General features: G+C 44.5%; 54 protein-coding genes, 1 riboswitch and 1 other annotated feature (2 of these 56 only partly in view). Of the genes, 38 read left to right on the top strand and 16 right to left on the bottom strand.

Annotated features, from left to right (window positions below; all coding sequences use genetic code 11):
* Positions 1–2,282 carry the 3' portion of a tetratricopeptide repeat protein gene (locus tag MHB63_03760; GenBank protein MEK3805705.1) on the top strand. It extends 1,948 nt beyond the left edge of the window, so 2,282 of the gene's 4,230 nt are visible here — the last part of the coding sequence; the start codon falls outside the window, past its left edge; the stop codon is at positions 2,280–2,282.
* Positions 2,283–2,548: 266 nt separating this feature from the next.
* Positions 2,549–3,484, top strand: a complete 936-nt coding sequence (locus MHB63_03755) for a manganese-dependent inorganic pyrophosphatase (GenBank protein MEK3805704.1) — start codon at positions 2,549–2,551, stop codon at positions 3,482–3,484.
* A gap of 49 nt (positions 3,485–3,533) precedes the next feature.
* On the opposite strand, the gene MHB63_03750 is transcribed toward MHB63_03755, so the two are convergent.
* The 6 genes from MHB63_03750 to MHB63_03725 form a co-directional block, all read right to left on the bottom strand.
* Positions 3,534–3,668: a YjcZ family sporulation protein gene (locus MHB63_03750; protein MEK3805703.1), complete on the bottom strand. Its 135-nt coding sequence runs from the start codon at positions 3,666–3,668 to the stop codon at positions 3,534–3,536.
* Positions 3,669–3,843: 175 nt separating this feature from the next.
* Positions 3,844–4,029: a hypothetical protein gene (locus tag MHB63_03745; GenBank protein ID MEK3805702.1), complete on the bottom strand. Its 186-nt coding sequence runs from the start codon at positions 4,027–4,029 to the stop codon at positions 3,844–3,846.
* A gap of 683 nt (positions 4,030–4,712) precedes the next feature.
* On the bottom strand, positions 4,713–5,582 hold the full coding sequence (locus MHB63_03740; GenBank protein ID MEK3805701.1) for an SDR family oxidoreductase: 870 nt from the start codon (positions 5,580–5,582) through the stop codon (positions 4,713–4,715).
* A 135-nt stretch (positions 5,583–5,717) separates the two neighbouring features.
* Positions 5,718–9,131, bottom strand: a complete 3,414-nt coding sequence (gene metH / locus MHB63_03735; protein ID MEK3805700.1) for a methionine synthase — start codon at positions 9,129–9,131, stop codon at positions 5,718–5,720.
* Positions 9,124–10,977, bottom strand: coding sequence for a bifunctional homocysteine S-methyltransferase/methylenetetrahydrofolate reductase (locus tag MHB63_03730; GenBank protein MEK3805699.1), 1,854 nt, complete (start codon positions 10,975–10,977; stop codon positions 9,124–9,126). The genes metH and MHB63_03730 overlap by 8 nt, the downstream gene beginning before the upstream one ends.
* A gap of 86 nt (positions 10,978–11,063) precedes the next feature.
* A riboswitch (SAM riboswitch) is annotated at positions 11,064–11,164 on the bottom strand.
* A 159-nt stretch (positions 11,165–11,323) separates the two neighbouring features.
* Positions 11,324–11,815, bottom strand: a complete 492-nt coding sequence (locus MHB63_03725; protein ID MEK3805698.1) for a YajQ family cyclic di-GMP-binding protein — start codon at positions 11,813–11,815, stop codon at positions 11,324–11,326.
* 99 nt (positions 11,816–11,914) lie between these two features.
* Here MHB63_03725 and MHB63_03720 point away from each other — a divergent pair, with 99 nt between their 5' ends.
* The 4 genes from MHB63_03720 to MHB63_03705 all read left to right on the top strand — a co-directional run bounded on the left by MHB63_03720 (position 11,915) and on the right by MHB63_03705 (position 17,712).
* On the top strand, positions 11,915–12,772 hold the full coding sequence (locus MHB63_03720; protein ID MEK3805697.1) for a S1 RNA-binding domain-containing protein: 858 nt from the start codon (positions 11,915–11,917) through the stop codon (positions 12,770–12,772).
* A gap of 189 nt (positions 12,773–12,961) precedes the next feature.
* Positions 12,962–13,870, top strand: coding sequence for a nuclease-related domain-containing protein (locus MHB63_03715; protein ID MEK3805696.1), 909 nt, complete (start codon positions 12,962–12,964; stop codon positions 13,868–13,870).
* Positions 13,871–15,089: 1,219 nt separating this feature from the next.
* Positions 15,090–16,049: a BMP family ABC transporter substrate-binding protein gene (locus tag MHB63_03710; protein ID MEK3805695.1), complete on the top strand. Its 960-nt coding sequence runs from the start codon at positions 15,090–15,092 to the stop codon at positions 16,047–16,049.
* 10 nt (positions 16,050–16,059) lie between these two features.
* Entirely contained in the window at positions 16,060–17,712 is a 1,653-nt protein-coding gene (locus tag MHB63_03705; GenBank protein ID MEK3805694.1) for a methyl-accepting chemotaxis protein, read from the top strand.
* Positions 17,713–17,757: 45 nt separating this feature from the next.
* On the opposite strand, the gene MHB63_03700 is transcribed toward MHB63_03705, so the two are convergent.
* Both MHB63_03700 and MHB63_03695 read right to left on the bottom strand, forming a co-directional pair.
* Complete coding sequence (locus MHB63_03700) at positions 17,758–17,889, bottom strand: DUF3941 domain-containing protein (GenBank protein ID MEK3805693.1); 132 nt, start codon at positions 17,887–17,889, stop codon at positions 17,758–17,760.
* 55 nt (positions 17,890–17,944) lie between these two features.
* Complete coding sequence (locus tag MHB63_03695) at positions 17,945–18,805, bottom strand: DegV family protein (GenBank protein MEK3805692.1); 861 nt, start codon at positions 18,803–18,805, stop codon at positions 17,945–17,947.
* A gap of 205 nt (positions 18,806–19,010) precedes the next feature.
* Here MHB63_03695 and MHB63_03690 point away from each other — a divergent pair, with 205 nt between their 5' ends.
* Positions 19,011–19,853, top strand: coding sequence for a YitT family protein (locus MHB63_03690; protein MEK3805691.1), 843 nt, complete (start codon positions 19,011–19,013; stop codon positions 19,851–19,853).
* Positions 19,854–19,865: 12 nt separating this feature from the next.
* On the top strand, positions 19,866–20,345 hold the full coding sequence (locus tag MHB63_03685; GenBank protein ID MEK3805690.1) for a BsuPI-related putative proteinase inhibitor: 480 nt from the start codon (positions 19,866–19,868) through the stop codon (positions 20,343–20,345).
* Positions 20,346–20,609: 264 nt separating this feature from the next.
* On the opposite strand, the gene MHB63_03680 is transcribed toward MHB63_03685, so the two are convergent.
* From MHB63_03680 to MHB63_03670, 3 genes are all read right to left on the bottom strand, one after another.
* The gene (locus MHB63_03680; protein MEK3805689.1) at positions 20,610–20,969 is read right to left on the bottom strand and encodes a DUF3813 domain-containing protein; all 360 of its coding nucleotides are present in this window, start codon (positions 20,967–20,969) and stop codon (positions 20,610–20,612) included.
* Positions 20,970–20,972: 3 nt separating this feature from the next.
* Positions 20,973–21,122, bottom strand: coding sequence for a hypothetical protein (locus tag MHB63_03675; protein ID MEK3805688.1), 150 nt, complete (start codon positions 21,120–21,122; stop codon positions 20,973–20,975).
* A 106-nt stretch (positions 21,123–21,228) separates the two neighbouring features.
* On the bottom strand, positions 21,229–22,041 hold the full coding sequence (locus MHB63_03670) for a Cof-type HAD-IIB family hydrolase (GenBank protein ID MEK3805687.1): 813 nt from the start codon (positions 22,039–22,041) through the stop codon (positions 21,229–21,231).
* A gap of 139 nt (positions 22,042–22,180) precedes the next feature.
* On the opposite strand from MHB63_03670, the gene MHB63_03665 reads away from it, so the two are divergent.
* The 9 genes from MHB63_03665 to argF all read left to right on the top strand — a co-directional run bounded on the left by MHB63_03665 (position 22,181) and on the right by argF (position 33,591).
* On the top strand, positions 22,181–22,966 hold the full coding sequence (locus MHB63_03665; protein MEK3805686.1) for a prolyl oligopeptidase family serine peptidase: 786 nt from the start codon (positions 22,181–22,183) through the stop codon (positions 22,964–22,966).
* Between the two features lie 45 nt (positions 22,967–23,011).
* A complete protein-coding gene (locus tag MHB63_03660) occupies positions 23,012–23,320 on the top strand; it encodes a metal-sulfur cluster assembly factor (protein MEK3805685.1) in 309 nt (102 codons plus the stop codon).
* Between the two features lie 143 nt (positions 23,321–23,463).
* Complete coding sequence (argC, locus tag MHB63_03655; protein ID MEK3805684.1) at positions 23,464–24,498, top strand: N-acetyl-gamma-glutamyl-phosphate reductase; 1,035 nt, start codon at positions 23,464–23,466, stop codon at positions 24,496–24,498.
* Positions 24,499–24,510: 12 nt separating this feature from the next.
* Positions 24,511–25,737, top strand: a complete 1,227-nt coding sequence (gene argJ / locus MHB63_03650) for a bifunctional ornithine acetyltransferase/N-acetylglutamate synthase (protein MEK3805683.1) — start codon at positions 24,511–24,513, stop codon at positions 25,735–25,737.
* Between the two features lie 10 nt (positions 25,738–25,747).
* Positions 25,748–26,527, top strand: coding sequence for an acetylglutamate kinase (gene argB, locus MHB63_03645; GenBank protein MEK3805682.1), 780 nt, complete (start codon positions 25,748–25,750; stop codon positions 26,525–26,527).
* Positions 26,524–27,681 (top strand): acetylornithine transaminase, encoded by a 1,158-nt coding sequence (locus MHB63_03640; GenBank protein ID MEK3805681.1) that lies wholly within the window; start codon positions 26,524–26,526, stop codon positions 27,679–27,681. Before argB ends, MHB63_03640 begins: the two co-directional genes overlap by 4 nt.
* Positions 27,682–28,530: 849 nt before the next feature.
* Positions 28,531–29,571, top strand: coding sequence for a carbamoyl phosphate synthase small subunit (locus MHB63_03635; protein ID MEK3805680.1), 1,041 nt, complete (start codon positions 28,531–28,533; stop codon positions 29,569–29,571).
* Entirely contained in the window at positions 29,564–32,641 is a 3,078-nt protein-coding gene (locus MHB63_03630) for a carbamoyl phosphate synthase large subunit (protein MEK3805679.1), read from the top strand. Before MHB63_03635 ends, MHB63_03630 begins: the two co-directional genes overlap by 8 nt.
* The gene (argF, locus tag MHB63_03625) at positions 32,641–33,591 is read left to right on the top strand and encodes an ornithine carbamoyltransferase (GenBank protein ID MEK3805678.1); all 951 of its coding nucleotides are present in this window, start codon (positions 32,641–32,643) and stop codon (positions 33,589–33,591) included. The genes MHB63_03630 and argF overlap by 1 nt, the downstream gene beginning before the upstream one ends.
* A 94-nt stretch (positions 33,592–33,685) precedes the next feature.
* Here the strand turns inward: argF and MHB63_03620 are convergent, their stop codons facing one another.
* Positions 33,686–34,501 carry an undecaprenyl-diphosphate phosphatase gene (locus tag MHB63_03620; GenBank protein MEK3805677.1) on the bottom strand — a complete coding sequence of 272 codons (816 nt, stop codon included), beginning with the start codon at positions 34,499–34,501 and terminating at the stop codon, positions 33,686–33,688.
* A gap of 140 nt (positions 34,502–34,641) precedes the next feature.
* Between MHB63_03620 and MHB63_03615 the strand changes: the two genes are divergently transcribed.
* The gene (locus tag MHB63_03615; GenBank protein MEK3805676.1) at positions 34,642–34,821 is read left to right on the top strand and encodes a YjzC family protein; all 180 of its coding nucleotides are present in this window, start codon (positions 34,642–34,644) and stop codon (positions 34,819–34,821) included.
* 68 nt (positions 34,822–34,889) lie between these two features.
* On the opposite strand, the gene MHB63_03610 is transcribed toward MHB63_03615, so the two are convergent.
* Positions 34,890–35,075, bottom strand: coding sequence for a DUF2929 family protein (locus tag MHB63_03610; protein ID MEK3805675.1), 186 nt, complete (start codon positions 35,073–35,075; stop codon positions 34,890–34,892).
* Between the two features lie 201 nt (positions 35,076–35,276).
* Here MHB63_03610 and MHB63_03605 point away from each other — a divergent pair, with 201 nt between their 5' ends.
* The 4 genes from MHB63_03605 (at position 35,277) to MHB63_03590 (ending at position 38,216) form a co-directional block, all read left to right on the top strand.
* On the top strand, positions 35,277–36,005 hold the full coding sequence (locus MHB63_03605; GenBank protein MEK3805674.1) for a hypothetical protein: 729 nt from the start codon (positions 35,277–35,279) through the stop codon (positions 36,003–36,005).
* A gap of 89 nt (positions 36,006–36,094) precedes the next feature.
* Complete coding sequence (locus tag MHB63_03600) at positions 36,095–36,952, top strand: NAD(P)-dependent oxidoreductase (GenBank protein ID MEK3805673.1); 858 nt, start codon at positions 36,095–36,097, stop codon at positions 36,950–36,952.
* A 114-nt stretch (positions 36,953–37,066) separates the two neighbouring features.
* A complete protein-coding gene (locus tag MHB63_03595) occupies positions 37,067–38,017 on the top strand; it encodes a BMP family ABC transporter substrate-binding protein (GenBank protein MEK3805672.1) in 951 nt (316 codons plus the stop codon).
* A 13-nt stretch (positions 38,018–38,030) separates the two neighbouring features.
* A complete protein-coding gene (locus MHB63_03590) occupies positions 38,031–38,216 on the top strand; it encodes a ComZ family protein (GenBank protein ID MEK3805671.1) in 186 nt (61 codons plus the stop codon).
* Positions 38,217–38,252: 36 nt separating this feature from the next.
* Here the strand turns inward: MHB63_03590 and MHB63_03585 are convergent, their stop codons facing one another.
* Complete coding sequence (locus MHB63_03585) at positions 38,253–38,513, bottom strand: hypothetical protein (GenBank protein ID MEK3805670.1); 261 nt, start codon at positions 38,511–38,513, stop codon at positions 38,253–38,255.
* 163 nt (positions 38,514–38,676) lie between these two features.
* On the opposite strand from MHB63_03585, the gene MHB63_03580 reads away from it, so the two are divergent.
* The 10 genes from MHB63_03580 to MHB63_03535 all read left to right on the top strand — a co-directional run bounded on the left by MHB63_03580 (position 38,677) and on the right by MHB63_03535 (position 49,492).
* Positions 38,677–39,609, top strand: coding sequence for a beta-ketoacyl-ACP synthase III (locus tag MHB63_03580; GenBank protein MEK3805669.1), 933 nt, complete (start codon positions 38,677–38,679; stop codon positions 39,607–39,609).
* 35 nt (positions 39,610–39,644) lie between these two features.
* Positions 39,645–40,883: a beta-ketoacyl-ACP synthase II gene (gene fabF / locus MHB63_03575; GenBank protein MEK3805668.1), complete on the top strand. Its 1,239-nt coding sequence runs from the start codon at positions 39,645–39,647 to the stop codon at positions 40,881–40,883.
* A gap of 103 nt (positions 40,884–40,986) precedes the next feature.
* On the top strand, positions 40,987–41,772 hold the full coding sequence (locus MHB63_03570; protein MEK3805667.1) for a DUF2268 domain-containing protein: 786 nt from the start codon (positions 40,987–40,989) through the stop codon (positions 41,770–41,772).
* Between the two features lie 203 nt (positions 41,773–41,975).
* Positions 41,976–42,962, top strand: coding sequence for an ABC transporter ATP-binding protein (locus tag MHB63_03565; protein MEK3805666.1), 987 nt, complete (start codon positions 41,976–41,978; stop codon positions 42,960–42,962).
* Positions 42,959–43,975: a dipeptide ABC transporter ATP-binding protein gene (locus MHB63_03560; protein MEK3805665.1), complete on the top strand. Its 1,017-nt coding sequence runs from the start codon at positions 42,959–42,961 to the stop codon at positions 43,973–43,975. The genes MHB63_03565 and MHB63_03560 overlap by 4 nt, the downstream gene beginning before the upstream one ends.
* Positions 43,976–44,083: 108 nt before the next feature.
* Positions 44,084–45,733: a peptide-binding protein gene (locus MHB63_03555; GenBank protein MEK3805664.1), complete on the top strand. Its 1,650-nt coding sequence runs from the start codon at positions 44,084–44,086 to the stop codon at positions 45,731–45,733.
* A gap of 176 nt (positions 45,734–45,909) precedes the next feature.
* A complete protein-coding gene (locus tag MHB63_03550) occupies positions 45,910–46,860 on the top strand; it encodes an ABC transporter permease (protein ID MEK3805663.1) in 951 nt (316 codons plus the stop codon).
* Between the two features lie 13 nt (positions 46,861–46,873).
* Positions 46,874–47,791 (top strand): oligopeptide ABC transporter permease, encoded by a 918-nt coding sequence (opp4C, locus tag MHB63_03545; GenBank protein MEK3805662.1) that lies wholly within the window; start codon positions 46,874–46,876, stop codon positions 47,789–47,791.
* A 311-nt stretch (positions 47,792–48,102) separates the two neighbouring features.
* A complete protein-coding gene (locus tag MHB63_03540; protein MEK3805661.1) occupies positions 48,103–48,849 on the top strand; it encodes a YjbA family protein in 747 nt (248 codons plus the stop codon).
* 157 nt (positions 48,850–49,006) lie between these two features.
* Entirely contained in the window at positions 49,007–49,492 is a 486-nt protein-coding gene (locus tag MHB63_03535) for an STAS domain-containing protein (protein MEK3805660.1), read from the top strand.
* 46 nt (positions 49,493–49,538) lie between these two features.
* Here MHB63_03535 and trpS read toward each other — a convergent pair whose 3' ends face one another.
* Together trpS and MHB63_03525 are read right to left on the bottom strand one after the other, a co-directional pair.
* Positions 49,539–50,528 (bottom strand): tryptophan--tRNA ligase, encoded by a 990-nt coding sequence (gene trpS / locus MHB63_03530; protein MEK3805659.1) that lies wholly within the window; start codon positions 50,526–50,528, stop codon positions 49,539–49,541.
* Between the two features lie 53 nt (positions 50,529–50,581).
* Positions 50,582–50,796, bottom strand: a binding site (T-box leader).
* A gap of 47 nt (positions 50,797–50,843) precedes the next feature.
* Positions 50,844–51,203 (bottom strand): DUF3899 domain-containing protein, encoded by a 360-nt coding sequence (locus tag MHB63_03525; protein ID MEK3805658.1) that lies wholly within the window; start codon positions 51,201–51,203, stop codon positions 50,844–50,846.
* 416 nt (positions 51,204–51,619) lie between these two features.
* Here MHB63_03525 and MHB63_03520 point away from each other — a divergent pair, with 416 nt between their 5' ends.
* The 6 genes from MHB63_03520 to MHB63_03495 all read left to right on the top strand — a co-directional run.
* Positions 51,620–53,317 (top strand): peptide ABC transporter substrate-binding protein, encoded by a 1,698-nt coding sequence (locus tag MHB63_03520; GenBank protein MEK3805657.1) that lies wholly within the window; start codon positions 51,620–51,622, stop codon positions 53,315–53,317.
* Between the two features lie 146 nt (positions 53,318–53,463).
* Positions 53,464–54,390, top strand: a complete 927-nt coding sequence (gene opp3b, locus MHB63_03515) for an oligopeptide ABC transporter permease (protein ID MEK3805656.1) — start codon at positions 53,464–53,466, stop codon at positions 54,388–54,390.
* Complete coding sequence (gene opp3C / locus MHB63_03510) at positions 54,390–55,412, top strand: oligopeptide ABC transporter permease (GenBank protein ID MEK3805655.1); 1,023 nt, start codon at positions 54,390–54,392, stop codon at positions 55,410–55,412. Before opp3b ends, opp3C begins: the two co-directional genes overlap by 1 nt.
* An 18-nt stretch (positions 55,413–55,430) precedes the next feature.
* A complete protein-coding gene (locus tag MHB63_03505; GenBank protein ID MEK3805654.1) occupies positions 55,431–56,474 on the top strand; it encodes an ABC transporter ATP-binding protein in 1,044 nt (347 codons plus the stop codon).
* 3 nt (positions 56,475–56,477) lie between these two features.
* The gene (locus MHB63_03500) at positions 56,478–57,416 is read left to right on the top strand and encodes an ATP-binding cassette domain-containing protein (GenBank protein ID MEK3805653.1); all 939 of its coding nucleotides are present in this window, start codon (positions 56,478–56,480) and stop codon (positions 57,414–57,416) included.
* Positions 57,417–57,622: 206 nt separating this feature from the next.
* Positions 57,623–57,671 carry the start of a putative glycoside hydrolase gene (locus MHB63_03495; GenBank protein MEK3805652.1) on the top strand. The gene runs 1,109 nt beyond the window's last position, so 49 of the gene's 1,158 nt are visible here — the first part of the coding sequence; the start codon lies at positions 57,623–57,625; its stop codon lies off the right edge, out of view.

Here is a 57,671-nt window from a genome sequence, read left to right as displayed (position 1 = left end):
GCCTGAGGGAAAACAAAGATGACGGGTACGTCTGGCTTCAAAGGGCGAAATGCGACTTGGCCCTCGGCAAATACCGGGCGGCACTCCGCGGATTCCGGACCGCTGCTGCCCTTGATCCGGCTGAAGCAGAAGCATTTATTGAACTTGCGGACCTCTATGATTCCGTTTTTAAGGATGAGGAGAAGGCTCTAGGCGCTCTTGATCAGGGAATTCAAACAGCAGATGACAAGACAGAGCTTCTTCATGCAGCGGGCGTTATTCGGGAGAATCGAGAAGAGTATCAGCAGGCCAGGGAACTTTACAGCATGGCGGCTGCCCTTGATGAAAAGGACGCATTTTCACGGATTGCTCTGGCTGCTCTTTACAAAGAAGAAGGGGATACAGCCCGCTTCTTTAAAGAAATTCAGTCGCATTATGAAGCATTTCAGCATGACAGCGAGTTTCTCTTTAACGCCGGGAAACGGATGTTTGCTGCAAGCAGCGAAATGGATGAAAGCGAGGCTTTCGAAGAACTTGCTTTGTCCTATATGGAAAAAGCAATCTCCTTTGCTGACGAAAATGTGGAAGAGGCAATGGAAATCTATACGGGCATGATTGCTGAAACACCGCATTACCGGAGAGGCCTTGCGTTTTATGAACGTTTAAAAGGGAAAGTAAGCGAATCGGCCATTTTAGCCTATTCGGGCTATCTTCATGAACAGCAGGGCTCAATTGTTAAAGCAAGAAAATTATACCGGCAGGCTGCTGAAATCTGCGATGAAAAAGTTTTCACGTATTACCGGCTTGGCGAGGTTGCCTTAAAGCTTGAAGAGTACACGGAGGCGGAGCGTCATTATAAAAAAGTTCTCGAGCTGGATCCGAAACATGAACAGGCGATGCTCGACCTTGCATCAGTTGCAAACCGCAGAGAAGATAAGACTGCAGAAAAAGACTATCTCCTGTCCGCTTTCCATGTTGATCCTTACTGTATTTCAGCAGATGTTCTGCTGGATTTAATGGAAACAAAAGCAGAAGCAGAGTCCTTTAAACAGGACCTATTGAAGCTTGAAGGAACAGTGGAAGAGGCATTCCTTCACCATTCTCTCTCACATGTCTATGCAAAACTCGGCGATGCTGAGAAAGAGGAACAGCACCTCATGCAGGCTCTTGAACTTGATCCGGACCAATTGCAGGTGCAGCATCATTATGCAGCATTCCTTATCAGGCGCGGGAAAGCAAAAGAGGCAAAAGCTCTCCTGTACAAGCTGATCCATGATCATCCGGGTACAAGGAAGCTTTATGACACACTGATTGATTTGATGATTGAAACAAAGACGATACAAAAGCTTGAAGGAGAACTGAAAAAATGGAAGGTTTCTAATGAAGAAAAAAGCATCATTTTTATGCATGCGGCTCTTTCTTATGAAAGACACTTAAACGCTATGCAGGAAGCGTTCGAAGATGCTGAAAAGCAAAGGGGCTGGCTGAAGCGGATTACAGGTTTCTCAAAAGCGAGTTTAAAGCTTGGGCTTCTTATCCATTTATACGAAGAGGCAGTAAAACTGGACAGGGAGAACGGGACAGCGGTCAATTGGTTTGCTGATTGTTACCTCCAGCTTGGACTTAACGAGGATGCCATTAAAGTGCTGCAGCAATCACTGCGCCATTCATTTGAACCTGCCGCAGCCTATAAACTTGCAGGCCTTCTTGTTCAAGAAGCGGCTGCTGCAGGCGAAAAGAAAGCAGTCCGCTACCTGTCAGAAGCATGCGGTCTACTTGAAGCACTGATTGAGGACGAGGAAGATGCAGACTATTACAGTCTTCTTGGCATCGCCCTGCTTGAATTCGGAGACTTTGAAGAGGCAGAAGGTGCGTTTAAACGGGCTTTGGAAATTGATCCGGAAGTGGAAAAGGGACATTTCCATCTGGCAAGACTCTATACAGAAGATGAAAAATACCGGCAGGCGGAAGCTCACATCAGGCAGGCGATGGATGTCAGCCCTGACGACCACGACAATTACAATCAGCTTGGCCTCATATACAGACATCAATTCAAGTTGAAAGAAGCACTTGAAGCTGTTGAAGCGGCAATTGCACTTGAGCCTGAGGATCTTCTCTGTCTTTATAACAGAGCCTGCTATCTTGCCTCAATGAAACGGTTTAAAGAAGCCGCAGAACAGCTTGAGGCCCTGTATGAACTTGATGAAGACTTCATCTTCACGGAAATGGCCGAAGAGGATGAAGACCTCGATCCGCTGAAAGAAGCGGGATACTTCCCGGTGAATAAAGCAGCCGGCAGATAAACCTGTCCACTTGAAAAAGAGGGCGGTAAGCGGTCATAATAAAATGAAAATGCTTGAACCTCCAGTGGATTGTAGCGGAAGGCACTCCCCGCGGAAAGCAAGTGACTGGAGCGCAAGGGAACCGGTACAATTTAGAATTTCCAATGATCATAAAAGCAGCCTGACATTGAAATCAAAAACAACAATCCATTAAAGACATTTTTCTGTTAAAATAAGAGAATGCATGCTGATTCAGCAAAAACAGATAGAATAAAGGAGTTTTTCAGATGGAAAAAGTATTGATCTTTGGTCATAAAAACCCGGATACAGATACGATTTGCTCTGCAATTGCGTATGCTGATCTTAAAACAAAGCTAGGCATGAATGCAGAGCCTGTCCGCCTCGGAGAAATCAACGGCGAAACAGAATTTGCTCTGAATACATTTGGAGTTGACGTTCCAAGACTGATCGAAACAGCTGCGAATGAGACAAGCCAGGTCATTTTAGTCGACCATAACGAACGCCAGCAAAGTGTCAGTGACATTGAAAAAGTACACGTACTTGAGGTTATTGACCATCACCGCATCGCAAACTTTGAAACAAGCGATCCGCTTTATTACCGCGCGGAGCCTGTCGGATGCACAGCTACAATCCTGAACAAGATTTACAAAGAGAACGGCGTGAGCATTCCAAAAGAAATTGCGGGCCTTATGCTGTCTGCCATCATCTCTGATTCATTATTGTTTAAATCACCTACATGCACAGAGCAGGATGTAGCAGCTGCGCAAGAACTTGCAGCCATTGCCGGCGTGGATGCAGAAGTGTACGGACTTGATATGCTGAAAGCAGGAGCTGACCTCAGCGGCAAAACAGTTTCAGAACTCATTTCTCTTGATGCAAAAGAATTCTCAATGGGCGATTACAAAGTTGAGATTGCACAGGTAAATGCGGTAGACCCTAACGACATTCTTGTTCATAAAGAAGAAATCGAAGCGATGGTTTCAGCGGTTATCGCTGAAAAAGAATTGGACTTGTTCGTATTTGTCGTAACAGATATCCTGATCAATGATTCCGTTGCCATTGCTCTTGGCCGTGAAACACGAGCGGTAGAACAGGCATACGATGTAAAGCTTATTGATAACATGGCGGTGCTGAAAGGCGTTGTATCCCGCAAGAAACAAATTGTACCTGTCCTGACAGAAGTTTTAACAAACGCACTGTAAAATTTCATTTAAAAAAACGGCCTGCACTGCAAGCCGTTTTTTTGTGTTTTTAGCAGTAGCCAGGTCCAGGACCATAACCAGCGCCGCCGACAAAAGAAGCACCGATGATAATCAGCAAAATAAACAATACGATAATTAGCGCGAATCCATTATTGTATCCGCCGCCGCATCCATCTTTACTCATGGTTGTGTCTCCTCCAATCATGAAATCGTGAGCTTTTCTCTTGCTCAAATTTAGGGTATGCGGAAGAAAGAATTATGTTAGCCTATTTATCTATTGCTTACTGAACTCAGCTCATCAAAGACATTTCCAGCAGCACAAAAAGACCGGAGAAAAGAATCTCCGGCCTTGAAATCAGCTACTTATTAAATAAGCTTTTGACGCCGTGGAAAATCAAAACGAAAGAAAAAACTAAGATTGCTAAAACGCCAACGACTGTCGTAAACGGTGCTAGGCTTGCAAGGAATGTTCCGGCCAGCGGAAGTTCAACTAGAGCAAAGCCTGCAAGAATGGCTGCAAGGAATAAGAAAGTTAATCGATCCATCATTATCCCCTCCTTCCTAATACAGTATATGTAAGCGTTTTCTTAATAGTATAGGTCACATGCACATTTTCTTAAGAATATATAATTTGAAGACACGAAAAAAGCCCGTTTTGGATACGGGCTTTCTCTGCAGGCGGTAAACTTATGAGATTTTTCTAATTGTCAGGTCTAAATGGGTGATTCCGCTTTTCTTCATTGTCCAGCTCCATCGCTCAGCTCCTCTGTCAGAACGGAATCATCGCCAAAGGCAAAAAGCGCCTTTGCCGCTGTTTCCTTATCTGACTCCCGGAGCTAAACGAGCGATTCCGCTTTTCGTGGTGTCCAGCTCCATCGCCCAGCCCTTCCGTCAGAACAAAATCCCCCAAAAAGTCAAAACCGGACTTTTCGGGTGATTTCTTTTCTGCCTGTCAGGGCTAAACGGGCGATTCCGCTTTTCGTGGTGTCCAGCTCCATCGCCCAGCCCTTCCGTCAGAACAAAATCCCCCAAAAAGTCAAAACCGGACTTTTCGGGGGATTTCTTTTCTGCCTGTCAGGGCTAAACGAGCGATTCCGCTTTTCGTGGTGTCCAGCTCCATCGCCCAGCCCTTCCGTCAGAACAAAATCCCCCAAAAAGTCAAAACCGGACTTTTCGGGTGATTTCTTTTCTGCCTGTCAGGGCTAAACGGGCGATTCCGCTTTTCTTCTTAGCCGTTAATGATTTTACCACCGTTCACATGAATCATCTGTCCGGTGATGTAGCTTGAGTCGCTGCTTGCGAGGAATACGTAGCTTGGTGCAAGTTCATCAGGCTGTCCGGGGCGTCCCATTGGCGTGTCGGCGCCGAACTCTGAAACTTTTTCTGCATCAAACGTTGAAGGGATGAGCGGTGTCCAGATTGGACCCGGAGCTACGCCGTTTACCCGGATGCCTTTTTTCACAAGAGACATGGAAAGGGATCGTGTGAACGTCGTAATGGCACCTTTCGTGGCTGAATAATCAATCAGCTGTTCGTTTCCTGCATAAGCTGTGATGGATGAAGTGTTGATGATGCTGCTTCCTTGCTTCAGATGGGGAAGGGCTGCTTTTGTCATATAGAAGAAAGAGAAAATATTTGTTTTGAATGTGCGTTCAAGCTGCTCTTTTGTAATTTCCTCAATGCCAGCCTGCGGATGCTGCTCGGCGGCATTGTTGACAAGAATGTCAATTTTGCCGAACTTGCTGACTGTTTCGTTTACGACCTGTGCGCAAAAAGCTTCATCTCCGATATCTCCGGGAATAAGCAGGCACTGTCTGCCTTCCTGCTCCACAAGGCGCTTCGTTTCATTCGCATCATCGTGTTCATCCAAATAGGAGATAACGACATCTGCGCCCTCTCTTGCATAATGAACGGCTACCGATCGTCCGATGCCTGAATCACCGCCTGTGATAATCGCTGTTTTATTCGAAAGCTTGCCGCTGCCTTTATAGTCATGGCTGTCAAACTCCGGTTTTGGGTTCATCTGATTTTCGTGCCCGGGCTGCACATCCTGATGCTGTGCAGGCATCGTTTTATTTGTTTGGCTGTTTTGGCTCATTTACAATCCCTCCAGGTTTTGATCACGTTTAGTATGGTGAAAAATCCGATAAGTATGTTGGACATGCTTTATATATTCCCTATCTTTTTTTGATAAAACACCTGATTCCGGCAAAAAAAAACCGAGACAGAAGTCTCAGTTCAAAACATTGAAATACCGTGCTTCAGGATGGGCAACGACTATGGCCGTAACAGATGCTTCAGGTTCCATCATAAAGCCTTCTGTAAGGTTCACTCCGATGTCTTCAGGCCTGATCAGATCGAATAATTTGGCCTGGTCATCAAGATTCGGGCAGGCAGGATATCCGAAAGAGAACCGCTGGCCCTGATATTTGGCTGAAAAGCGCTGATCCATTGTAAAGTCCGGTGGATCAGGGAAGCCCCACTGATCTCGAATCAGCTGGTGCGTCCGCTCGGCGAGACCTTCAGCAAGTTCAAGGGCAAGTGCCTGGACGACATGGCTCTTCAAGTAATCACCCTGTTCCTTGAAGCGGTTTGCAATCTCTCTGACTTTCTTTCCTGCCGTAACAGCAAAGAAGGAAACATAGTCTCTCTTTTCGCCGTCCGGACGAACATAGTCTGAAATGCAGCGGTGCGGCAGCTTGGATTGTCTTGGAAAGTCAAAGGTCTGCAGCTTTTCTTCTGTTTCAGGATCCAGAATGTGCAGAGAATTTCCCTCTGATACAGCAGGGAAGAACTGATAAACCGCAGCAGGTTCAAACCATTTTTCCGCCTCTCCCTGCTTCAGGAGTTCATCAATGGTTTCTTTGAGAGCAACAGCTTTTGAATCATTGTTTTTCAGCATTTCCTTTACTTTTCCCTTGAGGCCGAGGTGATGGCCGATCAGCATCTGCATGTTGATATAAGGGATGAGGTGCTGCAAATTGAAATCTTTGATGATATGGCGTCTGCAGTCCTCAGGCACAAAAACAGGGGACGGTGCAAGCTCTGCTCTTTTTTCAAGCAGCTCTGTCACTGCGGCAGTCGGTTTCTTTTCAGAAAACCGTTCAGATCGCACTTCTTTCTTTTTAAACTGGGCCGGGTCGACGCGGATCCGGTTTGCAAGTGAAAGGCCGTCCATCGCATCCTTGGCATACACCACCGGTCCGCTGTATTGCGGAGCAATCTTTCCGTCCGCAAACTTTCTGGAAAGGGCAGCGCCGCCGACCAGGATTGGAACCGAAATATCAGCTTCACGCAGATCCTGAGCAGTCAGGACCATTTGCTGGGCTGACTTAACAAGCAGGCCTGAAAGTCCGACAATATCCGGTTTTTCTTTTCTGACAGCTGCAATTAAATCCTGCGGGGTCACTTTAATTCCGAGATCCACTACTTTGTAGCCATTGTTGCTCAGGATAATATCCACGAGGTTTTTCCCTATATCATGCACATCACCTTTAACCGTTGCAAGCAGGATTTTTCCTTTTCCGCTGTCATCCTTCTTCTCCATATACTGCTCTAAAAAGGAGACGGAAGCCTTCATTACTTCTGCGCTCTGAAGAACCTCGGCGACAATCAGCTGGTTTGTATTGAACAGCTCTCCGACTTCAGCCATTCCGCTCATTAGCGGACCGTTAATAATATCGAGAGGAGCATCATATTCCTTAAGGGCTATTTCAAGGTCTGAAATCAGTCCTTCTTTTGTCCCCTCAACAACATATTGGGCGAGACGCTGCTCAAGCGGAAGGGACTGTACAGGTTTTTTGGCTGTTTTTTTCTTCCCGCGGTAGTGATTTGTAAAAGTCGCGAGTGTTTGGTCATTTGTATTAAAAAGAAGCGTTTCTGCCATTTCTACTTCTTGTTTCGGAATTGAAGCAAAACGCTCAAGTTTTTCTGTGTTGACAATGGCATAGTCAAGTCCCGCCTGTGTACAGTGATAAAGATAAACTGCGTTCAATACTTCGCGGCCGACAGGCGGCAGGCCGAAGGATACATTGCTGACTCCAAGCATGGTCAGACATTCCGGAAGTCGCTCTTTGATCAGGCGGATGCCCTTAATGGTTTCTTCAGCAGAACCAATATACTGCTCGTCTCCTGTGCCGACAGGGAAAACGAGGGGATCAAAAATAATATCTGACGGACTCAGGCCGTGCTTTTCAGTAAGCAGTTCAAACGAACGGACCGCAATATCAAGCTTTTCCTCAGCTGTAAGAGCCATGCCCTTTTCGTCTATGGTTCCGACAACAACGGCGGCACCATATTTATGAATCAGCGGAACAACTGCGTCAAAGCGCTCTTCGCCGTCTTCGAGGTTAATCGAGTTGATGATGACTTTTCCCTGGGAATAAGAGAGTGCTTTTTCAATTACAGCTTCATCGGTTGAATCGATGACAAGCGGCGCCTTTACTTTTTTGGTCACTTCTTTTATAAATGCTTCCATATCTTCAAGTTCATCGCGGTCAGGGTCTGCAAGACAAATATCAATGACATGTGCTCCGTTTTTAACCTGTGCTCTCGCAATTTCAGATGCTTCTTCAAATTTCCCCTCGGCAATCAGACGCTTGAATTTTCTTGACCCAATGACATTTGTCCGTTCTCCGACGAAAAGCGGTCTCATGGAGTCGTCATAAATAAGCGGATCAATACCGGAAACGGTATGTGCCGGATCACGTTCCGGGACGGTGCGCGGATTCAGTTCGCTGACTGCATCTGCGATAGCCGTGATATGTGCGGGTGTGGTTCCGCAGCAGCCGCCGACAATATTGAGCCAGCCCTGTTCTGCAAAACCCTTCACTTTCTGAGCAAGCGAACGCGGGGATTCATGGTATTTTCCTTCCTCATCCGGCAGGCCGGCGTTCGGGTAACAGCTGACAGCTGTATGGGCCATGCCTGACAGCGTCCTGATATGGTCTGTCATAAACTCAGGCCCTGTCGCACAGTTCAAGCCGACAGAAAGAGGCTGCATATGTTCAAGGGAAATAAAGAAGGCTTCAATGTCCTGGCCGGCAAGGGTCGTGCCCATCGGCTCAATCGTCCCTGATACCATAAGCGGGATTTCTTTTCCAGTCTTCTCAAAGGCACGCTTAATGCCTAAAAAGCCGGCTTTTACATTCAGCAGGTCCTGGCTCGTTTCAAGAAGAAGCAGATCGGCTCCGCCTGCAAGCAGTCCCAGTGTCTGTTCTTCATAGTTCTCGATCAGTTCTTCAAATGTGGCTCCTCCCGTAACAGAGAGCGTTTTTGTTGTCGGTCCCATTGAGCCAGCTACAAAGCGGGGCCATTCGGGTGTTGAGTATTTTTCAGCTGCTCTTTTCGCAATTTCAGCCGCTTTTTTATTCAGTTCGAAGGCAAGGTGCCCAAGATCGTATTCATCCAGAACGATTTTCGTAGCCCCGAACGTGTTTGTCTCAATAATATCTGCTTTTGCTTCAAGGTAAGCTTCATGGATCGATTGAATGACCTCAGGTGCAGTTATAGTCAAATATTCGTTGCACCCTTCATAAGCTTCTCCGCCGAAGTCATCTGCAGAAAGATTGGCGTCCTGAATCATGGTGCCCATCGCTCCGTCCAGAACGAGGATTTTTTTCTCAAGCTGTTTTTTTATATCAGACATGCGTAATCTTCCTTTCGGTGGCCTCAGACTCTTTATTATGAATATAGTTCGTCAATTCCACGGTTAGTTCATAATTCAAAAACGGTGTGATCAAGTAAATGCCGTTAAACAGATCAAATGCAGCATCAATTAGGTTTTTGGCAATGGCCAGACCCTCCTGATACGATTTTTCCTTGTCATCTCCGGCATTGGCCATTTTTTCGCGGATGCTGTCAGACAGGGTAATGCCCGGAATCTCATTATGAATAAATTCGGCATTCCGGCTGCTGGTGAGCGGCATAATGCCGATATAAACCGGTACGGTTAAGTGTTTTGTTTCTTCATAGACATCAAGCAGCTGTTTTTCGGAATAGATCGGCTGGGAGATAAAATAATCAGCGCCGCACGCTATTTTTTTCTCCAGCCTTTTAACGGCTTTATCAAGGTACTTCACATTCGGGTTAAAGGCGGCGGCAACTGAGAAGTTCGTTTTTTCGCCAAGCGGTTTTCCTGAGTAAGAAAGCCCGTCATTAAATTGCTTAATCAGACTGATCAAGTCAAAGGAAGAAAGGTCATAAACAGAAGTTGCCCCCGGGAAATCCCCGATTTTGGACGGATCTCCTGTTATGGCTAAAACATCTGTTAAGCCGAGAGTATGGAGACCCATTAAATGTGACTGCAGGCCAATTAAATTCCGGTCACGGCACGTAATATGGATCAGCGAGCGGAGTCCATGGGTCTGCTGGACAATGGATCCCATCGCGGCATTGCTGATTCTTGGTGAAGCAAGAGAGTTATCCGCAAGTGTTAAGGCATCGATTCCAGCCTCCTGGAGGGCCTTTGCTCCTTTTAAAAATTTTTCAATACCGAGCTTTTTCGGCGGGTCAAGCTCGACAATAATGGATCGTTTTTCTGTTACGATATCCTGCAGCGGAGGATACTTTCTCTCGGCAGCTGAGGCAATGGAGATTTCTTCTTTCCTAGCTTTCACCTTCTTTTCTGTCACTGGAGGCAGTCCTTTAAGTGCAGAAGCCATCGCCCTGATATGATCAGGAGTCGTTCCGCAACAGCCGCCTATTAATCTCGCTCCCTGATTTCTAAAAGCAAGTGCGCTTTCAGCGAAGTATTTTTCACCGGATCCGTAAACAAGTCTGCCTTCCTCAATGGTCGGGAGGCTGCTGTTCGGATAAACAGACAGGAAGGCCTTTTCGGGAAGAGGAACTTCTTCCAGAGATGAGAGCATATGATATGGCCCAAGCCTGCAGTTCAGCCCGACAACATTCGCCCCGAGCTCCTCAAGCTGGGACAGGCCGTCAGAAAGAGGAGTACCGTCCTGAAGAACGCCGATTTCATGAAGGGAAATGTTCGTTATAATCGGCAAGTCTGTTTCTTTTCTTGCAATCTCAAGAACCGTCTTCATTTCTTCAAGATCATAATACGTTTCAAGCAGGAGGCCGTCCGGCTCTTCGTTCAGCAGAAGATAAAGCTGCTCCCTGAAATTTCGCCGCAGGTCCTCAAGCGAATAAGAGCCCTTTTTAAAAGCACGGACCCCGCCGATTGTTCCGAGGACATAGGCTGAGGTGCCTTCGGCAGCTTGTTTTGCAATCTGCACAGCCTTGCGGTTAATGGCGCGCACCTCATCTTCAAGCCCGTATCTCGACAGCTTGATATAATTGGCCCCGTACGTATTTGTCTGAATGACATCAGCTCCGGCATCAAGATACGCCTTATGAACATTCAGAATGTCATCCGGTTTTGACAGGTTCAGTTCTTCAAAACACCGGTCCACACCGTGGGAATAAAGCAGGGTGCCCATTGCTCCGTCCCCGATCAGAATTTTTTTCTGCAAGTCTGTTAAAAGTGCCAAAGCTATAAACCTCCTAAAAATACAGCTGATAATGGGAAAAAGAAAAAAGCCTTCCAAGAAGAAGACTTTTGAGTATGCATGACTTCTTCTTATCGTCCGATGGATGCATCGCTGGAATTAGCACCTTGGTTTACGCCAGGTTGCTGAAGCTTCGACGGGCCAGTCCCTCAGCTTCTCTAGATAAGAATCAAAAATATGAAATTGGCTAAATGATATTATATCTAATTTACATGTTTTTTTCAGGAGATTCAAGTGCGAAAAGTAAAAGTTTTCTGAATTGATGAGGAATTCTTGCCCCAGTCCGGATAAAAAAGACCCAGCAGGAAAAACTGCTGAGTCCGAGCACTTATCTGAAATTAATGAACTGAACATCGATCGGCAGATCCGCTCCGCGGACAGCTGCAATCACCTGCTGCAGGTCGTCCTTGCTTTTGCCGGTTACGCGGACCTGATCATCCTGAACTTGCGTTTTCACTTTAAGCCCTGCATTTTTTATGATCGCGTTAATCTTTTTCGCATTGTCCTTATCAATACCCTGGACAAGCTTTGCACGCTGGCGGATGGTGCCGCCTGATGCGCCTTCAATTTTTCCGTAATCAATATTGCGCGTTGCCACATTGCGCTTGATCAGTTTTGAAATGAACACATCCTTCAGCTGATCCATTTTGAACTCATCATCAGAAACTAAAACAAGCTCCTCTTTTTCAAGCGTAATGCTGCTTTTGCTTCCTTTAAAATCATAGCGTGTGCCGATTTCTTTCATCGTCATCGTGATGGCATTTGTTACCTCAGGCATATCCACCTTCGACACAATATCAAACGAACTGTCCTTGGCCATAAGAATCCTCCCAAAAGTTTGTATTATCTTTAGATTATAGTAGAATGTACATGATATAACAACTAACGGCAGTTCAGCTGCAAAGGAAGGAACGAACACATGAATCCCGGAACGTTTATGACGCTTAAAATAGATGAAAAAGTAGATTACGGATATTATTTAACAGATGGAGAAAGCCGAGTACTGCTTCACAAAACGGAAATCACTGAACCGATTGAAGAATTGGATGAGGTTGAGGTGTACCTGATTGTGGACCATGAAGACCGTCTCGCTGCAACAATGAAAAAGCCGACGATATCAGAAGACCGGTTCGGATGGGTAGAAGTAGTCAGTGTCAGGGAAGACATGGGGGCATTCGTCGACATTGGCCTTTCAAAAGATGCACTTGTCGACAACGATATTCTTCCGGCCTATGTAAGTGTATGGCCAAAAGAAGGCGACAAGCTCTACTGTTCCCTGAAAGTGACGAAAAACGGAAGATTTTTCACAAAACTTGCAACGGAAGATGTCATGCAGGAAAACATCGTCCCGGCTGCAGGAGTATGGAACAATCAGACCGTTACAGGCAGAGTCTACCGAATCATTATTGCCGGATCTTTCATCATAACTGAAGAAGGCTACAAAGGATTCATCCACTCCTCCCAGCGCAAAAGAGAGCCGCGTCTTGGCGAGCTTGTAACAGGACGCGTTGTTGATGTGAAGGAAGACGGCACCCTTAACGTTTCTCTCCTTCCGTTCAAACATGAGGCATTGGATGAGGATGCACAAGTGATCTGTGATTATATGGAAGAAAGAGGAGGAGCCATGCCCTTCTTTGACAAGAGCGATCCCGATGACATCAAAGAACGCTTCAACATGAGCAAAGGTGCATTCAAGCGTGCGCTCGGCTCACTCATGAAAGCAGGGAAGGTTTATCAGGAAGACGGCTGGACTTATTTTAAAAAAGAACAACAGTAAGCGCCTATGCGTTTGCTGTTTTTTTATTGAGAAAATTTGATTTTGGCTTTTTGCCGGGAGGAGGGGAATTGATTTATGATGGTTCTGAGAAAACGAAAGGGGAATTGTCTTTTTGATGAATCTGAAAAAAAACGAAAGGGGGAACTGTTTTATGATGGATTTGAAAAAACGAAAGGAGATGTCTATTAGTTGAAGAGGTTAAAAGAAAACCGGGAATTGCTTGTTTACCGGAGTTTGAACGCCAGATCCGTTTTGGATGAAGAAGCTCTCATCTGCTTGGGGCAGCTTGAAAAAGGGTTCCAGGGAGAAAAGTATTTTGAGCAGTGGCTCAAGGAGAATGGAGGGGAGGGCACAGTATTAAGCGATCTGCTCTTTGAAATCAGCGGATCTTTCGTGCAAATTGATTCCCTGTTTATCAAGCCTGATAAAATGTACGTGTTCAATGTAAAAAACTCGGAAGGTGATTACTTCGCAGAAGGAGAAAGATGGTCGACCCCGGCCAAAAAAGAAATGAAAAACCCCCTGCTTCAGCTGAAAAGAAGTGAAGCATTGCTCACTCGGCTCCTCCAGGATCAAAGCATCAAGTTTTCCCTCGAACCATATGTCGTCTTTGTAAACCACCGTTTTCACCTCTACAATGCTCCAATGGACCAACCCATCATTTATCACCCCCAGCTGAACCGTTTTGCAGAAAAACTCAATCATAAGCAGCGGGGCAGATTAACTGCCTTTCATGACATGCTCGCTAAAAAACTTCTGGATTTGCACGTGGAAGAATATCCGTTTTTGAAGCTGCCGGGGTATGGGTATGAGGGGCTGGAAAAAGGTATTATATGTCCAAAATGCCTATTGCTGTATACTCTCTTTAACAACAGAAATTTTATATGCTCAAATTGTAAAACAACCGAACCGCTTCTTCCTGCAGTATTACGGGCAATAGGTGAATTCAGGCTTCTTTTTCCGGAAAAGAGGATCACTACAGATCAGATTCATGAATGGTGTAACCTTGTTTTATCAAAAAAGACAATAAGAAAAATTCTGTACGCACATTTTGAACATATAGGGCGCGGGAGGTCTTCTCACTTTGTAGATAAATAAAATTAGTGCCATTGAAAAAAAGATTTTTTGAATGATAGGTCCGAACTTAGAGATAAGTGCCTTCAAGAAAGGAATTTTTCTGTTTGGTGGTTCCGATCTCATTGATAAGTGCCATCAAAAAAGAAAATCCTCCACTTGATGGATCCGATCTCGTAGATAAGTGCTATCAAAAAAGAAATATCACGGCTTGATGGTTCCAATCTCAGGGATAAGTGCCATCAAGAGAGAAAATCCACCGCTTGACGGTTCTGAACTCGATGATAAGTGCCATCAAGTCAGAAATTCCACATATTGGTGGTTCCCAACTCAGAGATAAGTGCCATTAAGACAGAAATCCCATGTCTTGATGGTTCCCAACTCAGAGATAAGTGCCATCAAGACAGAAATCCCACGTCTTGATGGTTCCGAACTCAGAGATAAGTGCCATCAAAACAAAAATCCCATGTCTTGATGGTTCCGAACTCAGAGATAAGTGCCATCAAAACAGAAATCCCATGTCTTGATGGTTCTCAACTCAGAGATAAGTACCACCAAAACAAAAAATCCTCCGTTTGGTGGTTCCCAACTCAGAGATAAGTGCCATCAAGACAGAAAATCCTCCGTTTGGTGGTTCCCAACTCAGAGATAAGTGCCATCAAGACAGAAATCCCATGTCTTGATGGTTCCCAACTCTGAGATAAGTACCACCAAAACAAAAAATCCTCCGTTTGATGGTTCCGAACTCAGAGATAAGTGCCATTAAGACAGAAATCCCACGTCTTGATGGTTCCGAACTCAGAGATAAGTGCCATCAAAAAAGAAATCCCATGTCTTGATGGTTCTCAACTCATAGATAAGTTCCATCAAAAAAGAAATCCCATGTCTTGATGGTTCCCAACTCTGAGATAAGTACCGCCAAAACAAAAAATCCTCCGTTTGGTGGTTTCCAACTCAGAGATAAGTACCACCAAAACAAAAAATCCTCCGTTTGATGGTTCTCAACTCATAGATAAGTGCCATCAAAACAGAAATTCCACGTCTTGATGGTTCCGAACTCAGAGATAAGTGCCATCAAAACAGAAATCCCATGTCTTGATGGTTCTCAACTCATAGATAAGTACCACCAAAACAAAAAATCCGCCGCTTGATGGTCCCGCAAAAATCCCCCTCCAAAAAAATAAACTTTCCCCCAAACCCGTCGATAACCTCCTAGTAGAACTTTTTAAGGAGAGAGACATCAATGAAAAAAATTATGATCATAATCGCGTCCTGTATGCTGCTTGCCGCCGGGTGCGGGAAGAATGAGGCAGTCAGCAGTGCGGATCAAAAAATAAAAGTAGGGATCATGCTCTCGGATGTGGGGCTTGGGGATCAGTCGTTCAGTGACTCTGCGTTTGCGGGCCTGATGAAATCCCGTGATGAACTTGGCATTTTGTTTGATTACCGGGAGCTTGAAAAAACGGGCACTTATGAAAAAGGGATTACTGAGCTTGTTGAAGAGGGCAATGATCTTGTCGTTGGACTTGGGTTTATGGTTCAGGAAGATTTGGAAAAAGCGGCAAAGAAGTATCCGGATCAGCAGTTTTTGCTGATCGATGCGGTTTCTGAGGCTGAGAATATTACCTCAGTTACGTTTAAAGAGGATGAAGGGAGCTTTCTTGCCGGGGTTGTTGCAGCGATGGCTTCTAAAACAAATACGATCGGTTTTATCGGCGGCGCTGATGTTCCGCTTATAAATAAGTTCGCAGACGGATTTGCAGAAGGGGCAAGAACGATCAAGCCTGAGATTGTCATCTACACGGAGTATGCAAATGATTTCGGCAATGACATCAAGGGCGGTGTCATGGCAGACAGCATGATTAAAAGAAAGGCGGATGTACTTTATGCAGCAGCCGGTTTTACTGGGGCAGGTGTTTTAAAAGCGGCGCAGGACAGCGGAGTATATGCGATTGGTGTTGACAGCGATCAGTATTTTTATGCGGAAAAGGCTGTTGTAACCTCTATGATGAAAAATGTGGATATCGGCATTTTTCAGCTTCTGAAAGACTATGTCAAGAAACAGGAGCTTCCTGAGGGGCATATTGAACTTGGTGTGAAGGATAATGGGGTTCAACTGGCTCCGATCCGTGTCCTGAACCTGACTGAACAGCAGCAGAAAACGCTTGATCAATGGAAGCAAAAATTAGCAGAGAGCAACTAGGAGGATCATCGTGTCATTAAAGAAAAAATTATTGTTCAATTCTGTCGGCATTATCATACTTGCTACCTTTATGATTGGCTTTATCGTCTTCAATATGCTATTGATTCAAAAGACAAACCAGAATGAAGTTCCTGTGCTTTTAAATGTGGAAAAGCTGCAGGGAGAACTGAATGCAGCCAAGCAGAGCTTAAATAATGCTGCTTTTTCGCTTTCCGATGCGCACAAGGAGGAGGCGCTGCAGTCGCTGAACCGGACCGAAAAGCTTTTAGACAGCCTGGATCAGACCTTGCAGGATAAAAATGGGAAGGCTGCTTTAAGAAAGGCATCAGCCAAATTCGTTGAGCTCAAGCAGAAAACGCTGCCTGCACTTGAAGAGAAAAATCAGGCAGAAGTGAAACGCCAGGCTGTAAGAATGGATGGCATCTCAAACGATATTTATTCTGTGAATCTCCATGTTCATGACAGGTATACATTTATTCAAGAAGAAGTCAAAAGACAGATCGAGTTTGTCATTTTGTCAGCGGCCATTGGAACGGCTCTTTTAATTCTTGTTTCAAGTGTTCTTGTCATCAGAATGACATCGTCAATTACGAAGCCTTTAAAAAGCATGTCAGAACAGGCGGCGGCAATTGCACAGGGGAATCTTGCCGTGCAGGCTTTAACCTATAAGGGGAAAGATGAAATCGGGGCGCTCAATGATTCGTTTTCAAGTATGGTGAATCAGCTTAAAGGGCTGATCCTTTCTATTGACACTGTAAGCAAACAGGTCGATGGATTTGCTGAAACCCTTGACAGTGAAACACGTGTTTTAAGTGAAATCAGCGGACAGGTCGTTTTATCAACAGATGAACTGTCTGCCGGATCCCAGTCAATTTCCTCTGATCTTCAAGATGCTGTTTCTCTGATTGAGCGGATGGATGCAGGCTTCAGCGAAAACGTCATACGCTCCCAAAAGTCTGTCATTTTTGGCGAAGAAGCGGCAGGCGCCATTCAGGAGGGGCAGGGGGCAATCAGAACCCAGAGCGATTTGCTGAAAGAAAATGGCGTGATGATGAACCTGATCAATGACTCAACGAAGACATTTTTAGGGTATATGACGAAAATCGAAGATATGACGAAGGTCGTCTCCGGCATTGCCGATCAGACCAATCTTCTTGCGCTAAATGCAGCAATCGAGGCTGCGCGCGCAGGGGAAGCGGGAAAGGGATTTGCCGTAGTGGCAGCAGAAGTCAGAAAGCTTGCAGAAGAATCTACGAATGCCACCTCCCAAATTTTTGAAATGGCAAGCCTGATGCAATCCGGCATTGCAAACATTTCTGAATCTGTAGCAAAAGGGGTTTCCCTTGCAGAAAAGCAAAAGACAGGTATGGACATCACTACACAGGCTTTTCATGCGATTGATGAAAAAGTGAAGAATATTACACTGGAATTGATTAGCCTTGAAGAAGGTGTGAATCACTCGAAAACATTAGGCGGAAATGTTCTGCAAAATGTTGAGAGCATCAGCGCTGTAGTGGAGGAAACAGCAGCGGGAAGCGAAGAAATTTCAGCTTCAACTGCTGAGCAGCTTGCTGCTTTTGAAAAGATGGCTGAAGGGGTTTCAGAGCTGAGAAAGCTGACCTATGATCTGAAACAAACGTTAACACAATTTAAATTAACATAAAAAAAACAGCAGCGGAATCTCCCCCGCTGCTGTTTCCATTTCTGATTACAAGTGATCTGTTTTCTTAGAAAATTGTTGTTCGCCTTTTTGGCGGCTTTTTTCGCGCATCATGTTTTTTTCATGCTGCTTGGCATTGTTGTCTTTTGCTTTTTTGTCGTTATCGCTTGTATGGGGCATCATCAAAACTCCTTTAAAAATGATATGTTTAGGATGCCCTACGAGAAGAAAAATATTATGAGATCTGTTTGTTTAAGAAAAAGATGGCGATTGTGCCTGGGCCTGAGTGTGCTCCAACGGAACAGCCGACCGTGTTGATGTAAATTTCTTTCGGCTGAAATTCAGCTTGAATCATGGACTTGATTTCATTAGCGGAATCAAGGTCGTCGCCATGGCTGATGGCGATTGTCTGATTGCTTAAGTCAGTGCCGCGTTCTTTCATAAGTTCAATGACACGGCGGAATACTTTTTTTCTCCCTCTGATTTTCTCTATAGGAATAAGTTTTCCGTCCTCAACATGGAGAAGAGGCTTTATGTTCAGCAGACCGCCGACAAATGCAGAGGTTTTGCTGATGCGGCCGCCTCTTGCGAGATAGTCGAGATTGTCGACTGTGAAAATGTGTTCTGTATGCACGCAGAAGTCCTTTACAGACTCTGCGATTTCGTGTAGAGTTTTTCCTTTACCGGCGAGTTCAGCTGCATATTTAACAGCAAGGCCAAGGCCAAGTGAAGCACATTTTGAATCGATAATGGCAAGCTCAAAATCAGGATATTCTTCTTTTACCTCATTGCCGATCATGACTGCAGTCTGGTATGTCCCTGAAAGCTCTGAAGAAAATGCTACATACAGAGCAGGCACTTTCTTTTGGGCGAGAGAGGTAAAGATCTCTTTGACATCTAAAGGAGAAATTTGCGTTGTTTTCGCAACTTTCCCTTCTCTCATTGCATCGTATACTTCCTTCGGTGTAATGGTCAGAAGGTCACGGTAGTCATGCTCATCAATATGTACGCCGAGCGGAAGCAGCGTGACACCGTTCTTTTCGTAAAACTCAAGCGGCAGATCGCTTGCGCTGTCTGCGAGGATGTGAACCGTCATTTTTGCACCTCATTTCATGTAATTTTTCCCTTTGGGAGAATAGTCTCATTTGAAATTGAATTCTTATAGTAAAAGTAGCACTTAGCCAAATAGAAGTAAAGAACAACGAAAGCCCTGAAAAGACATAATTTGTATTGGTCTGCAAGAAAAAAGGGTAAATCAGAAATACTATTAATATCTTATAGCCCGGGAGGATTTTCTGCAAATGGTTTATGAAGAAGTCAAAAAAGGAATAATTGTGATTTTCGGCGCGCTGCTGAACGCTGTGGGACTGAACCTGTTTATGATTCCGGCGGATGTATATGCCAGCGGATTTACAGGGGTTGCCCAGCTTTTATCAAGCGTTTTGATTGAATATACGCCCCTTAACATATCGACCGGGGTTCTGCTGCTCCTGCTGAATATCCCTGTAGCGATTTTAGGCTGGCAGAAGGTAGGGAAATCATTTACGCTCTACAGTGTGCTGAGCGTCGCAGCGACAACCTTCTTTCTGTCGATTGTTCCGCTCTATCCACTGTCTGAAGATATCCTGCTGAATGCAGTATTCGGAGGCGTGATCGTAGCAATCGGAGTCGGAATTACGCTTAAGTACGGGGCATCAACCGGAGGACTTGATATTGTTGCCATGATTCTCTCACGCATGAAAGATAAGCCCGTGGGAACGTATTTCTTCATTTTGAACGGAATCATCATCTTTACAGCCGGTCTGCTTTACGGATGGGAAAAAGCACTCTATACGCTTGTCACTCTCTACGCATCAACGAGGGTCATTGATGCAATCCATACCCGTCATGAAAAACTGACAGCCATGATTATCACGAAAAAAGCCGATGACCTGAAAAAGGCAATTCATGCTAAAATGGTAAGAGGCATCACGATGGTTCCTGCAAAAGGGGCCTTTACTAACGAACAAAAGGACATGCTGATGATCGTGATCACGCGCTATGAACTTTATGATTTAGAAAAAATCATTAAGGAAGTGGATCCAAAGGCATTCACAAACATTCTTCAGACAACAGGCATCTTTGGATTCTTCCGCAAAGAATAGGAGATACGCGCAATGAAAAAACTTTTGTTCATTATGGGGTTTTTAATTCTTGCAGGCTGCGGCCAAAGTGCTGAACAGCCGCAAGAGAAAGAACAAGCGGAAGAGGTGTCGGGTGATATGGAAGAAAAAGATGTCGAGCTTTCAGTTGAAACGAAAGAAGAATCAGGTGTTGTCCAAATCACCATGACGGTTAAAAACAACTCAGATGAAGAAAAAAACTTTGAATTTTCGTCCGGACAAAAGTACGAAATCATTATTACCGATCCGAACGGGGCAGAAGTCTACAAATATTCAAAAGGCAAAATGTTTACACAGGCGCTGCAGTATGTAACGATTCCTCCTGGCGAAAGCAAAACCTACGAGGAGACATGGGACATGAAATCAGCAGGAAGCCTGCAGGCGGGAGACTATACGGTGACCGCCCAGTTTGCCGGAAAAGCTGAAGGAGCCAAGCCTCTTCAGGAAGTCAAAACATTTACAGTTTCAGAATAAAACGGCTGCGGTTTATCCGCAGCTTTTTCTGTTCTGTAGGAAATTATAAAAAATAAAAGGTTGTTGATAACATAACAAAGTTATCATCGGCAAGCGGAAGCGCCTAGATCCTCTTTCAGAACAAATCCGACAAAAAAGGCGGGAACCGGACTTTTCCGCCGGATTCTTATCTGACTATCGGAGCGGGCCTTGGCGCTTGCGCTTTTGTTCTTGTTTCATCAGTTAAAATCCCCGGAATACAGATTCCGGGGACCGCCATCATACCTACATGTTCTTCAGTTCATCCTGAAGTTCGCTGAGCTGCTTTTGCTCTGCGGGTGAAGCGTTGGCAAATGCGGACATAAGAGCATTTTCGGCTTTCGCTTTAGAATCTGCGTCTACGCTTTCGCCGCCATGCTGCTGAGCCCCGCCTTGCTGTCCGCCATGCTGAGAGCTGTAGCTTTGATGTTCATTGTGATTTGCCCCGTAGCTATGGGACCCGTTATGCTGTGCTCCATGCTGCGAGCTGTACTGATTTTCTTCAGAACGGTGTTCATGACCATGGTCATGACCGATTTTGCCGGTTAAAACTTCTCCAGCTTTTTCGACTGCTTTGCGTGCTGCCTGAAATAGTTGGTTACCCATAAATTAAAAGCCTCCTAAAGAGGATTTATCCGCCATTTGAGCTTTGCGCTCTTCTGACTCAGCCATTGTTGTATGATAAGGGAAACGTTCATCATGTTTCGAAACGGAATCTTTACCTTGCTGAACAAAGCGTTTAGATTTATTACTGCTCATGCGAAATTCCCCCTAAAATGAATGGTTGACGCTGCTGATGCGTCCTCATTATTTTGTCTCATACGTGGGCGTTTTATGGTTGGAAAACTTCACTAAAAAAGACGCCTTACAGAGATAGGGCGTCTTTTAAGTATTCGGCAATGCCGTCTTCTTCGTTTGTCTTCGTTTCGCGGTTTGCTACTTCTTTCAGTTTTGGGATGGCATTTCCCATCGCTACTCCCTGACCTGCGTATTCCAGCATTTCAAGGTCGTTGTCTTCGTCTCCGAAGGCAATAATTCTTTCTGCGGGAATCGAGTAGGAATCGGCAATTATTTTCAATCCCACGGCTTTGTTCATGCCATGCTTGATTAATTCGATGACATGCCAAGGAGCGGCCCAGCGTCTGTGGTCAACCAGCTCTGCATGAACGTCCGACAAATAGGTGCGGATATTGTCGACTTCTTCTTCTGATGCATGAATCAGAATGCTTGTCACATCATCACCGAGATTTTTGCGGAGGTCTCCCACTGTAATGTCAGATGTATTCATTGTAAATACATCGAGTAATTTTTCGTCATGATAGTGAAAATAAACATGATCGATCACTTCGGCAAGAATATTTTTCACGTTGTGTTTTTCACATACTTCAACAATCTGCTTGACTGTTTCCACATCCAGCGTAGTGTGAAACGCTCCCCATTGATCGTCTTTCGGGTGATGGACAAATGCCCCGTTGAAATTGACAATAGGTGTATCAAGCTCGAGCTCTTCATAATACATGGAGCTTGCTCTGTATGGGCGGCCTGTTGAGATGCAGACGATATGTCCCGCTTCTCTCGCTTTTTTTAAGATTTCTTTTGAGTAGTCAGAAATCGTTTTATCATCCTTTAATAAAGTACCATCTAAATCGAGTGCAATTAAATGAGGTAGTGTCGTCATAGAAGCTCCTTTATTTTATGATTAAAGGGACGGCTGAAAAACAAAGTCCCTTTACAGTGTATCTTTTTTCCAAGATTATTGTCTACATGTTACACTTATGTTTAGAAAAGAAAGAAGTCTTAAAAAGGAGGTATGCCTCATGATCACTGTTGAAAAAATGAACATTGCCGGTATTCCCGTCCTGCACATCGCGAGGGATGCGGATAAAAATAAAAAGACGCCGTTTGTCCTGTTCGTCCACGGCTTTACGAGCGCCAAGGAACACAACCTTCACTATGCCTACCTTCTTGCAGAAAGAGGAATTCGCGTTGCTCTTCCTGATGCTCTTCACCACGGTGAACGAAGCGGAAAACTTCAGGGCACGGAGTTAAATATGCAATTTTGGAGCATTGTAATAAATGAGATCAAGGAACTTGATTTGATAAAGAATCATTTTGAAAAGAACGGCCTGATCGATCCTGAAAACATAGGCGTTGCCGGAACATCGATGGGCGGCATCGTCACTCTCGGGGCACTGACCAAGTACGAATGGATCAAAGCTGCAGCAAGCCTGATGGGCAGCCCTTATTATGAGCAGTTTTCCCGTCAGCAGATACAATATGTACAAAAAATGGGCATGAAGGTCCCTCTTACAGATGAAGAGCTGGAAAAGCATTTTCTCAGCCTTCAGGAATATGATCTCAGCCTACATACAGAAAAGCTTGCATCACGGCCGCTGCTTTTCTGGCATGGCAAAAAGGACAATGTGGTGCCGTTTGACCCGACGTATACATTTTTCAAGGAAATTCAATCTGCTTATGAGACAAAACCGGAGTATCTGAAATTTATTGCCGATACGAACGCCGATCATAAAGTTTCCCGAGAAGGACTGATTGCAACGGTTGACTGGTTTGCTGATTTTCTTTGCGAAAGCAAATCAGTTTAGGCCGGTCCCTTTGTCAGGTATACTAAGATAAGAGGAGTGATAAAAATGGATGAAGCATTGAAAGAGAATATATATGGCGCGCTTGAGCTTGTGGTTGACCCTGAGCTTGGAGTCGACATTGTCAATCTTGGTCTTGTGTATGATGTTGACCTTGATGAAAACGGTACAGCCCTTGTCACGATGACATTAACTTCAATGGGATGCCCGCTTGCAGGCACGATTATCGATCAGGTGAAAGCAGCCCTTCGCGATATCCCTGAAATCAAAGAAACAGAAGTGAACATCGTCTGGAATCCGCCATGGACAAAAGACAGAATGAGCAGAATTGCCAAAATTGCTCTGGGTGTTCAGTGAGTATTAAATCCCGGTCCTTTATGGATCGGGATTTTTTTCTTGATGAAAAATATATAAAAATACAATTGATTTTATTTTTATGCAGTATTATAATGGGTACTAAATCTCACATATGTACGATATAAATTAAAGGGTGATTCGATTTGAAGGTAGGTATAATAGGCGCTACAGGCTACGGAGGGAATGAGCTATACAGGCTTCTCTCAAAGCATCCACATGTAAATGAATGTATTTTATATACATCGTCAGAAGCAGAGAAGGCATACAGGGATTCTTATCCGCATCTGACTGACATCAGCTGGGAAAGCTTGACTGCCATTCACACTGCAGGAATTGAGTCCGAGGTGGATGTCCTGTTTATGGCATCCCCTCCCGGTGCAGCGGCAGAACTGCTGCCTGAGATCTGCACGGAAAAGGTAAAAGTCATTGATTTGTCCGGAGACTTAAGATTAAGAGATTCAAAGACTTATGAAAGCTGGTACAAACGAAAGGCAGCAGATCCGGTCATCGTGGGCAAGGCGGTTTACGGGCTTTCTGAATGGAATAAAGACGCAATCAGAAAAGCGTCCGTTATCTCAAATCCCGGATGCTTTCCAACGGCAGCAATCCTTGGTCTCGCGCCTGCGGTCAGCAGGGAATTAATCGATGAATCCTCTATTATTATTGATGCAAAAACCGGGGTTTCCGGTGCAGGACGCAAGCCTGGCGCCGGCGTTCATTATGCAGAGACAAATGAGAATTTTAAGATTTATAAAGTGAATGAACACCAGCATATTCCGGAGATTGAACAGGCTCTGTTAGAAATGAACAGCGCGGTAAAGCCTCTTACGTTTCAGACTCACCTTGTTCCCATGACAAGGGGAATTATGACGACCATTTACGCAAAGGCGAAAAGCGGCAGTTTAAAAGAGTGGCATGATCTTTATCAGGAATATTACAAAGATTGCTATTTTGTAAGAGTGAGGCCGGTCGGGGAATTTCCTTCAACTAAGGAAGTGTACGGTTCAAACTACTGTGATATCGGAATTGCTTTTGATGAAAGAACAGGCAGGATTACCATTGTGTCTGTGATTGACAACTTAATGAAAGGTGCAGCAGGGCAGGCAGTTCAGAATTTCAACCTGATGAACGGATTTGATGAAACAGCAGGTCTTGAAATGGCTCCCCTGTATCCATAAGGAGGCTTATCGATGCTAAAAGTAAAAGAGTCCGCTGGGATTCAGAAAATAGAAGAAGGTTCTGTGACATCGCCGCAGGGATTTAAGGCGGACGGGGTACATACCGGCTTAAGATATGCAAAAAGAGATTTGGGTGTCCTGATCAGCGAGGTTCCGGCAAGCTGTGCAGCAGTTTATACACAGAGTCATTTTCAGGCTGCTCCATTAAAAGTGACACAGGAAAGCACAAAGTCAGAGCAAAAACTGCAGGCACTGATCGTAAACAGCGCGATTGCAAATGCCTGCACAGGGGAGCAGGGGCTGAAAGATGCGTATGAAATGAGATCGCTGTGCGCGGAAGCATTCTCATTGAAAGAAGAATATGTGGCGGTAGCATCAACAGGTGTTATTGGAGAATTTCTGAAAATGGACTGCATCCGCAGCGGAGTAAGGACCGTTTCTCCTGTAAAGCTTGGGGCATCTGCTTTTGAAGAAGCGATTTTGACAACAGACACTGTGACAAAGAAAACGGCCTATGAGATTGTCGTCGGCGGAAAGAAAGTAACTATTGGAGGGTGCGCAAAAGGGTCGGGGATGATCCATCCAAATATGGCCACGATGCTTGCCTTCATTACGACAGATGCAGCAGTTGAAAGCGATGTGCTCCAGGGGGCGCTGAGCGAGCTGACAGATATTTCGTTTAACCAGATTACAGTGGACGGGGAGACATCGACTAATGATATGGTGCTTGTCATGGCAAACGGCCTTGCAGGCAATGATATGCTCACTCCGGAACATGAAGATTGGGATGCTTTTAAACTGGGGCTGAAAATGGTATGCGAAGATCTCGCAAAAAGCATCGCAAAAGACGGTGAAGGAGCAACAAAGCTGATTGAAGTGACAGTTGAGGGCGCTGCTTCAAATGAGGAAGCGAGAATAACGGCCAAGAAAGTCGTCGGATCAAGCCTCGTGAAAACAGCTGTTTACGGCTCTGATGCCAACTGGGGCAGAATCATCGGGGCAATCGGGCACAGTGATGCAAAAGTAAATCCGGATGGGATCGGCATCTTTTTAGAAGGCCAGTGTCTTTTTCATAATGGCCAGCCGCAGGCATTTTCAGAGGAACTGGCAAAAAAAGCGCTTGAGCAAGAAACGGTTGCCATTCATATTGATCTCAGGGTTGGAAACGGTGAAGGAAAAGCATGGGGCTGCGACCTGACATACGATTATGTCAAAATCAACGCAAGCTACAGAACGTAAGGAGCGGACTATGGACAGAACAGTGGTGCTGAAATGCGGAGGAAGTACAGTTGATGAGCTGTCAGGAGATTTTTTTGAAAGCCTGCACGAGCTGATCAGTCATGGACACCGGGTTGTCATTGTTCATGGAGGAGGGCCTGCCATCAATGCGGCCTTAAAATCAATGAATGTGCAGACGGAGTTTATCGGCGGCCAGCGGAAGACGACAAAGCAGGTTCTCGATGTAGCGGAAATGGTGCTTGCGGGACAAATCAACAAACAGCTGGTAAGAGCCCTGCAGCAGCACGGATTTAAAGCAGCGGGTATTGCCGGCTGCGACGGAGGGACCCTGACAGGAGAGCATCTGAATGAACAGGAGCTTGGGCACGTTGGCCAAATTACAGCAGTCGATGACCATCTTATTAAAACACTGCTGAAAGGCGGCTATATCCCAGTCATCGCACCGCTGGCCAAAACGATAGATCACTGTACGCTGAATGTGAATGCGGATACGGCTGCTGCAGCTGTAGCAAGCGCGCTTGAGGCAAACCAGCTGCTGTTTGTGACAGATGTAGAGGGCATCATGAAGGAACAAATCGTCATCCGGCATACAACTCCCGATGAAATAGCAGAAATGATCGGCTCCGGCATTATCAGCGGCGGAATGATTCCCAAGGTCCAGGCTGCCATAAAATCTCTTTCCCAAACGCTGAAAGAAGTGATGATCGTCAGCGGAAAGAGGAAGTTTGCATCTGAAGCATCCATCTTTGGAACAAAAATAACTGCCGGCAAGGAGGCTGCATTAAAATGAGTCATTTATTCCCTACATACGCAAGGTATGATCTTGAAATAAAAGAAGCAAAAGGCGCGGTTGCAGTTGATCAGAATGGAAAAGAATACCTGGATTTTATCTCCGGCATTGCCGTGTGCAATTTAGGTCATTGCGATGAGGATGTAAAAGAAGCTGTAAAAAAGCAGCTCGATAAAGTATGGCATGTTTCCAATCTCTTTCAAAGCTCTATCCAGGAAGAAACAGCCCGGCTGCTTACTGAAAGCAGTTCAGGAGATGCCGTCTTCTTCTGCAACAGTGGGGCAGAAGCGAATGAAGCGGCGATCAAGCTTGCAAGAAAGCATACGGGCAAGTCGAAAATCCTGACATTCAGACAGTCCTTCCACGGCAGAACATTCGCGACGATGTCTGCAACCGGCCAGTCGAAGATTCATGACGGTTTCGGGCCGCTGCTGCCGTCGTTTGAATACCTTCCGTATAATGATTCTGAAGCACTGGAGCAAATTGCAGGAGATGACTATGCAGCCATTATGCTTGAAGTGGTTCAGGGAGAAGGCGGAGTCGTTCCTGCAGAGCAGACATTCATGGATGCAGTAAAAAAAGCGTGCACAAGACTTGGAGCACTGCTGATTATTGATGAAGTGCAAACAGGCATCGGCCGGACAGGAAAACCGTTCGCCTATCAGCATTATGGTGCAGAGCCAGATATCATTACATCAGCCAAGGGGCTGGCAAATGGATTTCCGGCAGGAGCCATGATCGGGAAAAAAGAGCTGATTTCATCTTTTCAGCCAGGCTCTCACGGAACAACATTCGGAGGCAATCCGCTTGCGATGGCAGCAGCCAAAGCAACACTTGAAAAAATCTTTGATCCTGTCTTTCTCGAAGACGTGAACAGGAAAGCCGATAAAATGTACGATCTGCTCAAAGATGTCCTATCCGGTGCAGAAGAAGTGGAAGAAATCAGAGGTAAAGGCTTCATGATTGGCATTCAGCTAAGTCAGGAGGCAGCTCCACTCATTGCAGAACTCCGGTTGAGCGGGCTGCTTGCACTCCCGGCCGGGCCGACGGTGATCAGGCTGTTGCCGCCGCTTACCGTAACAGATGAAGAAATGTCTGCAGCTGCAGATATTATCGGAAAAACGTTGAGGGAAACGGCAGGGAGCGTGAGGTAGAACATGAGTATGGCAGATGGGTGCCATCAGTCAGCGGAAATTCCGGAATGATGGAACTGAATAGGGAGAATAGAGCCATCAACGGTTGAAGAATTTTGATTGATGGAACTGAACAGGGAGAAAAGAGCCATCAACGGTTGGAGAATTCTGTTTGATGGCACCAAACATTGAGAATAGAACCACCAACGAACAGAAAATCAGATTTGATGGAACTGAACATTGAGAATAGAACCACCAACGAACAGAAAATCAGATTTGATGGCACTGAACATTGAGAATAGAACCACCAACGAACAGAAAATCAGGTTTGATGGCACTAAACAGCAAGAATAGAACCACCAACAAACAGAAAATCAGTTTTGATGGAACTGAACATCAAGAATAGAACCACCAACGAACAGAAAATCAGATTTGTTGGCACTGAACATCAAGAATAGAACCACCAACGAACAGAAAATCAGTTTTGATGGAACTGAACATCAAGAATAGAACCACCAACAAACAGAAAATCAGTTTTGATGGCACGAAACATCAAGAATAGAACCACCAACAAACAGAAAATCAGGTTTGATGGCACGAAACAGCAAGAATAGAACCATCAACAAACAGAAAATCAGGTTTGATGGCACTAAACATCAAGAATAGAACCACCAACGAACAGAAAATCAGATTTGATGGCACTGAACATCGAGAATAGAGCCATCAACGAACAAAAAACCAGTATTGATAGCACTGAACATCAAGACCCGGATTGATGGCACCAACCATCACCACACTAAATTTTTTTTACACACCAATGCATAAATATACTCAAAGTTATATAAAAATTCATTTCGAGGTGAACGGAACATGAGCGGTTACCTGCTTCTTGAGAACGGCACAAGCTATAAAGGAAATTTAACCGGCGCGCACATCGGGGGCGAGATCGTTTTTTATACCGGCATGACCGGTTATCAGGAGGTGCTGACAGACCCGTCCTACCAAAATCAGATTATCGTCTTTACGTATCCGCTGATCGGAAATTACGGAATTAATGCTTCAGACTTTGAAAGTGAGAGACCTCAGATTAAAGGCGCTGTCTTTTATGAATGCTGCGAGCATTTTTCCCACTACGAGGCAGCTTACAGCGTGAAGGAGTACTTGAGCAAATGGAATGTTCCGTTTATCTGCCATGTGGACACAAGGTCTGTCGTCAAACAGATCAGAAAGCACGGAACGATGAAAGCAGAGCTTTCAGCCGAAAAAAAAGATCTTTCTATATTTCCTGAAAAACAGCTGCCGAGCATCAATGAAACCCTGACAACAGCAGGCGATGGGGATGTCCATGTTGCCCTTATTGATTTCGGGTTTAAAAAATCCATTCAGGCTTCCTTTTTAAAGAGGGGCTGCAAAGTGACGGTGATTCCTTATACAAAATTACATGAGCTTAGCTCAGTAAAGCCGGATGCCGTTGTTTTTTCAAATGGACCAGGAGATCCGAAGAGCCTTGCCATGTATTTGCCGGCGATCAAGAAAGCGACGGAAGACTACCCGTCACTCGGAATTTGCCTTGGCCATCAGCTGATTGCCCTTGCATACGGCGGAGATACGAAGAAGCTGCGGTTTGGACACCGGGGAGCGAACCACCCGGTTGCTGATCAGGTGAAGGGAAAAGTGTTCATGACTTCTCAGAACCACAGCTATGTCGTAACGTCCCATCAAGATGCATTTAAGGTCCGGTTTCTGAATGTGAATGATCAATCAGTGGAAGGCATGCTTCATAAGTCGCTTCCGATTCTGTCCGTTCAGTTTCATCCGGAGGCACACCCGGGACCGGCAGAGAGCGAATACTTGTTTGACGAGTTTTTGGAAATGGTGAAAAAGACAAGGAGAGAAACGGTATATGCCTAAACGTCATGATCTTAAAAGCATCTTGGTAATTGGTTCAGGACCTATCATCATCGGTCAGGCAGCAGAATTTGACTATTCGGGAACGCAAGGGTGCATCGCGTTAAAAGAAGAAGGCTACAAAGTCATTCTTGTGAATAACAATCCCGCTACAATCATGACGGATCATGAGTACGCTGATGAAATTTACTTTGAGCCTCTGACGGTGAAAAGTCTCACAAAAATTATTGAAAAAGAACGGCCGGACGGCCTGCTTGCATCGCTCGGAGGACAAACAGGATTAAATCTTGCTGTAAAACTGCATGAAGCAGGCATTCTTCAAAAATATCAGGTGGAAGTGCTCGGAACTAGCGTCGATTCAATTCAAAAAGGGGAAGACCGGGAGAAATTCAGAAAGCTCATGTATGAATTGAATCAGCCCGTGCCGGCGAGTGAGATCGTGACAGACGCAAAGGAAGCACTCGCTTTTGCAGAAAGTATCGGCTACCCGATTATCGTCCGCCCAGCCTATACACTCGGAGGCAAGGGAGGCGGAATTGCAGAGAATGAGAAAAGGCTGATGCAGCTGATGAAAAGCGGGCTGAATGCGAGTCCCATTCATCAGTGCCTCGTTGAAAAGAGCATTGCAGGATTTAAGGAAATTGAATATGAGGTGATGAGAGACCGCTCAAATACGTGCATAACGGTGTGCAATATGGAAAACATCGACCCGGTCGGCATTCATACCGGTGATTCTATGGTCGTTGCCCCGTCTCAGACATTGACCGATCATGAGTATCAAATGCTCCGCTCCGCATCACTCACAATTATTTCAGCGCTTGAAGTAATCGGCGGATGCAACATTCAATTTGCGCTTGATCCTGTAAGCAAACAATACTATGTCATCGAAGTCAATCCGCGTGTAAGCCGTTCCTCGGCACTTGCATCAAAAGCAACCGGCTATCCGATTGCCAAACTTGCTGCAAAGCTAGCTTGCGGCTATACACTGGATGAACTGAAGAACCCGCTGACACAATCAACGTTTGCGAGCTTTGAGCCTGCACTTGACTATGCAGTGGTTAAATTTCCGAGATGGCCGTTTGATAAGTTTAAAGATGCAGACCGTGTTCTGGGCACAAAGATGAAGGCAACAGGCGAAGTGATGTCAATCGAACGGAATCTGGAGGCAGCGATTCAAAAAGCAGCAGCTTCCCTTGAGCTCGGAAACATTGGAATCTGGCATGAGGATACGGCCGGTCTTTCGGATGTGGAGCTTCTGACCTTGCTGAAATATGCGACTGACCAGCGCTTTTTTGCCATTATGGAGCTTTTAAGAAGAAGCGAAACCATCGATGTTATCCATGAAGAAACCGGCATTGATTATTATTTTCTAAACATCTTTGCTTCCCTTATCGAGCTTGAACGGCAGCTGAAGTCTTCTTCCCTTCATACGATGACACGCGAGTTTTTCACCCTCATCAAGGAAAAAGGCTATTCAGACTCGTTTATCGCCCATTGCCTGAATGTCAAAGAAAAGGAAGTCTCAAAAGCGAGAAAATCACTCGGCATTACCGCTAAATATAAGCTTGTAGATACATGTGCAGGTGAATTTGAAGCGAGAACAAACTATTATTATTCTGCGTATTTTGGAGAGTGCGAGCTTGAAAAAGAAGCTTCTCCACAAAAGAAGAAGGCGCTTGTACTTGGTTCCGGCCCCATCCGAATCGGGCAGGGGGTCGAGTTCGACTATAGTGCTGTTCAGGGAATCAAAGCCCTGCAAAAGCTTGGATATGAAGCCATTATGATCAACAACAACCCGGAAACCGTCAGCACGGATTTTGAAACCGCAGACCGTCTTTATTTTGAACCACTGACAGTAGAACACGTGATGAACGTAATCGAGGCTGAGGGCATTGATGTCACGATTGTGCAGTTTGGCGGACAAACGGCAATCAATCTGGCTGCCGCACTTGAGGCCGAAGGAGCGCTTCTCCTTGGGACAGACTCAGAAACCCTTGATATTCTTGAAGAACGTGAACGGTTTTATCACCTACTTGACGAACTTGAAATCCCCCATCTTCCTGGAGCAACAGCGCATCACGAGGAAGAGGCGCTCGCGGAAGCTGAGAAGATCGGCTATCCGGTTCTGATCAGACCGTCTTATGTGATTGGCGGAAAAGGAATGCTCGTTCTGGAAACAAAAGAGCAGCTTCAAAAACAGCTGAAAACAGCAGGCAAGCATTCGTTTCCTGTGCTGATCGACCGCTATGTAATCGGAAAAGAAGCAGAGCTTGATTTAGTGGCAGATGGAACCGGCATTTTCGTTCCGGCAATTATGGAGCACATAGAGCCTGCAGGAGTCCATTCAGGTGACAGCATGGCGATTATTCCTTCCCGATCAATTAGTGCAGAACTTAAAGCAGAAATGCATGAAGCAGCTCTGAAAATCGTGCAGAAGCTTCAATATAAAGGCATGATGAATATTCAATTTTTAATAAAAGAGGATGAGCTATTTGTACTTGAAGTCAATCCGCGGGCTAGCCGGACTGCACCTGTTGTCAGCAAAGTGATGGATGTGCCGATGATCCGTCTTGCCGCTGAAGCGCTTGACGGAAAGATGCTCTCCCATCATTCAATAGAAGAAAAAGAGTATGTAGCTGTAAAATATCCTGTTTTCTCAAGCCATGCCCTTCAGAATGTTGATTTGCTGCTTGGACCTGAAATGCGGTCAACCGGAGAAGGCATGTGTCTGGCACCGACCATTGAAGAGGCACTTGGCAAAGTATTTGATGAAGAAGGCGGTAAGGAAACAAGTGTGTTTTTGGATACGCTCGATCAGCAGCTTCTCACTCAGATTGAAAACGCCGGAATGACAGCTGTCACAGAGGATTTTGATGAATGGGCCGATAATGTCCGCAATGGTTTGCTTGTGAGTCTGATGAAGGAACAATCAGCAGATCTAAGACTTAAAGCATTGGATAAAGGAATTAAAGTGTTTTCAATTCGGGAAACATTGGCCGCGTATCTGCAGGCGGCGCCAGATTACAAGGTGTACTCAATAAAAGAATTAACACGAACAGGAGTGAATGCGTGATGAGTTCAGTGAAACTTGCCCGGCCTAAGTCCTCTTTCTTTGGGAGAGACTGTCTGACCCTGCTTGACTATACAACCGAAGAAATTCTTCATATCATACACGAGGGCATGGAGATGAAAAAAAATCCGGTTCAGTCGGTGCTCTCAGGCAAAATCCTGGCGATGATTTTCGAAAAATCATCAACCCGCACCCGTGTTTCATTTGAAGCAGGCATGCAGCAGCTTGGAGGGAATGCTCTGTTTTTAAGCAGCCATGATCTGCAGCTTGGACGCGGCGAGAGCATTGCGGATACAGCTAAGGTTTTATCGGGTTACGTGGATGCTATTATGATCCGGACATTTGAACATGAAAAAGTCGAGGAGCTTGCCCGCCACGCATCGATTCCGGTCATCAACGGACTGACCGATACGTATCATCCCTGCCAGGCGCTCGCTGACTTAATGACCATCCTCCAGCTGAAAAAGACATTTAAAGGAACAAAGGTCGCCTACATAGGTGATGGAAACAATGTTGCCCATTCCCTGCTTATCGCATGTGCAAAAGTTGGAATGGATGCAGTCATTGCTCATCCGGAAGGGTATGGGCCGGATCCTGAAGTCATGAAAAAAGTTCAGCAGGTGTGCAAAAAAACCGGAGCAGCTGTCACAGCTGTCACGAATCCTGCAGAAGCAGTGCAGGGTGCCGATATCGTCTATTCAGATGTTTGGACGAGTATGGGGCAGGAAGAAGAAAATGAAATCCGTCTTGCCGCCTTTAAGGGATACCAAATCAACAGCAAGCTCATGGCAGGCGCAAAGCAGGACAGCAGCTTCCTTCACTGCCTGCCGGCCCACCGCGGCGTGGAAGTGACAGCGGAAGTCATTGACGGCAGCCAGTCAGCGGTCTTCCAGCAGGCCGAAAACCGGCTGCACGTGCAAAAAGCATTGCTGAAGGAGATTCTTGCTGGATAAAAAAATTCCATCATTTTGCCGGCGGCGATTCAAGTTAAATCGCCCATACAAACAAAACACCCCTGAACGGTTTTATTCAGGGGTGTTTCCTGTTTCAAGAAAAAAGAGTCAAAATCAAAATAACCGGTCCTACAATAAAGCAGTAATAAGCAAAGTATTTCAGATTTCCTTTTTCCATAATGCCCATAAACCACTTCAGTGAAAAATAGGACATGATGAGCGATCCTGCAAAGCCTGCTGCATATGGCATAATGAGCTCTTTAAAATGTTCATCTGCCAAGAGATCGCTGATGCCAAGGATCATTCCGCCTGCACTGACAGGTATAAACAAAAGAAATGAAAATCTAAGAGCTGTTTCCTGTTTTGTTCCGAGAGCCATGGCTGCTACGATGGTAGCTCCTGAACGGCTGATTCCAGGTATCAGGGCTACAGCCTGTGCAAAACCGATTATAACAGCATCCTTTACTGTCAAATCTCCGTCTTTTTTATTGCCCCGCAGATTTCGGATTAAATAAAGGGCAATACCCGTTACAATCAGGGATCCTGCAGCAAGCCTGACATCTTTGCTTGAGAGTACATCCTTGAATAAAATTCCGAAAACACCGGCAGGGATGGTAGCAATAATCAAATATAGAATAAATTGAAAATCTTTTTTATTCTCCGGATTTCTGTTTGCTGCGTAGCTTGCGCCATTTACAGTCAGCCGAATCAGATCCTCCCGGTAGATAAGCAAAACAGCAAGCAGTGAGGCTGCGTTGACAAGGAGTTCAAAGCTTAGTCCTTCAATTTTCAAGCCAAGAAAGTGCTGGGCGAACACCAGATGTCCGCTGGATGATACAGGGATTGGCTCTGTAAAACCTTGAAACAGCCCCAGCAGTAAATATTTCAGTATTAAATAAAAGTCTTCCATAAAGTAAATCCTCCGTTTCACTCCTCTATTTAACTACAGGTGAAAGAGGGTGTAAAGGCAAACTTAAGCGGGAATTTACATGGATTGACCTCGTTTAAACCATACTACAGATGTATGAAACCTTGAAGGAGGGAATCAATTTGGGGCAGCAGCACCGCTTTAAATCTGGCCAAAAAGCACCTAATAACGGTGTGTATGTAGAAATTGGGGAGACAGGTTCAATGGTTAAAAATCCCCGTAAAATAAAGCTTCAGGCAGGAGACCATTTTCCGGAAACGTCAAATGACGACCGTGAATGGACGTACCAGCGCAAACCTTGACAGCTGTGCATGCAAAAAACCCTACTGTTTTCAGTAGGGTTTTTTGCATGCAGAGTCGAAGTCAGGTATTAATGATGTCCCTCTGCCGATTTGTCAGGAACAACTTCACCCAAAATCAGGATGATAACGGTTACAGCTACAGCGAGTATAGAAGCAGTAACAAAACTATAGGCGACACCTGTCATAGAAGCAACAACGTATACCATCATTTGTATTAATAAAAACGTCCAGAAAAAAGTCCAAAAAAAGCGCAATCTGTTCACCTCATTCTTCAAACAATTCTATGTCCATATTATCATACATAGATTGAGGAATAAAAGCTTTATTTCTGCTGAACGTGACCATTTGATGAACGTTAATGGATGCCCGGACTGGGTATATATCCATTCGTTTTATAAGAAGTGAACATACGTTGTATAGAAGTTCAAAGTACGATTGAAAGGAGGTGGGCAAAGATGGGCATTACAAAACGTTTTTTTCAGCTTGATTCCGAGTGGACAATTATTCATTATCCGTATCAGCCGAATGGATTCGGGGTCTATATCTTCGGGGACAAAACTCATTTCGTGGATTCGCAAACAAGCTTCTGGCTTCAGCATTATGGAAGAAATCAGCTGCTTGGCGTACTTCTCGAAGCAGGCTATACGGTCTTTACGTCCAATTTGTACGGGGCAAATTGGGGAAGTCCGAAAGCACAGCAGCTCGCAATGAGGATTTATCATATAGTCATGAAAAAAGAAATCTTAAATGAGCGTGTTCACATTCTGTGCGAGGGAATGGGCGCGCTTGTTGCAAAGGAACTTATGAAATCAAGCGATAAAATCAGATCTGCTGCCATGTTTAATCCCTGCCTGAATCTAAGCGCCCACCTTGAAAAAGAGAGAGAGAACAAATTTTTCTACAAACGGCTTTCCCGCGAAATAGCCCTTGCGTATGACAAGGACCCAAAAGAGGCAGGGAGCATGACATTTGATGAAAGCTTTGATACAGCAGACATACCGGTTCATATTTGGCAGCGGATGAACAGCATCACTTACCCTTATCAGGACCACAGCAAAATGTATGAGGAGCACAGAAGCAAGCATGGAAATCCGATCGATCTCACGTTCCATCTTGCCGACAATCAATACAGATTGCATCATTCGGTCGTGAAGTTTTTTAAAGAAAATGAAAAAAATTTGTAGCCGGAATCGTTCCTGCATCAGGAACGATTCTTTTGCGCTGTTTTTAAGCATACGATTACTATAACGCTCTTATAAGGAGGATTCGTAACATGAAAAAAGCGTTCATTGCGGGAACCCTGCAGTTTGTCGGTTTTTCCCTCTGCAGCAGGCTGCTTGAAGAGGGCGTATGTGTTGATGGCATCAGCAATCATTATGAGGATGAACTCGAACAGAGAGTCGCTGAAGAAAAGCTGATGATGATCGGGAGAAATGCTCTGTTTCAAAGCGTGGATTCGGTTCCGGATGAAAAAGAGCTTGATATTATTTTCTGCTGCATTCAGGATCCTGCCGACAAAGAAAGCAGGATTCATGAAAATCTTCTAAAAGAGTGTGCTTCTCTTTCACTTACTCACAAAATCCCTCTAGTATTAATTTCATCGATGGAAGTATACGGTGAGAATCAGCTTGTCATTGATAAAAACACAGTACCAGCTCCGACAACGATAAATGGAGCTGCTCATTTAAAGCAGGAACAGACATTGAAAAAGTTATTTAAACAGTCAGATCTGCTGAAAATCATCCGGTTTCCAGGTCTTTACGGTCCGTGGCAGCCCAATTCGGGCAGCATTCATAAACGCATTGTTGCTTCCTTAACCGGCGGGAGCCCTGTTCAGGATGAAAAAGAGGAAAGAAGAGACCTGCTTTACATTGAAGATGCCGTTAATGCCCTGATTGAGCTGTCTAAGCCTGAAACATTTACAGGAGATACCATTCATTTGTCTTCCGGTAAAGTAAATCAGTGGAGAGAGGCTGCAGTGCTTTTGAATGAAAAAAAGGAAAGCGGTGTCGCCTGCAAAGTTTCAGAGGACATAAAATATACCGTGCGCAGCACTGTTTCGCTAAAAGATGGATTAAGCGCCCAAACCGAGTGGATCAGACAAAACCTCTATATTTTTCAGTCCCTTTAGATAAAATCTCCCATTTGTTTATTTATTGGGAAATATATCCTTGTGCCGAATGAGCCATACAGTCTAAAATATAGAGGAATCTAGACTAGCACAAGCTTAAAGGAGCTGCTTGCCATGCTGAAGAAAAGTATTCTCTTCGCGATGTGCCTTTTTTTTCTGGCTGGATGCGGACAACCCCGTCAGAATGAGCTGGAAAAAGTAGGCTTGCTTGTACCTGATACGATCAGCGATCAGGTTTGGGGAACGAAAGGATACAAAGGGCTTTTGAAAATACAATCGCAATACGGGGCCGAAGTCTTCTATAAAGAAGGAATGAATAATGAAGATGCGGTGAGAGAAGCCGTCAATGAGATGAGCGGCAAAGGAGTCAATCTCATTTTTGGCCATGGAAGCGAATATGAAGCCTATTTTGAAGGGCTGAATGAAGAATTTGAAGATATCAGGTTTGTTTTTTTCAATGGTGATGCAGATGGAGAGAATGTGACGAGCCTCAACTTCAATGCGAATGCCATGGGGTTTTTTGGAGGCATGATCGCCGGGGAAATGACGAGTACCAACAAAGTGGGAATTGTTGCTGCGTATGAATGGCAGCCGGAAGTTGACGGTTTTTATGAAGGGGCTTTTTATCAAAACCCTGATGTTGAAGTGAAGATTCAATATGTCGAGAGCTGGGATGACGTGCGGACAGCTCTGAATTATACAGATGAAATGCTTGCCGAAGGCGTGGATGTTGTATATCCGGCAGGTGACGGCTATAATGTACCTGTAATCGAAAGAATGAAAGAAAAAGGCCTGTATGCCATCGGCTATGTGTCCGACCAGTCAGACCTTGGAGAAACTACCGTTCTGACCAGCACGATTCAGCATGTGGACAGGCTTTATGAGCTTGTCGCAGAGAAATACCAGGCCGGGGAACTGGCCGGCGGAAATCTCTATTTTGATTTTCAGGATAACGTGATTGAAATGGGTACATACAGTCCGAAAGTCGATAAAGCCTTTCAGGAGAAAGTAGAGCAGCAAATTGAAACCTACCGGCAAACAGACAAATTGCCAAATCAGCTGTAAAGGAGAACTTAGAATGAGCCAGGATACAAAAACGCTTGAATTTATGCAGATTGCCATGAAATATCTTCCCGAGGCAAAAGCAAAGCTCGATGAAGCAGGAATTGAAATCAGAGCTGAACACCTTCAGCCGATGATGGAGCTTTTAACGAAAGTCATGAACGATGCATACGAACTTGGAAAAAATGAAGCAGGTAAATAAGAAAAAGCGCAGCCGGTGAGATAAGCTGCGCTTTTTTTATTTGAGCTTCTGTTTAAAATAATCCAGTATCGGTGAAAACTCTTTTACTACCGGCTTTAATTCTTTTATCGAGTCCATAATGTCATCAATCTGCATGAAAATGCTAAAATAATCGGTTCCGGACTGAGGTTCCTGCTCATCAAGAGCGGGCCTTTTTTCTGTTTCCTCCTGCTCTGGGCGCACCTCACGTCTATCGCCGAACATGAAGGAGTTGAAAAAATTTCCGGACTCATCCGACTGTCTTTTTTCGCTCAACATAAACACCTCTCTTAGTTTTCCTTACTGACATTGTATGTTCTGATTCAAAAGCGGAGCGAGGCAAACGCACAGATTTGGATTGAAATTTTGAAAAGAATACGATAAAATTAGTACCAGGTAATAATAATTGATTCTAAAAACAAGCGAAAAAGGAGCTGCATATATGAGTGCTGGAATTATTGGGATTGCACGGTATACTCCGGACCGTACTGTAACAAATGCTGATCTTGAGAAAGTGATGGATACATCCGATGAATGGATCCGCACACGGACAGGTATTGAAGAACGCCGTCTTGCAGAAGATGATATGGATACTTCCGATATGGCTTACTATGCAGCTAAGAAAGCGATTGAAAACGCTGGACTGACTGCAGAGGATTTGGATATGATTTTAGTGGCCACTGTGACCCCCGATCAGCCATTTCCTACGGTTGCATGCATGCTGCAGGAAAAACTCGGGGCAAGGAAAGTAGCTGCCATGGACTTGAGCGCGGCATGTGCTGGCTTTATGTACGGACTGATTACAGCTCAGCAGTTCATTGAAACGGGCGCTTATAAAAATGTGCTCGTTGTAGGTGTTGAAAAACTTTCAAAAATTACAGACTGGGATGACCGCAATACAGCCGTCCTTTTCGGAGATGGTGCCGGAGCGGCTGTTGTCAGCAGCGTATCAGAAGGAAAAGGATTTCTTTCTTTTGAACTTGGCTCAGACGGATCTGGCGGAAAACATTTATATCAGGATGAAAAAATTGTGATGAACGGCAGAGAAGTTTTTAAATTTGCCGTCAGGCAGATGGGTGAATCGAGTGTGAATGTCATTGAAAAAGCGGGCCTTAAAAAAGAGGATGTTGACTTCTTAATTCCGCATCAGGCAAACATTCGGATCATGGAAGCAGCGAGAGAGCGTCTTGAGCTTCCAGTTGAAAAAATGTCAAAAACGGTTCATAAATATGGAAACACCTCAGCAGCATCCATTCCGATTTCACTTGTCGAGGAAATTGAGGCAGGGACGGTTAAGGACGGAGACGTTGTGGTCATGGTAGGTTTTGGCGGCGGATTAACCTGGGGCGCCATTGCTATGCGCTGGGGCAGATAAACTTTCAAATATTAAAAAAGGCAGGGTGTATACAGATGACAAACAGGCGAGTTGTTGTAACTGGACTTGGAGCCATTACTCCAATTGGAAGCGATGCAGCGTCCACTTGGGACAATGCAATTAAAGGGGTATCAGGTGTCGGCCCGCTGACGCGGATTGATTCTGCTGATTACCCTGCAAAAGTGGCAGCAGAAATCAAGGACTTTGATGTTGAGAAGTATATGGATAAAAAAGATGCAAGAAAGATGGACCGTTTCACGCAATATGCCGTAGCAGCGTCTTTTATGGCGGTTAAAGATGCACAGCTTGAAATTACAGATGAGATTGCACCTCGTGTTGGAGTATGGATCGGGTCAGGCATCGGCGGGATGGAAACCTTTGAAAATCAGTTTGAAACACTGCTGACAAAGGGTGCCAGACGCGTCAGCCCATTCTTTGTTCCAATGATGATCCCGGACATGGCAGCAGGACAGGTTTCGATTGCTTTAGGAGCAAAAGGATTTAACTCATGTACGGTAACAGCATGTGCTACAGGCACAAACTCAATTGGTGATGCATTTAAAGTTATTCAGCGCGGTGATTCAGATGTAATGATCACAGGCGGAACAGAAGCACCGATTACAAGAATGGCGTTTGCCGGCTTCAGCGCAAGCAAAGCGCTTTCCACAAATCAGGATCCGGCAACAGCAAGCAGACCGTTTGATGCCAACCGCGACGGATTTGTCATGGGAGAAGGAGCGGGAATTCTTGTTCTTGAAGAGCTTCAGCATGCACTCGACCGCGGAGCGCCGATTTATGCAGAAATCGTCGGCTACGGAGCAACTGGTGATGCCCACCATATCACAGCTCCTGCACCTGGAGGAGAAGGCGGCGTGCGCGCGATGAGAATGGCGCTTGAAAACGGCGGCCTGTCTCCCGAGGACGTTGACTACGTGAATGCCCATGGCACAAGCACTCCTTATAATGATAAATTTGAGACGCTTGCCATTAAAGAAGTATTCGGAGAGCACGCATACAAGCTTGCCGTTTCGTCCACAAAATCCATGACGGGGCACTTGCTTGGAGCAGCGGGCGGAGTTGAAGCGATTCTTTCCATCCTTGCCATCAAAGAAGGCATCATTCCGCCAACTATTAACCTTCATGAAAAGGACCCGGAATGTGACCTTGATTACGTTCCAAACGAGGCAAGAAAAACCGAAGTGAATGTTGCACTGAGCAATTCACTTGGGTTCGGCGGACATAACGCAACGATTATCTTTAAAAAATATCAATGATTTTAAATGCCTCTTTTCTCCGGAAAAGAGGCATTTTCATTTCCCTTTTCACCCTCCCGCCCGCCTCCTCATAAGATACCCCAGAGGGGAGTGCGGATGTTTTATGACAGTAATCAAGACGAATGAGTGGCTCGGGGAATCAAGCGATCATCTTAAGATTTGCGGTCGGCTGAAGCCGTACTTTCATAAAAGCAGCATAAGAGAAATCAGCGGTTATTTGCATTCTTATGGTATGTACAAAGGGGAAGAAACGGGTCGCCTGCTGTTTGCAGATTTGAAGAAAAACAAGGTGTGGGACATTGTGAGGGCGGATGAAGCCTTGCTCAAAAAGGAATGGTCAGGTCCGGATGTGCCCGTCTTCATTCTGCCTGCTGATGTGGCCAACAGGAAAATGCGCGATGAATTTGGAGGGAAATCAGGTCTTGCCTTTCATAATAAACTCTTTCTGTTTCTGTCGGATAACAGCAAAAAAGAAATTCAGACGATCCTGACTCATGAATATCATCATGTCTGCAGGCTTGCAAAAGACCCGAAAAAGGAAAGGGACTATACGCTGATGGATGCGGTCATTCTTGAGGGCATGGCAGAGAATGCAGTCAGGGTGAGAATGGGGGAAGAGTATGCAGGATCCTGGACAAAGCGCTATTCGAAGGATCAGGTTCAGTCTTTTTATGAGAAAATCTTAAAACCGAATCTTGAGCTGAAAAGCGATTCCAGAAAGTTCACCCAAATCATGTTCGGAACAGGCTTTTATCCAAAGATGCTAGGATATGCCGCAGGCTATCAGATCGTGAAGGATTACATGGAAAAGACAAAAATAAACATGACAGATCTCTTTTTTGTTTCGTCAGACGAAATAGTTAATAAGTCATTCATTAAACCCAAGTAAGGGTTTTTTTGTTGGTATTTTTTCCTAGTAAAGACAGTAATTTAATAATAAAGTTACAATATTTTAAAAATTCGCTTGCTTTTGTAAAACTTTTGTAATACTATACAAATATATATTTTCTGACTATTCAATGTTTACAAAAAGTTAAGATGATTTATATAATTTATAAGGGAATTCTTTACATCATAGGGCGGTGAAGGGTATTGTCAGTACTGTTGGAAGTTAAGAATCTGAAAACATATTTTTACAAAAAGAAGCAAGCTGTTCCTGCTGTGGACGGTGTTGACTTGAAGATACATAAAGGCGAGACGGTTGCACTTGTAGGGGAATCGGGATCGGGCAAAAGTATTACATCTCTTTCAATTATGGGGCTCGTACCAAGTCCCGGAGGAAAGATAGTAGATGGAGAGATTCTGCTTAACGGCAAGGATTTGGCCAAGCTTTCCGAAAAGGAATTGTGCAAGGTGCGGGGAAATGACATCTCAATGATTTTCCAGGAGCCGATGACCTCCCTGAATCCTGTTCTGACCATTGGCGACCAGATTACAGAAGTGCTGATGTATCATCAGAAGCTTCCTAAAAACCAGGCTGTCAAAAAAGCAATTGAGCTTTTAAGATTAGTAGGATTCAGCCGGGCGGATGAAATTATTCATGATTATCCGCACAGATTATCAGGCGGAATGCGCCAGCGTGTCATGATTGCGATTGCGATGAGCTGCAATCCGAAGCTCCTGATTGCGGATGAGCCGACAACGGCACTGGATGTTACCATTCAGGCACAGATTCTGGATCTGATGAAAGATGTCAGCCAGAAATTTGATACTAGTATTCTCTTAATCACGCATGATCTCGGCGTTGTATCCGAAATAGCCGAGAGAGTAGTAGTTATGTATTGCGGACAAGTCGTTGAAGAAGCGTCCGTAGAAGATTTGTTTGATCTACCGCTTCACCCTTATACACAGGGACTCATGGCTTCGATCCCTTCAATTGACGGTGATATTGAGAAGCTGAATTCAATTCCGGGCAACGTTCCTACACCGGATAATCTTCCTGCAGGCTGCAGGTTTGCACCAAGATGCCCAAAAGCATTTGATAAATGTTTCAGCGCTCTTCCTGAGTTGACGCAGCATTCAGCTCATCGCTCTGTCCGGTGCTTTTTATATGATGACGAGGAGGCTGCCGTTCAATGAAAGTTGCAGATGCAGAAAGAAAGACAGCGCAGCTGAAAAACGATGAAACCATTCTTCAGCTGATTGATGTACAGAAACATTTTCCGATCAAATCCGGAATTCTTCAGAAAACTGCAGGGTATGTAAAGGCCGTAGATGGAATCAACCTGACTGTTAAAAAGGGAGAAACCATCGGAATAGTAGGTGAATCAGGCTGCGGAAAATCTACTGCAGGGCGGACGATTATCCGTCTGTATGAGCCAACCGGCGGGAAAATTCTGTTCGACGGACAGGATATCACCAATTTACCCGAAAGCGAGCTCCGCAAAACCGTCCGGAAAAATATTCAGATGGTGTTTCAGGATCCGTTTGCTTCATTAAATCCGAGAAAAACATTAGGTTCCATCATTAAAGAACCGATGAATACCCATAATCTTTACAGAGGAAAAGAAAGAACCGAAAAAGTAGAAGAGCTGCTTGAAAAAGTAGGATTGAACGCTTCCTTCATCAACCGCTATCCTCACGAATTTTCAGGAGGGCAGCGCCAGAGAATCGGGATCGCGCGGGCAATCGCCCTGAATCCTCAGATGGTCATTGCAGATGAAGCTGTGTCGGCGCTTGATGTATCGATTCAGGCACAGATTATTAATCTATTAGAAGATCTGCAGGATGAGTTTAACCTGACCTATATGTTCATCTCGCATGACTTGAGTGTTGTAAGACACATAAGCGACCGTGTCGGAGTGATGTATCTCGGCAAAATGATGGAGCTTGCTGATAAAAACAGCCTCTACTCTGAGCCGCTGCATCCTTATACTCAAGCACTGCTTTCAGCCGTTCCGGTTCCTAGAAAAGCAGGTATGGCAAGACGGGAGCGCATCGTCCTGAAGGGAGAATTGCCGAGCCCGGCAAATCCTCCGCAAGGCTGCGTCTTCCATACAAGATGTCCGGCTGCTACAAGCGCCTGCCGCGAAGCCGTTCCTCAATTTAAAGAAGTAAAGAAAAATCACTTTGTTGCTTGCCATCTTTATTGATGGCAAGATCAGCATACATCACACTCTTGAAGGGGGGAGATGGCAGAAGCCATAACTTGTCAGTCAAGAAGTCTAAAAATTAAAAATTTTCTAAGGGGGAAATACGAAGTGAAACAACGTAAAGGTTTATTTACACTGCTTAGCTTACTGCTTGTATTCTCGTTGTTCCTTGCTGCGTGCAACAACGGCGCGGGCGACAAACCTGCTTCAGGTTCTGGCGGCAAAGAAAAACCGGCTGAAGATGCCGGCGAACCGCAAATGGGCGGAGATTTGGTAGTTGGAACGATTGGCGGACCAACATTGTTTAACCCAATGTATTCTACAGATGCTTCAAGCTCTGATATCGAAGGCTTCATCTTTGACGGACTTGTGTCTTCTGACACTGAGTTCAACCCGACTTTGCACCTCGCTGAAAAAATCGACGTGTCTGAAGACGGTTTAACGTACACTGTAAAAATCAGAGAAGATGTTAAATTCCACGACGGCGAACAGCTTACTGCAGATGACGTAGTATTTACATACGGCATCCCTAAAAGCCCTGACTATGTCGGTGAGCGCGGATCTGGTTTTGAATCTTTAGAAACAGTAACTAAAAAAGGCGACTTTGAAGTAGAATTCAAGCTTAACAAGAAAGATGCTTCATTCTACCCTGTTTCTCTAAGCTACGGAATCCTTCCTGAGCATATCCTTGGAAAAGTTCCAGTTGGTGAGCTTGGCGAGAACGAATTCAACACAAAATCTCCAATCGGTACAGGCCCATTCAAATTTGTTGAGTGGAAAGACGGAGAATATGTAAAAGTTGAGAAGAACAAAGATTACTTCCTTGGCGAGCCATACCTTGATTCAATCACGTACAAAATCGTTCCTGACCAGGATGCGCTTCTTGCACAGCTTCAAGCTGGCGATGTTCAATTCACAGAAGTACCAGGTACTGACATTGAAACAGTAAAAAGCACGTTCAGCGGCGTAAAAGTTGAGTCTGGCTTAGGTCTTTCTTACACTTACATCGGCTGGAACCAAAAGAACGACCTTTTCAAAGATGTTAAAGTACGCCAGGCTCTAACAATGGCTCTTGACAGAGACGCTATGGTTTCATCTGTTATGAACGGCGACGGTGAAGTAGCTCACGTTCCTGAGAGCCCGCTTTCTTTCGCATACAGCGACGATGTGCCAAAGTTCAATTATGATGTTGAAAAAGCAAAATCTATGCTTAAAGAAGCAGGATGGGAAGATACTGACGGCGACGGCATTCTTGACAAAGACGGCAAGAAATTCTCATTCTCTCTAAAAACGAACCAAGGTAACAAAATCCGTGAAGATATCGCGGTTGTTGTACAGCAGCAATTAAAAGAAATCGGTATCGAAGTTAAGCCTGAGATCATCGAGTTCTCTGCTTTCATTGAGCAGGTTTCTGCACCAAACTGGGATTTCGATGCAATGATCTTAGGATGGAGCTTGTCTACTTTCCCTGATCAATATGACATCTTCCACTCAAGCCAAATTGCTGAAGGCTTAAACATGACTGATTACACAAACAAAGAAGCAGACAAGTTAATGGAAGAAGCGAAACAAATTCTTGATCAAGATGAGTATGCTACAAAGTATGCTGACATCTACAAGCTTATTGCTGAAGACCAGCCATACACATTCCTGTACTATCCAAACGTTCACCGCGTAATGCCTGAAAATCTTCAAGGCTACGAGTTTAACGCGAAGTCTGAATACTACAATGTCCACAAATGGTGGTTAAAACAGTAATCACTGATTACTGACACACTTCAGGAAACGTGCAAAGGGAAGGGAGTATCCCTTCCCTTGTTTTTATGAAGCAGAATTTGCACATTCTGATTGAATTTGAAAATTGAACGAGTCTGTTTGTTTTTGGACCCTGTTTTTACCTATAGAAAATTGAGAAGGAAAGGGGAGATCTAGCTGTGCTTACTTATATCGTCCGCCGAACATTGATGGCTATTCCCTTATTGTTAGGTATTACAATTATCTCGTTTGCGATTATCAGACTTGCACCTGGAGACCCGACAACACTTTTGATGGATCCGACCATCAGCCCTGCTGATAAGGCGAAATTTATGGAGAAATACGGATTAAATGATCCTGTTCACATTCAGTATTTGAAATGGCTTGGAAGCATGGTGCAGGGTGACTTCGGTACATCGCTTATCCGTAAGGGTGTGCCTGTAAGCGAAATGATTATGAACCGTTTGCCGAATACGTTATTGCTAATGGTTGTCTCAACTGTTCTAGCTCTGATCATTGCCATTCCATTTGGCATCATCTCTGCAGCAAGACCTTACACAAAAGTTGATTACACTGTATCTGTCACTTCTTTCCTTGGACTGGCTACCCCGAACTTCTGGCTCGGTCTTATTCTGATCATGGTCTTTGCCGTGCAGCTCAACTGGTTCCCGACCGGAGGAACCTCAACCTTGAATGCCGAATTCAGCATATGGGACAGGATTCACCATCTCATGCTGCCTGCATTTGTTCTTGCCTCTGCCGATATGGCGGGCTTGACGAGGTATTCAAGGTCAAGCATGTTCGACGTCCTTAAGCAGGATTATATGAGAACTGCCCGTGCAAAAGGGTTTAAAGAATCGAAAGTCATTATTAAACACGGCGTGCGAAATGGATTGATTCCAATCATCACAATTTTCGGTCTGATGATTCCTTCCTTTATCGGAGGAGCTGTCGTTGTTGAGAAGATTTTCTCATGGCCTGGAATTGGACTTCTTTTCATCGATTCTGCATTCCAGCGTGATTATCCGGTTATTATGGCGTTAACTGTTATTTCAGCTGTTTTTGTCGTCATCGGAAACTTAATTGCTGACATTCTTTACGCAATCTTCGATCCGAGAATCGAGTACTAGGAGGGGGAGCACAATGGCACAAACTAACCTGACACCGGAAACTTCTGGTCAGCTGGCGGTTCACGGAATCAAAGCGAACCCTGACACGTTAACAAAAATATTCTTCAGAAAGTTTGCCAAAAACAAACTGGCTGTTGCAGGTGCTGCATTCCTGATCTTTATCATCTCTGCAGCACTCCTGGCACCTGTCATTGCACCATATGCTTATGAGACACAGGATTTGACGAAAAAATTAGTTCCGCCGGGCGGAGCTGAGAATTTGCTTGGAACAGACCGGTTTGGACGCGACTTGCTGACGCGTTTGCTTTACGGGGCGCAAGTATCCCTGCTTGTCGGGTTTGCTTCAGTGCTAGGTTCCATCACAATCGGCACGGTTGTTGGAGCAATTGCCGGTTATTTTGGAGGCATCATTGATGCCATTCTAATGCGATTTGTGGATATTGTTCTTTCTATCCCGCAAATTTTTCTTCTGATCACTCTTGTAACAATCTTTAAACCGGGTGTGGATAAGCTGATCATCATATTTGCCGTACTTGGGTGGACGACAACTGCGCGTCTTGTCCGCGGTGAATTCCTGTCGCTGCGCACACGCGAGTTCGTTCTCGCTTCTAAGACAATTGGAACGAAAAGCTTTAAGATTATTTTCTCGCACATTCTTCCGAATGCGATTGGGCCGATCATCGTTTCTGCTACCCTTTCAGTAGGCGGAGTTATTCTTGCTGAGTCAACGCTCAGCTACCTTGGTCTTGGCATTCAGCCTCCGACAGCAAGCTGGGGCAATATGCTGCAGGATGCACAGAACTTCACCATTCTGCTGACATCGCCTTGGTACCCGCTATTGCCGGGTTCATTAATTCTCCTGACAGTTCTTGCCTTCAACTTTGTAGGGGACGGGTTAAGAGACGCGCTGGATCCAAAAGTAAACGAATAACAAGAAGAACAGCCAAGACATTGTTTCTTGGCTATTTTTTATTGTTAAGGATTTATAAAGGGTAAAAGGCATTGGAACACATAACAACGTCCAGTTGCAGCGCCTTAGATCCTCTGTCAGAACAAATACGGCAGAAAAGGCGGGACCTGGAATTTTCCGCCGGATTCTTATCTGCCTATCGAAGCGGGTCTTGGCGCTTCCGCTTTTGGAATTTGTCGAAAGAAAACAACCATAAAATGAACGAAATGGAATATATTTTCTTTTCCCTGCCTATACTGAAAGACAAAAGCATCGGAAGTGAGGGGTAAGAAATGTTGTTTCTTCATGATGTATGGGTGAATTGGTTCGAGGGTGAAGAAAACGGGTACAATGTGTGTCATTTTCACGAATGGAGAAAAGACGACAGTGTTGAGCTTTTAGATCAAGTTCCTCTGTTCAGAGTAAATTCAGTTTTATTCCATTATATTGAAAACGATTTGTCGGAACTGCCACAGGGACTGCTGAAGGACGCCTTTCAAAAGGCATATATCAGAAAAAATCATGAGCGGATTCAGCTTGATTATTGTTTTGTCGTTACAGACGGCGAAGGAATTCTTGCCGTTGATACAATCGGCTACAGTATTCCCGTCCGCAAAAGCCGGCTCATTCCAAGGCAGGAACAGCTGGTATATGAAATGATAAAAGATGTAGAAGCTGAAGAATATACATACGAGGCAGAAATTCTTGAAAAAGAGTTTCACATCCTCTCGCCAAGTCCATCTCAAATGAGCGGGCTGACCCGCAAGGAGAGACAGCTTAAGCAGCTGCTGTTTATGGCCCTGGATCAGCTTCAGTCAACAAAGAATGCAGCTGAAGTGAAATACTGGTATACAGAGTGGAATCCGTCTATGTACGAAACCATTCAGGACCTGAGCTTTGAGGATGTGTGGCAAAAGCTTTACAATGAGACTGTTTCAGGCTGGAGCCCAAAACACATGATTCTTACAGAAAACCTGATTAAAGGCCAGCCCTTTTTTGAAAAACTGTGGGATATGGAGCATGAATCAAAAGTAAATTAAGACAAGCTTAAAAGAAGCCGGAATTGGCTTCTTTTTCTGTTTTTGTAATCTGCTAAATAAAAAACCGGAAAAACCATTCCAAAACTTCTATTTAATAGGTAAAAAGCTGAAACAATGGTAAAATGAAAAAAAGTCATTCATTTGAGCGAGGGCATATATGATAAGTGAAAAAGTAAATGTGGAAGAGCTGCAGGCAGAGATTATCGAATTGAAAAGGCAGCTTCGGGAACAGGAAGAACTGATCAGAGATATTTCTGTTCCGATTATTCCTTCGATCATACCGGAGACCATTCTTGTGCCGATTACCGGGAAGCTTTCATCAGAACGGTTTGATAGGATTACGTCTAAAATCTTGGAAACATCTCACGCAAATGAAGTCGCTACTGTCATCATCGATTTTACCGCCATATCAGAACGGGAAATCGGGGAGGTAGAACTGTTTGGATCCTATATCCAGCAGTTGACGGCCGCTGTAAGGCTCATGGGGATTCAGATTCTGTTCGTCGGTTTTGGCCCTGCTGTCATCCAGCTGTTAATTTCATCTGGCTTATCAAACGGCCAGGACATCAAGACATTCTTAACCTTCCGGACGGCACTGCAGTACTTAATGGTGCAAAAAGGCATGGAGTTTGAAAAAATGTAGCAGGTATAAAAAAGGAGAGAGCTCTTTATTGAGCACTCTCCCTTTTTTATTTTCGTTTTCTTCCAAGACCCATAGCGCTTTCCATCTTTTTAATCATTTTTCCTGCCTGTGCGTTTGCACGTTCAGCCCCGCGGTCAAGGATTTCGTCAAGTTCATCTGATTCAACAAGGGCATAGTATGTTTCCTGAATAGGCTGCAGGGCGTTAATCACGGCAGCAGCGGTGTCCGCTTTAAAATCTCCGTAGCCTTTTCCTTCATATTTTTTCTCCAGGTCTTCGATGGAAATGCCTGAAAGAATGGAATAGATGGAGAGAAGGTTAGATACACCCGGTTTGTTCTCTTTATCAAATTTTACGATGCCCTCCGAATCGGTAACCGCGCTTTTGATTTTCTTTTCAATCACTTTAGGATCGTCCAGCAGTGTAATGAAAGCTTTCTGGTTTGGATCTGATTTGCTCATTTTTTTCGTCGGATCTGCAAGGGACATAATCCTTGCACCGATCTTTGGAATACGCACTTCAGGGACGGTAAAGATGTCATTGTATTTTTTATTAAAGCGTTCAGCTAAGTCTCTTGTGAGCTCCAGGTGCTGTTTTTGGTCTTCGCCGACTGGAACGAGATCCGTTTTATATAGTAGAATGTCGGCTGCCATTAGAGGCGGATAGGTTAACAGACCGGCAGAAACGGCTTCTTTGCCAGCCGATTTGTCCTTGAACTGAGTCATTCGCTCAAGTTCGCCGATGTAGGCCACACATTGCATCATCCATCCAGCCTGTGCGTGCGCCGGAACCTCTGACTGAATGAACAATGTTGCTTTTTCAGGATCAAGTCCAACAGCTAAATATAGTGCTGCAAGGCTTTTTATGCTTTTGCGGAGCTGCAGACGATCCTGCGGCTGTGTAATTGCATGCTGGTCGACAATGCAAAAATAGCAGTCATAGTCATTCTGCAGGTCCACAAACTGTTTCATAGCTCCGATATAGTTTCCTAACGTAACATTACCTGTGGGCTGGATGCCCGAAAAAATGGTTTTCATATCCTCACTCCTTCTTAAAATAACGCAAAAAAGCCCATTCGTCCCCTTGAACTAAAAGGGACGAATGGACCGCGGTGCCACCCTGATTATTTCTGTAAAAGAAATCACTTAGCGTCTTTTATCGCAAGACGAAACGGCTGATCCTACTTTGAAGTTCAGTCAGCTGCTCAAAAGTCCATTCCGCAGTGTTTATTGTCCGCTTTTCACCAGGCAGCAGACTCTCTGAAAAATAAGGTCACTGTGTACTACTCTTCTTCATCGCATTTACATGTTATTTCCTACATTATAGTAGCTTGCGCAGTGATTTTCAACTGTTCAGAAATAATAAACAGCAAGAGCAGCAAGCATCGTAGCCGCAAGCAGCAGTCCGGCAAGCAGGAACGGAGTATATTCAACCCGAAGAAGTTCAGAAAACAGTCTCATTTCCTCTACTTCCTTTTTATCAAGATCCCGGCCTTTGGATTGAAAGGTTCTTCTGAACCCTTGAGTGATGCCGTCAAAAAATCCGCCTTCAGCCACTAGAAGGAAAAGGGAAGCAAAGAGCAGAACCCCGGAAATGTAAAATGAAATATTGATATAATGCAACAGGCTGATCTCCTGATAGAAAAGCAGTGAAAGCAGAAAGACTAGAACAAATGACACGGTGAAGGCTGATAAAAATAATTTTCGATTCATAAATACCCTCTTTTTTCTTTTTATATTACTAAATTACGGGGATGTTCAATAGTTTTTTTATATTGAAATATATAAAAAAAATTATTGTGAGAAAAGTAATACTACTCAGAATATTGTCAGTTTCCCTGCAAAATAGTTTATTAGCTATTGTTGTATATTGTATACATTTTTAATTTTACTTACAATTTAAAATCTTTACAAAGGCAGTGCTTCTGGCCATTTTTATGTTAAATGAATGAAATATCATGAAGAAATACCGCAGATAACATAGATATAAAGAACTATTTTCGCTTTAAAAAAGTCTTAATTTTATTGCATTTGTGTAAATTTTATTAAAAAAATGAATGTACAAAAATTCGAAAGCTTGTATAATAGTGTTTGTAAGAATTTTTTAAAAATAAAAGGGAGGGTAATAAATGAAAAAGTCAAAATTTTCATTGCTTTTAGTCCTTTCGCTTGTACTGAGCGTTTTCTTAACTGCTTGCTACGGCGGAGGCGGATCCAGTTCTTCTGATGGAGGAGAAAAAGACAAAGACTCTAAAGAAGCAGCTGATGTTCCTCAGGAGCTGAAAGTACTTGAATCTTCTGAGATTCCATCTATGGACTCAGTTCTTGCAGAAGATACAATCAGTTTATCTCAATTAAACAATACGAATGAAGGTTTATACCGTATTGATGAAAACCAGGAGCCGATCCCGGGCATGGCTGACGGCGAGCCGGAAGCTAACGAAGACGGCACTGAGTACACAATCAAAATTAAAGAAGATGCTAAATGGTCAAACGGAGAGCCTGTAACAGCAAATGACTTTGTATTTGCATGGCAGCGCGCTCTTAACCCTGATACTGGATCTGCTTACGGTCCATACATGATGATGGGTAAAATCAAAAATGCTGAAGCATTATATAATGGTAAAGCTAAACCTGAAGATCTTGGAGTGAAAGCTCAAGACGAAAAGACACTTGTTGTCACTCTTGAAAAACCGATTCCTTTCTTCAAGTCATTAATGGCATTCCCTACGTTCTACCCGCAAAACCAAAAGTTTGTTGAAGAGCAAGGCGAAAACTTCGGTAAAAAGTCTGAAAATTTAGTGTTCAACGGACCATTCTCAATTGCTGGATGGGAAGGACCTGCTGATACTGAGTGGACTTTAGAGAAAAACGCTGAGTACTGGGATGCAAAAAATGTAAGTCTTGAGAAAATTACGTTCAACGTATCTAAAGATCCTCAAGCAGCAGCTAATGCATTCGAAGCTGGAGAAGCTGATGTAACTCCTAAGCTTTCAACACCTGCTGTTATCGCTCAATACGATGGTGACGACCGCCTGAAAAGATGGTTAGAGCCTACAATTTTCTGGCTGAAGCTTAACCAGAAGAACGAAGCTCTTGCTAACGTAAACATCCGTAAAGCAATTGCTATGGCATTTAATAAAGAAGATTTAACAAACGAAATTCTAAACAACGGTTCTAAACCGGCTAACTATGCTGTACCTGCTGAATTTGTTACACACCCTGAAACGGGCGAAGATTTCCGTGAAGTTAACAAGGACCTTCTGACTTACAACCCTGAAGAAGCTAAAAAACTTTGGGAAAAAGGATTAGCAGAAATCGGCAAGAAAGAAGTCAAGCTTGTATACCTTGGCGGAGACACTGAAACATCTAAAACAGTTGACTCTTACATGAAAGACCAGCTTCAAAACACGCTTCCTGGTTTAACAATCGAAGTTCAGAGCGTACCTTTCAGCGTGCGTCTTGACCGCGACAAAACTATGGATTACGACATCCAGGCTGCTGGATGGGGTCCTGACTATCTAGACCCGATCTCATTCTCTGATCTATGGATCACAGATGGCGGAAACAACAGAATGGCATATTCAAACGAAAAATATGACAAACTTCTAAAAGACGCTCAAACAACTCTAGCTAATGATCCGGCTAAGCGTTTTGCTGCTCTTCAAGAAGCTGAAAAAGTACTATTAGAAGAAGATGCGGGTATCGCTCCTATGTATCAGCGTGCTTCAAACCTTCTGATCAACAAAAAGGTTGAAGGCTTTACGTACCACCTTGTAGGACCTGAATACAGCTACAAGTGGATTAAAATCACTGACGCTGAGTAATTTTTTGTTGCAGTTACCAGAAAAATGATTATAATCAAAAAGAATAAGAAGAGAGTATATCCGATATACTCTCTTTTTACCTGCTAAAGAATTGTCGAATTATGTAGATAATTCTGAATTTTTATATAGTTCCAGGAGGTGCACACATGGTCAAATATTTAGGGCAACGCATGATTTACATGTTAATCACATTGATATTAATTGCCTCTTTCACATTTTTCCTAATGAAACTGATCCCCGGTACTCCATTTAACAGTGCCAAACTTTCTGACTCGCAAATTGAGATTATGAAAGAAAAATACGGGCTGGATGAACCTGTACCAGTGCAGTATATCACCTATATGACCAATATTGTAAAAGGTGATTTTGGAGTATCTTTCCAATTCGACAACACTCCGGTATCTGAGCTATTGGCTGCTCGTATCGCCCCTTCTGCAACCCTCGGATTTCAGGCAATGTTTGTAGGAACACTATTTGGGATTTTTCTAGGTGTCATTGGTGCTTTGCGGCAAAACACCTGGGTGGATTACGGAGCAACATTTTTTGCTGTCATAGGAAAATCCATTCCGTCATTCGTTTTTGCGGGACTCCTTCAATATTACGTTGGCGTTAAACTTGGATGGCTTCCTGTTGCTTTCTGGCGCGGGCCTGAGTACAGCATTCTGCCGACGATCGCTCTTGCGATGTTCCCGATTGCGATTGCTGCCCGTTTTATGAGAACGGAAATGATCGATGTTTTGAATTCTGACTACATCACGCTTGCCAAAGCAAAAGGTGCAAGCTACTTTGAAATTGCGTTTAAACATGCGCTCAGAAACGCGCTGATTCCTGTTGTAACGGTTCTTGGACCTCTTGCAGTAGGTTTGATGACAGGATCTCTTGTCATTGAAAAGATTTTCTCTGTACCGGGTCTTGGAGAGCAGTTCGTTAAATCGATCACTGTTAATGATTATCCGGTCATCATGGGTACAACCCTGCTGTTTGCATTCCTTTTTGTCGTCATCATTCTTGTTGTCGATATCCTTTACGGCATCATTGACCCACGAATTCGTTTAGCGGGAGGTAAAAAATAATGGCAGAAAAAGAAATCAGCAAAGAATTGTTCCAGCCCGCTAAAATTGATTCCTCTAAGAGTGAAGAGATTAACAAACCAAGTTTAAACTACTGGCAGGACGCCTGGCTTCGCGTAAGAAAAAACAAAGCTGCAGTTGCAAGCTTAGTTGTCATCGTATTATTGACGCTGCTTGCTTTTATCGGGCCTGCTGTCAGCGGATATGATTCAGCCCGCCAAAAAGCGACGCACTCCAACCTGCCGCCCCGCATTCAGGGACTTGAAAATGTGAGCTGGCTTCCATTCGACGGGACAAGAACCCTTAATAATGGAGAAGAAGTGAATGTGTACGAGCAAAAACAAATTAAAGAGTACTACTGGCTTGGAACAGATAACCTTGGACGAGATCAGTTCACGCGTATCTGGAAAGGAACGCAGATCTCTCTTTACATCGCCTTCCTTGCAGCCTTTATTGATATGGTGATCGGAGTTGCCTATGGAGCTATTTCAGGCTACTTCGGAGGACGAATTGACAATGTCATGCAGCGTATTATTGAAGTACTGATGGGAATACCGAACCTTGTTGTTGTTATTCTCATGATCCTGATTTTGAAACCGGGTATTATCTCAATCACTGTAGCCCTGACGATAACTGGATGGGTCGGAATGGCGCGGGTTGTGCGTGCGCAGGTACTTAAACTTAAAAATCAGGAATTTGTTCTTGCTTCCAGAACGCTTGGGGCGAGTCATTCGAAAATTATCTTTAAACATTTAATCCCGAACCTGGTCGGTGTCATTATCATCAATACGATGTTCACGATTCCGAATGCGATTTTCTTTGAAGCATTCCTGAGCTTTATCGGTCTTGGACTTCAGGATCCGATAGCTTCACTTGGAACGCTGATTGATGAAGGATTCAAATCGATGAGAGCATTCCCATATCAAATGATTTACCCTGCGATCGTAATCAGTGTCATTATGGTTGCATTCAATATGATTGCTGACGGACTGCGCGATGCGCTTGATCCGAAAATGAGAGACTAGAGGGCAGGTGAATAGACGATGGAAAAAATACTTGAAGTAAAAGACTTGCACATCTCCTTCCATACATTTGGAGGAGAAGTACAGGCAATCCGCGGAGTTGACTTTGACCTGAAAAAAGGAGAGACACTTGCCATTGTAGGTGAATCCGGGTCAGGGAAATCGGTTACGACTAAGTCAATCATGCGTCTGCTGCCTGAAAGCAACTCTGACATAAAAAAAGGCCAGATCCTTTTTGGCGGCAAAGACCTTGCCAAGCTGAGCGATAAACAAATGCAGAAGATTCGCGGAAAAGACATCTCTATGATTTTCCAGGATCCGATGACCTCTTTGAACCCGACAATGATTGTCGGCAAACAGATTATGGAACCAATTGTGAAGCACCAGAATATGAGCAAATCACAGGCGAAAGAGAGAGCGATTGAGCTGCTTCGTCTTGTAGGGATACCAAAGCCCGAGCTTCGCTTTAAGCAATATCCGCACCAATTTTCAGGCGGTATGAGACAAAGGGTTGTAATTGCAATTGCTCTTGCCTGCAATCCTAAAGTCTTAATTGCGGACGAGCCGACAACAGCTCTTGATGTTACGATTCAGGCCCAGATCCTTGAGCTGATGAAGGATCTTCAAAAGAAAATCGATACATCCATTATTTTCATTACGCATGACCTTGGAGTCGTGGCAAACGTTGCTGACCGGGTTGCAGTCATGTATGGCGGCAAGATTATTGAAATCGGCACAGTCGATGAAATTTTCTATAATCCGCAGCATCCATATACATGGGGATTAATCAGTTCGATGCCAAGTCTTGATTCTCAGGACCAGGAACTGTATGCCATTCCGGGTACGCCTCCGAACTTGCTAAACCCTCCAAAAGGTGATGCATTCGCTGCCCGTAATGAATATGCGATGCAGATTGACTTAGAAGAGCAGCCTCCAATGTTTAAAGTGTCCGATACCCATTATGCGGCAACATGGCTGCTCCATCCGGACGCTCCTATAGTTGAACCGCCGGCAGCTGTTAAACTGCGCCAGCGCAAGTTCCCTGAAATCAAGGAGGGAAAATAACACATGCAAAAAGAAAAACTTCTTGAAGTGAAAGATCTGAAACAGCACTTTAATGTAGGAAAATCGAATGAAGTGAAAGCTGTTGACGGTATTTCGTTTGACATTTATAAAGGCGAAACACTTGGACTTGTCGGAGAATCCGGATGCGGAAAATCGACAACAGGCCGTTCAATCATCCGTCTGTATGAAGCAACCGGCGGAGAAGTGAAGTTTGGCGGAGTCAATGTCCACGGAAAAAAATCAAAAGCTGATTTGAAAATCTTTAACCGTAAAATGCAAATGATTTTCCAAGATCCTTATGCTTCATTAAATCCGAGAATGAAGGTTTCTGACGTTATTGCCGAGGGAATTGATATTCACGGTCTTGCGAAATCAGACAAAGAGCGCATGGAGCGGGTATATGAGCTGCTTGAGACAGTTGGTTTGAACCGGGAGCATGCGAACCGCTATCCTCATGAGTTCAGCGGAGGACAGCGCCAGCGTATCGGAATCGCCCGGGCACTGGCTGTAGATCCTGACTTCATTATTGCCGATGAGCCGATTTCAGCGCTTGATGTTTCGATTCAGGCTCAGGTTGTCAACCTGATGAAAAAGCTGCAGCAGGAAAAAGGTCTTACGTACCTGTTCATTGCCCATGACCTTTCCATGGTAAAATACATCAGTGACCGCATCGGTGTTATGTACTTCGGAAAGCTTGTAGAGCTTGCAGATGCAGAAGAGCTTTACAACAATCCGATTCATCCTTATACACAGGCTCTATTGTCTGCGATTCCGCTTCCGGATCCGGACTATGAGCGCACGCGCATCAGAAAAAAATATGATCCTGCCCAGCATCAATACACTGCAGGAGATGAACCGCAGTTCCGCGAAGTAAAACCAGGACATTTCGTTATGTGTTCAGAAGCGGAATTCAAACAATATCAGTCAAAATATACGAACTAGCCATGTTGAAGTGACCTCTTTTAAAGAGGTCGCTTTTTTATGTTTCAAGGAAGTGGTTGGCAAATCCTGTTGGAATTTGTAAAAATAAGTCTCATTACATGTATGAACCGCTATACCTGTCATTTATAATAAGAAGAAACTAGCCAAAAAGGGGTGGTAACGTGGCTTTTTATAGGAAGGTTTTTCCTGTCGCATTGCTTGCGTTCATACCTGTATTAGCAGGGGGACATCAGGCACAGGCGGATTCCGTTTTAA

This window comes from Bacillus sp. FSL H8-0547 (genome assembly GCA_038002745.1).
In the GTDB taxonomy this organism is placed as follows: Bacteria; Bacillota; Bacilli; order Bacillales; family Bacillaceae; genus Bacillus_P.
This window is presented reverse-complemented; position numbering and strand designations above follow the sequence as displayed.

Coding starts and splice junctions, on each gene's coding strand:
- MHB63_03755 (MEK3805704.1), top strand. CDS start 2,549: ATGGAAAAAGTATTGATCTTTGGTCATAAAAACCCGGATACAGATACG.
- MHB63_03750 (MEK3805703.1), bottom strand. CDS start 3,668: ATGAGTAAAGATGGATGCGGCGGCGGATACAATAATGGATTCGCGCTA.
- MHB63_03745 (MEK3805702.1), bottom strand. CDS start 4,029: ATGGATCGATTAACTTTCTTATTCCTTGCAGCCATTCTTGCAGGCTTT.
- MHB63_03740 (MEK3805701.1), bottom strand. CDS start 5,582: ATGAGCCAAAACAGCCAAACAAATAAAACGATGCCTGCACAGCATCAG.
- metH (MEK3805700.1), bottom strand. CDS start 9,131: ATGTCTGATATAAAAAAACAGCTTGAGAAAAAAATCCTCGTTCTGGAC.
- MHB63_03725 (MEK3805698.1), bottom strand. CDS start 11,815: ATGGCCAAGGACAGTTCGTTTGATATTGTGTCGAAGGTGGATATGCCT.
- MHB63_03720 (MEK3805697.1), top strand. CDS start 11,915: ATGAATCCCGGAACGTTTATGACGCTTAAAATAGATGAAAAAGTAGAT.
- MHB63_03710 (MEK3805695.1), top strand. CDS start 15,090: ATGAAAAAAATTATGATCATAATCGCGTCCTGTATGCTGCTTGCCGCC.
- MHB63_03700 (MEK3805693.1), bottom strand. CDS start 17,889: ATGCCCCATACAAGCGATAACGACAAAAAAGCAAAAGACAACAATGCC.
- MHB63_03695 (MEK3805692.1), bottom strand. CDS start 18,805: ATGACGGTTCACATCCTCGCAGACAGCGCAAGCGATCTGCCGCTTGAG.
- MHB63_03690 (MEK3805691.1), top strand. CDS start 19,011: ATGGTTTATGAAGAAGTCAAAAAAGGAATAATTGTGATTTTCGGCGCG.
- MHB63_03685 (MEK3805690.1), top strand. CDS start 19,866: ATGAAAAAACTTTTGTTCATTATGGGGTTTTTAATTCTTGCAGGCTGC.
- MHB63_03680 (MEK3805689.1), bottom strand. CDS start 20,969: ATGGGTAACCAACTATTTCAGGCAGCACGCAAAGCAGTCGAAAAAGCT.
- MHB63_03675 (MEK3805688.1), bottom strand. CDS start 21,122: ATGAGCAGTAATAAATCTAAACGCTTTGTTCAGCAAGGTAAAGATTCC.
- MHB63_03670 (MEK3805687.1), bottom strand. CDS start 22,041: ATGACGACACTACCTCATTTAATTGCACTCGATTTAGATGGTACTTTA.
- MHB63_03665 (MEK3805686.1), top strand. CDS start 22,181: ATGATCACTGTTGAAAAAATGAACATTGCCGGTATTCCCGTCCTGCAC.
- MHB63_03660 (MEK3805685.1), top strand. CDS start 23,012: ATGGATGAAGCATTGAAAGAGAATATATATGGCGCGCTTGAGCTTGTG.
- argJ (MEK3805683.1), top strand. CDS start 24,511: ATGCTAAAAGTAAAAGAGTCCGCTGGGATTCAGAAAATAGAAGAAGGT.
- argB (MEK3805682.1), top strand. CDS start 25,748: ATGGACAGAACAGTGGTGCTGAAATGCGGAGGAAGTACAGTTGATGAG.
- MHB63_03640 (MEK3805681.1), top strand. CDS start 26,524: ATGAGTCATTTATTCCCTACATACGCAAGGTATGATCTTGAAATAAAA.
- MHB63_03635 (MEK3805680.1), top strand. CDS start 28,531: ATGAGCGGTTACCTGCTTCTTGAGAACGGCACAAGCTATAAAGGAAAT.
- MHB63_03630 (MEK3805679.1), top strand. CDS start 29,564: ATGCCTAAACGTCATGATCTTAAAAGCATCTTGGTAATTGGTTCAGGA.
- argF (MEK3805678.1), top strand. CDS start 32,641: ATGAGTTCAGTGAAACTTGCCCGGCCTAAGTCCTCTTTCTTTGGGAGA.
- MHB63_03620 (MEK3805677.1), bottom strand. CDS start 34,501: ATGGAAGACTTTTATTTAATACTGAAATATTTACTGCTGGGGCTGTTT.
- MHB63_03605 (MEK3805674.1), top strand. CDS start 35,277: ATGGGCATTACAAAACGTTTTTTTCAGCTTGATTCCGAGTGGACAATT.
- MHB63_03600 (MEK3805673.1), top strand. CDS start 36,095: ATGAAAAAAGCGTTCATTGCGGGAACCCTGCAGTTTGTCGGTTTTTCC.
- MHB63_03595 (MEK3805672.1), top strand. CDS start 37,067: ATGCTGAAGAAAAGTATTCTCTTCGCGATGTGCCTTTTTTTTCTGGCT.
- MHB63_03590 (MEK3805671.1), top strand. CDS start 38,031: ATGAGCCAGGATACAAAAACGCTTGAATTTATGCAGATTGCCATGAAA.
- MHB63_03585 (MEK3805670.1), bottom strand. CDS start 38,513: ATGTTGAGCGAAAAAAGACAGTCGGATGAGTCCGGAAATTTTTTCAAC.
- MHB63_03580 (MEK3805669.1), top strand. CDS start 38,677: ATGAGTGCTGGAATTATTGGGATTGCACGGTATACTCCGGACCGTACT.
- fabF (MEK3805668.1), top strand. CDS start 39,645: ATGACAAACAGGCGAGTTGTTGTAACTGGACTTGGAGCCATTACTCCA.
- MHB63_03570 (MEK3805667.1), top strand. CDS start 40,987: ATGACAGTAATCAAGACGAATGAGTGGCTCGGGGAATCAAGCGATCAT.
- MHB63_03560 (MEK3805665.1), top strand. CDS start 42,959: ATGAAAGTTGCAGATGCAGAAAGAAAGACAGCGCAGCTGAAAAACGAT.
- opp4C (MEK3805662.1), top strand. CDS start 46,874: ATGGCACAAACTAACCTGACACCGGAAACTTCTGGTCAGCTGGCGGTT.
- MHB63_03540 (MEK3805661.1), top strand. CDS start 48,103: ATGTTGTTTCTTCATGATGTATGGGTGAATTGGTTCGAGGGTGAAGAA.
- MHB63_03535 (MEK3805660.1), top strand. CDS start 49,007: ATGATAAGTGAAAAAGTAAATGTGGAAGAGCTGCAGGCAGAGATTATC.
- trpS (MEK3805659.1), bottom strand. CDS start 50,528: ATGAAAACCATTTTTTCGGGCATCCAGCCCACAGGTAATGTTACGTTA.
- MHB63_03525 (MEK3805658.1), bottom strand. CDS start 51,203: ATGAATCGAAAATTATTTTTATCAGCCTTCACCGTGTCATTTGTTCTA.
- MHB63_03520 (MEK3805657.1), top strand. CDS start 51,620: ATGAAAAAGTCAAAATTTTCATTGCTTTTAGTCCTTTCGCTTGTACTG.
- opp3b (MEK3805656.1), top strand. CDS start 53,464: ATGGTCAAATATTTAGGGCAACGCATGATTTACATGTTAATCACATTG.
- opp3C (MEK3805655.1), top strand. CDS start 54,390: ATGGCAGAAAAAGAAATCAGCAAAGAATTGTTCCAGCCCGCTAAAATT.
- MHB63_03505 (MEK3805654.1), top strand. CDS start 55,431: ATGGAAAAAATACTTGAAGTAAAAGACTTGCACATCTCCTTCCATACA.
- MHB63_03500 (MEK3805653.1), top strand. CDS start 56,478: ATGCAAAAAGAAAAACTTCTTGAAGTGAAAGATCTGAAACAGCACTTT.